49 protein-coding genes, 2 pseudogenes, 1 riboswitch and 1 other annotated feature are annotated in these 52,383 nt (G+C 34.5%); of the genes and pseudogenes, 37 read left to right on the forward strand and 14 right to left on the reverse strand.

Features of this window, described 5'->3' with window-relative positions; all coding sequences use genetic code 11:
• Nucleotides 1-400 precede the first annotated feature (400 nt).
• The 4 genes from groES to guaA all read left to right on the forward strand — a co-directional run bounded on the left by groES (nt 401) and on the right by guaA (nt 5,843).
• Nucleotides 401-685: a co-chaperone GroES gene (groES, locus tag LN736_RS15095; protein WP_150358314.1), complete on the forward strand. Its 285-nt coding sequence runs from the start codon at nt 401-403 to the stop codon at nt 683-685.
• A 60-nt stretch (nt 686-745) separates the two neighbouring features.
• Nucleotides 746-2,383, forward strand: a complete 1,638-nt coding sequence (gene groL, locus LN736_RS15100; RefSeq protein ID WP_150358315.1) for a chaperonin GroEL — start codon at nt 746-748, stop codon at nt 2,381-2,383.
• A gap of 160 nt (nt 2,384-2,543) precedes the next feature.
• A riboswitch (purine riboswitch) is annotated at nt 2,544-2,641 on the forward strand.
• A gap of 103 nt (nt 2,642-2,744) precedes the next feature.
• A complete protein-coding gene (guaB, locus tag LN736_RS15105; RefSeq protein WP_229981892.1) occupies nt 2,745-4,202 on the forward strand; it encodes an IMP dehydrogenase in 1,458 nt (485 codons plus the stop codon).
• A 108-nt stretch (nt 4,203-4,310) separates the two neighbouring features.
• Nucleotides 4,311-5,843, forward strand: coding sequence for a glutamine-hydrolyzing GMP synthase (gene guaA / locus LN736_RS15110; protein ID WP_150358317.1), 1,533 nt, complete (start codon nt 4,311-4,313; stop codon nt 5,841-5,843).
• 226 nt (nt 5,844-6,069) lie between these two features.
• Here the strand turns inward: guaA and LN736_RS15115 are convergent, their stop codons facing one another.
• Nucleotides 6,070-6,795, reverse strand: coding sequence for an ion transporter (locus LN736_RS15115; protein WP_229981893.1), 726 nt, complete (start codon nt 6,793-6,795; stop codon nt 6,070-6,072).
• A gap of 857 nt (nt 6,796-7,652) precedes the next feature.
• Between LN736_RS15115 and LN736_RS15120 the strand changes: the two genes are divergently transcribed.
• Nucleotides 7,653-7,889 carry a hypothetical protein gene (locus LN736_RS15120; RefSeq protein ID WP_229981894.1) on the forward strand — a complete coding sequence of 79 codons (237 nt, stop codon included), beginning with the start codon at nt 7,653-7,655 and terminating at the stop codon, nt 7,887-7,889.
• A 20-nt stretch (nt 7,890-7,909) separates the two neighbouring features.
• On the opposite strand, the gene LN736_RS15125 is transcribed toward LN736_RS15120, so the two are convergent.
• On the reverse strand, nt 7,910-8,410 hold the full coding sequence (locus LN736_RS15125) for a DUF4489 domain-containing protein (RefSeq protein ID WP_150358320.1): 501 nt from the start codon (nt 8,408-8,410) through the stop codon (nt 7,910-7,912).
• Nucleotides 8,411-8,585: 175 nt separating this feature from the next.
• On the opposite strand from LN736_RS15125, the pseudogene LN736_RS15130 reads away from it, so the two are divergent.
• From LN736_RS15130 to LN736_RS15170, 9 genes and pseudogenes are all read left to right on the forward strand, one after another.
• Nucleotides 8,586-10,026, forward strand: a pseudogene (locus LN736_RS15130) (DDE-type integrase/transposase/recombinase).
• Nucleotides 10,027-10,776: 750 nt separating this feature from the next.
• Entirely contained in the window at nt 10,777-10,938 is a 162-nt protein-coding gene (locus tag LN736_RS15135) for a hypothetical protein (RefSeq protein ID WP_179978435.1), read from the forward strand.
• Nucleotides 10,939-11,069: 131 nt separating this feature from the next.
• Nucleotides 11,070-11,315: a toxin HicA gene (locus tag LN736_RS15140; RefSeq protein WP_229981895.1), complete on the forward strand. Its 246-nt coding sequence runs from the start codon at nt 11,070-11,072 to the stop codon at nt 11,313-11,315.
• 76 nt (nt 11,316-11,391) lie between these two features.
• Complete coding sequence (locus tag LN736_RS15145) at nt 11,392-11,754, forward strand: toxin-antitoxin system HicB family antitoxin (protein ID WP_150358322.1); 363 nt, start codon at nt 11,392-11,394, stop codon at nt 11,752-11,754.
• 182 nt (nt 11,755-11,936) lie between these two features.
• Entirely contained in the window at nt 11,937-12,293 is a 357-nt protein-coding gene (locus LN736_RS15150) for a DNA-binding response regulator (RefSeq protein ID WP_150358323.1), read from the forward strand.
• 642 nt (nt 12,294-12,935) lie between these two features.
• Nucleotides 12,936-13,079, forward strand: coding sequence for a hypothetical protein (locus tag LN736_RS15155; protein ID WP_190972248.1), 144 nt, complete (start codon nt 12,936-12,938; stop codon nt 13,077-13,079).
• A complete protein-coding gene (locus LN736_RS15160) occupies nt 13,076-13,246 on the forward strand; it encodes a hypothetical protein (protein ID WP_229981913.1) in 171 nt (56 codons plus the stop codon). Before LN736_RS15155 ends, LN736_RS15160 begins: the two co-directional genes overlap by 4 nt.
• A 183-nt stretch (nt 13,247-13,429) precedes the next feature.
• Complete coding sequence (locus tag LN736_RS15165) at nt 13,430-13,639, forward strand: hypothetical protein (protein WP_229981896.1); 210 nt, start codon at nt 13,430-13,432, stop codon at nt 13,637-13,639.
• Nucleotides 13,640-13,656: 17 nt separating this feature from the next.
• A complete protein-coding gene (locus LN736_RS15170; protein ID WP_229981897.1) occupies nt 13,657-14,274 on the forward strand; it encodes a hypothetical protein in 618 nt (205 codons plus the stop codon).
• A gap of 60 nt (nt 14,275-14,334) precedes the next feature.
• Here the strand turns inward: LN736_RS15170 and LN736_RS15175 are convergent, their stop codons facing one another.
• Both LN736_RS15175 and LN736_RS15180 read right to left on the reverse strand, forming a co-directional pair.
• The gene (locus LN736_RS15175; RefSeq protein WP_229981898.1) at nt 14,335-14,826 is read right to left on the reverse strand and encodes an HD domain-containing protein; all 492 of its coding nucleotides are present in this window, start codon (nt 14,824-14,826) and stop codon (nt 14,335-14,337) included.
• Between the two features lie 218 nt (nt 14,827-15,044).
• Entirely contained in the window at nt 15,045-15,230 is a 186-nt protein-coding gene (locus tag LN736_RS15180; protein ID WP_150357777.1) for a hypothetical protein, read from the reverse strand.
• Between the two features lie 679 nt (nt 15,231-15,909).
• Between LN736_RS15180 and splB the strand changes: the two genes are divergently transcribed.
• Nucleotides 15,910-16,923: a spore photoproduct lyase gene (gene splB, locus LN736_RS15185; protein WP_179977303.1), complete on the forward strand. Its 1,014-nt coding sequence runs from the start codon at nt 15,910-15,912 to the stop codon at nt 16,921-16,923.
• Between the two features lie 68 nt (nt 16,924-16,991).
• On the opposite strand, the gene LN736_RS15190 is transcribed toward splB, so the two are convergent.
• Nucleotides 16,992-17,696 carry a lysozyme inhibitor LprI family protein gene (locus LN736_RS15190; protein WP_179977304.1) on the reverse strand — a complete coding sequence of 235 codons (705 nt, stop codon included), beginning with the start codon at nt 17,694-17,696 and terminating at the stop codon, nt 16,992-16,994.
• Between the two features lie 385 nt (nt 17,697-18,081).
• Between LN736_RS15190 and msrA the strand changes: the two genes are divergently transcribed.
• Both msrA and LN736_RS15200 read left to right on the forward strand, forming a co-directional pair.
• Nucleotides 18,082-18,564 carry a peptide-methionine (S)-S-oxide reductase MsrA gene (gene msrA, locus LN736_RS15195; RefSeq protein WP_150358154.1) on the forward strand — a complete coding sequence of 161 codons (483 nt, stop codon included), beginning with the start codon at nt 18,082-18,084 and terminating at the stop codon, nt 18,562-18,564.
• 58 nt (nt 18,565-18,622) lie between these two features.
• Nucleotides 18,623-19,399, forward strand: coding sequence for an alpha/beta hydrolase (locus LN736_RS15200; protein WP_150358153.1), 777 nt, complete (start codon nt 18,623-18,625; stop codon nt 19,397-19,399).
• Nucleotides 19,400-19,425: 26 nt separating this feature from the next.
• Here the strand turns inward: LN736_RS15200 and LN736_RS15205 are convergent, their stop codons facing one another.
• The 4 genes from LN736_RS15205 to LN736_RS15220 all read right to left on the reverse strand — a co-directional run bounded on the left by LN736_RS15205 (nt 19,426) and on the right by LN736_RS15220 (nt 23,223).
• Nucleotides 19,426-20,823 (reverse strand): Na+/H+ antiporter NhaC family protein, encoded by a 1,398-nt coding sequence (locus tag LN736_RS15205; protein ID WP_229981899.1) that lies wholly within the window; start codon nt 20,821-20,823, stop codon nt 19,426-19,428.
• Between the two features lie 44 nt (nt 20,824-20,867).
• The gene (locus LN736_RS15210) at nt 20,868-21,437 is read right to left on the reverse strand and encodes a TetR/AcrR family transcriptional regulator (protein ID WP_229981900.1); all 570 of its coding nucleotides are present in this window, start codon (nt 21,435-21,437) and stop codon (nt 20,868-20,870) included.
• 181 nt (nt 21,438-21,618) lie between these two features.
• A complete protein-coding gene (locus tag LN736_RS15215) occupies nt 21,619-22,731 on the reverse strand; it encodes a hypothetical protein (protein WP_150358150.1) in 1,113 nt (370 codons plus the stop codon).
• A gap of 303 nt (nt 22,732-23,034) precedes the next feature.
• A complete protein-coding gene (locus LN736_RS15220; RefSeq protein WP_150358149.1) occupies nt 23,035-23,223 on the reverse strand; it encodes a ferritin family protein in 189 nt (62 codons plus the stop codon).
• A gap of 378 nt (nt 23,224-23,601) precedes the next feature.
• Here LN736_RS15220 and LN736_RS15225 point away from each other — a divergent pair, with 378 nt between their 5' ends.
• The 6 genes from LN736_RS15225 (at nt 23,602) to LN736_RS15250 (ending at nt 30,776) form a co-directional block, all read left to right on the forward strand.
• Nucleotides 23,602-24,882, forward strand: a complete 1,281-nt coding sequence (locus LN736_RS15225; protein ID WP_268253919.1) for an MBOAT family O-acyltransferase — start codon at nt 23,602-23,604, stop codon at nt 24,880-24,882.
• Nucleotides 24,883-24,893: 11 nt separating this feature from the next.
• Nucleotides 24,894-25,940, forward strand: coding sequence for an SGNH/GDSL hydrolase family protein (locus LN736_RS15230; RefSeq protein WP_229981902.1), 1,047 nt, complete (start codon nt 24,894-24,896; stop codon nt 25,938-25,940).
• 210 nt (nt 25,941-26,150) lie between these two features.
• Nucleotides 26,151-27,833 (forward strand): dihydroxy-acid dehydratase, encoded by a 1,683-nt coding sequence (ilvD, locus tag LN736_RS15235; protein WP_229981903.1) that lies wholly within the window; start codon nt 26,151-26,153, stop codon nt 27,831-27,833.
• Nucleotides 27,834-28,130: 297 nt separating this feature from the next.
• Entirely contained in the window at nt 28,131-28,577 is a 447-nt protein-coding gene (gene crcB / locus LN736_RS15240; protein WP_150358145.1) for a fluoride efflux transporter CrcB, read from the forward strand.
• A gap of 19 nt (nt 28,578-28,596) precedes the next feature.
• On the forward strand, nt 28,597-28,950 hold the full coding sequence (gene crcB / locus LN736_RS15245; RefSeq protein WP_150358144.1) for a fluoride efflux transporter CrcB: 354 nt from the start codon (nt 28,597-28,599) through the stop codon (nt 28,948-28,950).
• Between the two features lie 452 nt (nt 28,951-29,402).
• Entirely contained in the window at nt 29,403-30,776 is a 1,374-nt protein-coding gene (locus tag LN736_RS15250; RefSeq protein WP_150358143.1) for an APC family permease, read from the forward strand.
• 122 nt (nt 30,777-30,898) lie between these two features.
• Here LN736_RS15250 and asnB read toward each other — a convergent pair whose 3' ends face one another.
• Nucleotides 30,899-32,488, reverse strand: coding sequence for an asparagine synthase B (gene asnB, locus LN736_RS15255; RefSeq protein WP_150358142.1), 1,590 nt, complete (start codon nt 32,486-32,488; stop codon nt 30,899-30,901).
• 205 nt (nt 32,489-32,693) lie between these two features.
• Nucleotides 32,694-32,973: a binding site (T-box leader), on the reverse strand.
• 180 nt (nt 32,974-33,153) lie between these two features.
• On the opposite strand from asnB, the pseudogene LN736_RS15260 reads away from it, so the two are divergent.
• From LN736_RS15260 to LN736_RS19040, 3 genes and pseudogenes are all read left to right on the forward strand, one after another.
• Nucleotides 33,154-33,674 (forward strand): annotated as a pseudogene (locus LN736_RS15260) (hypothetical protein).
• Nucleotides 33,671-33,877 (forward strand): UxaA family hydrolase, encoded by a 207-nt coding sequence (locus LN736_RS19035; RefSeq protein WP_243139167.1) that lies wholly within the window; start codon nt 33,671-33,673, stop codon nt 33,875-33,877. The pseudogene LN736_RS15260 and the gene LN736_RS19035 overlap by 4 nt, the downstream one beginning before the upstream one ends.
• A 26-nt stretch (nt 33,878-33,903) precedes the next feature.
• Entirely contained in the window at nt 33,904-34,032 is a 129-nt protein-coding gene (locus tag LN736_RS19040; protein ID WP_268253920.1) for a hypothetical protein, read from the forward strand.
• Nucleotides 34,033-34,103: 71 nt separating this feature from the next.
• Here the strand turns inward: LN736_RS19040 and LN736_RS15265 are convergent, their stop codons facing one another.
• Nucleotides 34,104-34,661, reverse strand: a complete 558-nt coding sequence (locus tag LN736_RS15265) for a DUF4367 domain-containing protein (RefSeq protein WP_179977310.1) — start codon at nt 34,659-34,661, stop codon at nt 34,104-34,106.
• Nucleotides 34,662-34,971: 310 nt separating this feature from the next.
• Entirely contained in the window at nt 34,972-35,157 is a 186-nt protein-coding gene (locus tag LN736_RS15270; RefSeq protein WP_150357153.1) for a ferritin family protein, read from the reverse strand.
• 158 nt (nt 35,158-35,315) lie between these two features.
• Here LN736_RS15270 and LN736_RS15275 point away from each other — a divergent pair, with 158 nt between their 5' ends.
• Both LN736_RS15275 and hcp read left to right on the forward strand, forming a co-directional pair.
• Nucleotides 35,316-35,495, forward strand: a complete 180-nt coding sequence (locus tag LN736_RS15275) for a YitT family protein (RefSeq protein ID WP_150357152.1) — start codon at nt 35,316-35,318, stop codon at nt 35,493-35,495.
• Nucleotides 35,496-35,563: 68 nt separating this feature from the next.
• Nucleotides 35,564-37,216, forward strand: coding sequence for a hydroxylamine reductase (gene hcp / locus LN736_RS15280; RefSeq protein ID WP_229981904.1), 1,653 nt, complete (start codon nt 35,564-35,566; stop codon nt 37,214-37,216).
• 58 nt (nt 37,217-37,274) lie between these two features.
• Here hcp and LN736_RS15285 read toward each other — a convergent pair whose 3' ends face one another.
• Complete coding sequence (locus tag LN736_RS15285) at nt 37,275-37,859, reverse strand: TetR/AcrR family transcriptional regulator (RefSeq protein WP_190972211.1); 585 nt, start codon at nt 37,857-37,859, stop codon at nt 37,275-37,277.
• 141 nt (nt 37,860-38,000) lie between these two features.
• Between LN736_RS15285 and ppsA the strand changes: the two genes are divergently transcribed.
• From ppsA to LN736_RS15330, 9 genes are all read left to right on the forward strand, one after another.
• Complete coding sequence (gene ppsA / locus LN736_RS15290; RefSeq protein WP_229981905.1) at nt 38,001-40,622, forward strand: phosphoenolpyruvate synthase; 2,622 nt, start codon at nt 38,001-38,003, stop codon at nt 40,620-40,622.
• 96 nt (nt 40,623-40,718) lie between these two features.
• Entirely contained in the window at nt 40,719-44,030 is a 3,312-nt protein-coding gene (locus tag LN736_RS15295) for a DEAD/DEAH box helicase family protein (protein ID WP_150357148.1), read from the forward strand.
• A gap of 18 nt (nt 44,031-44,048) precedes the next feature.
• Entirely contained in the window at nt 44,049-45,557 is a 1,509-nt protein-coding gene (locus LN736_RS15300; RefSeq protein WP_150357147.1) for a type I restriction-modification system subunit M, read from the forward strand.
• The gene (locus tag LN736_RS15305; protein ID WP_229981906.1) at nt 45,547-46,776 is read left to right on the forward strand and encodes a restriction endonuclease subunit S; all 1,230 of its coding nucleotides are present in this window, start codon (nt 45,547-45,549) and stop codon (nt 46,774-46,776) included. Before LN736_RS15300 ends, LN736_RS15305 begins: the two co-directional genes overlap by 11 nt.
• Before the next feature lie 271 nt (nt 46,777-47,047).
• Nucleotides 47,048-48,076 carry an AAA family ATPase gene (locus LN736_RS15310; protein ID WP_229981907.1) on the forward strand — a complete coding sequence of 343 codons (1,029 nt, stop codon included), beginning with the start codon at nt 47,048-47,050 and terminating at the stop codon, nt 48,074-48,076.
• Between the two features lie 140 nt (nt 48,077-48,216).
• Nucleotides 48,217-49,206 carry a site-specific tyrosine recombinase/integron integrase gene (xerA, locus tag LN736_RS15315; RefSeq protein ID WP_229981908.1) on the forward strand — a complete coding sequence of 330 codons (990 nt, stop codon included), beginning with the start codon at nt 48,217-48,219 and terminating at the stop codon, nt 49,204-49,206.
• 61 nt (nt 49,207-49,267) lie between these two features.
• Nucleotides 49,268-49,813 carry a restriction endonuclease subunit S gene (locus tag LN736_RS15320; RefSeq protein ID WP_229981909.1) on the forward strand — a complete coding sequence of 182 codons (546 nt, stop codon included), beginning with the start codon at nt 49,268-49,270 and terminating at the stop codon, nt 49,811-49,813.
• Between the two features lie 205 nt (nt 49,814-50,018).
• Nucleotides 50,019-50,837, forward strand: coding sequence for a nitroreductase family protein (locus LN736_RS15325; protein WP_229981910.1), 819 nt, complete (start codon nt 50,019-50,021; stop codon nt 50,835-50,837).
• Between the two features lie 62 nt (nt 50,838-50,899).
• Complete coding sequence (locus LN736_RS15330; protein WP_229981911.1) at nt 50,900-51,454, forward strand: RNA 2'-phosphotransferase; 555 nt, start codon at nt 50,900-50,902, stop codon at nt 51,452-51,454.
• A gap of 191 nt (nt 51,455-51,645) precedes the next feature.
• Here LN736_RS15330 and LN736_RS15335 read toward each other — a convergent pair whose 3' ends face one another.
• On the reverse strand, nt 51,646-52,263 hold the full coding sequence (locus tag LN736_RS15335) for a TetR/AcrR family transcriptional regulator (protein ID WP_229981912.1): 618 nt from the start codon (nt 52,261-52,263) through the stop codon (nt 51,646-51,648).
• Nucleotides 52,264-52,383 lie beyond the last annotated feature (120 nt).

Below are 52,383 nucleotides of genomic sequence, written 5' to 3' on the forward strand. Positions count from 1 at the left end.
TTTGGTAATACACTGAGGTTGGTTCGACCTTTAGAGCTTAGGTAAACTTGTTCCATTAGGAATATTGACTAAGAAGCCATCCACTTCTATAAGTGGTGGCAGTTCACAGAAAATTTATACAAATGTAATTGAAAAGTAATACTATGATGTCTTTTGAGTGATGTTTCTATAATAGTATATTCATAAAATATACAGAAATAAGCTGAAATATTTACTTAATTAAAGTATATTGGATGTTTTTTGGGAAAAATAGCATAATATATGCCAAATTTAAATTTGATAATATAAATGGGATTCATTATTATAATAATTGTATTAGCACTCATAATTAATGAGTGCTAACAAGAAAAGTTAAAAATTAAATTTAAATAAATCTAAAGTATTTTAAGGAGGGGTTTAGATGAAAATTAGACCACTTGGAGACAGAGTTGTAATTAAAAAAATTGAAGTGGAGGAAACCACTAAGAGTGGTATCGTTTTGCCAGGTACTGCTAAAGAAAAACCACAAGAAGCTGAGATTGTAGCAGTAGGACCTGGTGGAGTAGTTGATGGAAAAGAAATCACTATGGAGGTTAAAGTAGGAGATAGAGTACTGTTTTCCAAATATGCCGGGAATGAAGTAAAAATAGATGGTACGGAGTATACTATCTTGAGGCAGGATGACATATTGGCTATAATCGAATAAGAACATTATTAATTTAAAAAAAGTATTTATTATAATATGTAGTTGTAGGGAGGTTTTTTTATGGCAAAAAGTATTTTATTCAGTGAAGATGCAAGAACGAAAATGCAAGAAGGCGTAAATAAATTAGCGAATACAGTAAAAATTACCCTTGGACCTAAGGGAAGAAATGTAATACTTGACAAGAAATTTGGTACACCACTTATTACTAATGACGGTGTTACTATAGCAAAGGAGATAGAGTTAGAAGATCCCTATGAGAATATGGGAGCTCAGCTTGTAAAAGAAGTTGCTACGAAGACAAATGATGTGGCAGGAGACGGAACTACTACAGCAACTTTACTGGCTCAGGCTATAATAAGAGAAGGATTAAAAAATGTTACAGCAGGGGCAAATCCAATGCTTATAAGACAGGGTATAAAAATAGCTGTGGATAAGGCAGTAGAAGAAATAAAGAAAGTTTCAAGGACAGTAAAGGGAAAAGAAGATATAGCGAGAATTGCATCTATATCAGCTTCTGATGAAGAAATAGGTAAATTGATTGCTGACGCCATGGAGAAGGTCGGCAACGAGGGTGTTATAACTGTTGAAGAATCTAAGACTATGGGAACTGAGCTGGATGTAGTTGAGGGTATGCAATTTGACAGAGGCTATTTAAGTGCATATATGGTTACAGATACGGAAAAGATGGAAGCCGTATTAGATGATCCCTATATATTGATAACGGATAAAAAAATATCAAATATTCAAGAGATACTTCCACTGCTTGAAAAAATAGTTCAGCAGGGAAAGAAATTACTTATAATTGCTGAAGATGTAGAGGGTGAAGCCCTTGCAACCTTAGTTGTAAATAAGTTGAAGGGTACATTTACATGCGTAGCAGTAAAGGCACCTGGATTTGGAGATAGAAGAAAAGAAATGCTTCAGGATATAGCGGTACTTACTGGAGGACAGGTGATTTCTGAAGAACTTGGAAGAGACTTAAAGGAAGTTGATTTACAGGATTTAGGAAGAGCTGAATCCGTGAAGATAGACAAAGAAAATACCACTATTGTAAATGGAAGAGGAGATAAGCAAGCTATTAAAGACAGGGTATCTCAAATTAAAGTACAGATAGAAGAAACTACTTCCGATTTTGACAAGGAAAAATTACAGGAAAGACTTGCAAAACTTGCCGGCGGAGTAGCTGTAATAAAAGTTGGAGCAGCAACTGAAACTGAATTAAAAGAAAAGAAAATGAGAATAGAAGATGCACTGGCAGCTACTAAGGCAGGAGTTGAAGAAGGCATGGGACCTGGTGGTGGAACAGCTTATATCAATGCAATTCCAGAAGTTGAGAAGTTAACTTCAGATATACCAGACGTAAAGGTTGGTATAGATATAGTGAGAAAAGCACTGGAAGAACCAATTAGGCAGATAGCAGCTAATGCAGGTGTTGAGGGTTCTGTGATAATTGAAAAAGTTAAAAATAGTAAAGTTGGTATTGGCTATAATGTACTAAATGATAAATATGTAGATATGGTAGACAATGGAATAGTTGATCCAACTAAAGTTACAAGATCGGCACTTCAAAATGCAGCATCTGTAGCAGCTACATTCTTGACTACAGAAGCAGCAGTAGCAGATATTCCGGAGAAGAACACTCCAGCTCCTGGACCAGGTGCACCTGGAATGGGCGGCGGAATGGACGGAATGTACTAATTTTCGAGCTTCAGCAGACTTTAAAACCCCGTATCATTGGATATGGGGTTTTATAATACTTTCTAAAATAGTATAAATTCACATTGACAAAAACAGAAAAATTGAATAAAATAGTGTAAATAGTTAATAAGACAGGTAGAAAAATGTCGAAATTTATAATAAGATTTGATTTTATCCATTTCATATATTTCCTCAATATGGCAGGAAGTATCTACCGGAAGCCGTAAATTTCCGACTATGAATGGAGTTATTATAGTATAGCCATATTACTTTCATTATGAATGAATTTAGTAGGGCTTTTTTATTAAACATTTTTTAAACAGTAATTATTAACATATTATAATTTTAGGAGTGATTTTAATTGGCAAGAATTTTAAAGGAAGCCTATACTTTCGATGATGTACTTTTAATACCAAATAAATCTGAAGTTTTACCTAGAGAGGTGTCCCTTGCAACTAATTTAACTAAAAAAATCAAATTAAACATACCTCTTATGAGTGCTAGCATGGATACTGTCACTGATTCCAAAATGGCAATTGCTATGGCAAGAGAAGGCGGTATTGGTATAATACATAAAAATATGTCTATAGAGCAGCAGGCTATAGAGGTAGACAAGGTAAAGAGACAGGAAAATGGTGTAATTACTGATCCCTTTTATCTTTCACCGGACAACAGCATAAATGATGCCCTTGCCCTCATGAGCAAATACAGAATATCAGGCATACCCATAACTACAAGGGGGAAACTGGTGGGTATAATTACAAACAGGGATATAGTTTTTGAAACAAATTATTATAAGAAAATTTCACAGGTCATGACCAGTGAGGGACTTGTAACAGCTCCAGAGGATACAACTATTGAAGAGGCCAAGAAAATACTTAAAACACATAAAATAGAAAAACTGCCTTTAGTGGATGAAAATAATAATTTAAGAGGACTCATAACTATAAAGGATATAGAAAAGGTAAAGAGATTTCCCAACAGTGCCAAGGATTCCAAAGGAAGACTTTTATGCGGTGCTGCAGTGGGCGTTACTGTGGATATGATGGATAGGGTAGATGCATTGGCTAAAATGGGAGTAGATGTTATAACTGTGGATACGGCCCATGGTCATTCCAAGGGAGTTCTGGATGCAGTTCAAACTATAAAGGGAAAATATCCGGAATTGCAAATTATTGCAGGAAATATTGCGACAGGTGATGCTGTAAGGGATCTTGTAAAAGCTGGAGTGGATTGTGTAAAAGTGGGCATTGGCCCTGGTTCTATATGTACTACAAGGGTTATATCCGGTGTAGGGGTACCACAGCTTACGGCAATAATGGATTGTGTAGAGGAAGCCAATAAATTTGATGTCCCGATTATTGCAGATGGAGGGATAAAGTATTCAGGAGATATAGTAAAGGCATTGGCAGCCGGTGCCAAGGTGGCTATGATGGGTTCTATGTTTGCAGGTTGTGATGAAGCTCCTGGTGAAACTGAAATATATAAAGGAAGGAGCTATAAAGTTTATAGGGGAATGGGATCACTAGCTGCTATGGCCTGTGGAAGCAAAGATAGATATTTTCAAGAGGGAAATAAAAAATTAGTTCCAGAAGGAGTAGAAGGCAGGGTGCCTTGCAAGGGACCTGTGGCAGATACTATATTTCAGCTCCTTGGAGGAATACGTTCAGGTATGGGATATTTAGGAGCTCCTACATTAAAAGATCTATATGAAAAAGCTACTTTTGTAATTCAATCTTCTGCTGGGCTTAGAGAAAGTCATCCCCATGATATATCTATGACTAGAGAGGCACCTAACTATAGCGTGAGACAGGAATAAATAAACTAGTTGATTTACTACAATATATATTTTTGGATGATATAATTATAAATGAGCTGTAACCGTGATAATTGATGTAATTATTTAAAAGTGGTTAGGAGGAAATCCATGGATAGGCAGATGGTTATTATAATAGATTTTGGAGGGCAGTATAATCAACTTATAGCGAGGAGGGTTAGGGAAAACAATGTATATTGTGAAATAGTTCCCTATACTTGCTCTCTGGATAAAATAATAGATAAAAACCCCAGTGGAATAATATTTACTGGTGGTCCTAAAAGTGTGTATGGGAAAAATGCTCCTAAAATAAGCAGGAGAATTTTCAGTTTAGGGATCCCTATTTTAGGTATATGCTATGGACATCAATTCATATGTGCCAATTTAGGTGGAGAAGTTAAAAGTGCTGTGGTTAGAGAATATGGAAAGGCGGATGTTGTACTGGACAATAACAGTATTTTATTCAGCGGTATAGATAAAGAGCAGAGCTGTTGGATGAGCCATACGGATGTGGTGTCCCGTGCACCAGAAGGTTTTGAAATTATAGCTTCTACTGACGAGTGCCCTGTGGCAGCTGTGGGGAATGATTCCAAAAAGATATATGGAGTTCAGTTTCATCCTGAGGTTCAGCACACTCCCTTTGGTAAAAAAATGCTCACGAATTTTTTGCTTAAAATCTGCAATTTAAAGGGAGATTGGTCCATGTCTTCTTTTGTGGAGGAGAAAGTAAAACTTATTAGAGAAAAAATTGGAGATAAGAAGGTAATATGTGCCATGTCAGGCGGAGTGGATTCTTCTGTAGCGGCAGTTCTTGTACATAAAGCTGTTGGTAAAAAACTCACCTGTATTTTTGTGGATCACGGACTTCTTCGAAAAAATGAAGGAGATCAGGTAGAACATGTGTTTAAAGAACAGTTTGACATGAACTTTGTAAGAGTTAATGCGAAAGACAGGTTTTTGGGAAAATTGAAAGGAGTGTCTGATCCTGAAAAGAAGAGAAAGATAATAGGGGAGGAGTTTATAAGGGTATTTGAAGAAGAAGCTAAAAAATTGGGTGAAATAGGTTTTTTAGTCCAGGGAACTATATATCCTGATGTTGTGGAAAGCGGCCTTGGAGCTTCTGATACTATAAAAAGCCATCATAATGTAGGAGGACTTCCGAAAAATATGGATTTTAAACTTATAGAACCTCTAAGGGAATTATTTAAGGATGAGGTCAGGACTGTGGGAGAACAATTGGGTATACCTCACAAATTGGTATGGAGGCAGCCATTCCCGGGACCTGGACTTGCAATAAGGGTTTTAGGGGACATTAATGAGGAGAAACTTGAAATAACTAGAGAAGCAGATGCAATATTTAGAGAGGAAATAGCCAATGCAGGATTGGATGAATCCATATGGCAGTATTTTGCCTGTCTTCCCAATATACGTTCTGTAGGGGTAATGGGCGATGAGAGGACCTACTGCTATACTGTTGCTCTTAGGGCTGTTATCTCCACAGACGCCATGACCTCGGACTGGGCTAAGATACCCTATCCTGTGCTGGATAAGGTGTCCAGAAGGATAGTAAATGAAGTTAAAGGTGTAAATAGAATTGTCTACGATATAACCAGCAAACCACCTGCTACAATTGAATGGGAGTGACAGCATAGAAGCCGGAAACCAGCATGAATGCTGGGTTTCTGGCTTTGTTTTTTGTAAAAGCGTACCGGAAACGTTCCGCTTTTAATTTTTATAGCTTTTTATCACTTTTTTTGAGCTGCTTTTTCAAGTCCTGAAATAACAGCAGCAGGTGTTTCAGTTTTAGCAATCTTGTTCAGGTTAGAAGCAATTGCCTCCATTTATATTTTTGTTAAATTTATACTTAAGTTTAATTATTTATATACTTACTTTTAATATATTGAATAAAATCCTCAATCTCTTTTTGTGCTTCTTCAGGGAGTTCGTTATAATCTGGTAGTGTTTTATTATTATTTATTTTATTTATAAAATAAATTGATATAGTGCCGGTAAGTAAACTTATAAGGCCTATTCCCATTATCATAAGAATTCCTGCTGTTATTCTATCAGGAATGGTCTTAGGAGATATATCTCCATATCCAACGGTTGTAGTAGTTACAAAGCTCCACCAAAAAGCATCTCCAATGGATTTTACGGTTACTCCTTTTTCAAAAAAGTATATAGAAAATGATCCTGCCGTTATAGTTATTAAATTTGCATATATTAAATATATAAAACCATTTGTATATAGAAAATTTCTAGTATTTTTCTTAAGTTTTTCCAGAAAGGCTAAAAGCCTAATTAATTTAAATAATCTAGTTAGTTTAATTAATTTTAAAGCCCTAAAAAGTCTTGTAACCCTAAAGAAAGAACTGAATGGAATTATAGCAATCAGATCAAATATGTTTTCTTTAAAAAATCTTTTTTTATTTTGTGAAATAATTAATCGTGTGAAATAATCTACTGTAAAAATAATTAAAATAGCGTTATCAATGTAATTATACGGAGGAATGTCTATGTTAATTTTATTGGCCAAATCTAAAAAAGCTAAAATCACTGCAATTAGAGAAAATAGTATAATAAAAAAATTATACATTTTATGTAGTTTCTCGAAATTGGAGAATTTCATTAAATATTACCATTTTTCTGCATTTATTCATTAGTTTGTTCTATATATTTATTTAGTACTTCAGTTAATTTATCTGAATATAAATATAAGTCATCTAAGGATTTTAATTCATATTTTGTGTGTGTCTTATCTTTATTGGGTAATATTAATATTTTTTTAGTTCTAAGTGCTAACCTACAAATCCTCTTGTATTATTATCTACTAAGATGCTGAAATAGGATTCAGTATCTTTATATGTAATATGTGATAAATCAATAGAGGACTTTCCTCAATTTGGACGCTCTCTCTTGAGCTTCACTTAAAGTAGTAACTTTTTTAACTAAAGTAAATTTTCCTTGTTCGTTAATTTTTAAGCCTGAGAATATAAGAATGTCATTTAAGTCAGTTAATAATTCATAAAAACGGTGTTTATCATTTACGAACCTTACAGGTTTAACAACAAGTTCAATGAAATGAAGAATATTATTAGCACATTTATCTTGATTTTGCTTCATTTGAAAACAAAAATTGAGTCTTCGCCATTTGGTATTAGGTGAATTCTCATTTATACCGATTTTAGATAGAAATTCAGTTATTTGAGAACCAGTTAGATATTCACCTAATGTTTTACTAATTTGTTCAATAGTATTTTCATCCAATATTATAGTAGAAATTTTAAACACCACCTTTAAGGTGATAATTCTACAAAATAATGCAAGAACCTTTAGAAGATAATGGGAGCTTATATCTATATTTTACTAGCAAAAGGAGACGAGCAGAGTACAATTTCGTATTAGTTTTACTATTAGAATGTTTAATTTCAATATAGAAAGAGGTGGGAACATATGAGCAGATCCATAAGAGACGCGGATATAATTTACAAAAAAGCAAGGATAAAGACATCCGAAAGTAATGACAAACTCAGAAGTCGAGAAGGAGCTAGTGAACTGCTGGATGTCAGTGTTGGATCGTTACTTAATTATGAAACAGGTGTATGCAAGCAGATATCGGCAGATGTAACCAAGATTTTAAGAAAATGGTATCAATCAAGAAAAGATATGATTAATATACCATTTTCTTAAAAATTATTTATTCAATAGTATTATTTCGGATTATCTACAGTAATTGCTGCTAGCCTTGCAGCGAAAACACCAATATGGCCTGTAATAATAGTCCCAGCAGCTGTTACTGTTATAGTATAAGTGCAGCATCCGTTTAAACATTGGTTACAGTCGCATACAAAAAATGTGAATGTAGTAGAAGCAGGGACTGCGACTGCTTGTGCTAATGCAAAAGAAAACTGTCCGCCAATAGGTATGGGTTGTTGATCACCACAGAATTTAAATACTTGAAAATTTAAAGTCCCTACAACAGGTGCTGTGGGTGAAGTAGGTGTTGCAATTATATTACTTGTGAATTCGAGTTTCGTACATGGATTACGAAATTTAGAAGTATCTATGGTGATAGTAGTGATGGTAGCAGTAGTTCCACCTGGGGTAGTATCAGGTATTATTACCTGACCAGCTTCTCCACATTTTAAAATAACTGGGTGTAGTTTATTGGTTTCACAATTATGTCTATAATCATTTGATATTGAATTCATATATTGATCCCCCTGTTTATAGAGTTAGTGTAAAGTTTTTTACACTATTTTTAAAATTTATTCTTTATATATCAAGGGTTACAGAATTTTTTCAATAAAAAAACAATGACCCCCTATTTCATGTTATAATTGAATCTGCTAAAACCAAAAATAAACACGAAAGGGTGTCATTGTCTTGGATTCAATTATAACTTACTTGTTCTTATATAATCAATATCTTTTGAAAATAATTTCTCAATTACTTTTGTTTATCGCTAAATATATTCCTCTCAAGCAGTGGGCTTTTGAGGATTCGCATAGCCCAGAATATCAAAAATTCAAAGTGGACAAACTTCCTAAAATCCTTCACTTTGAGAAGGTTGATTTTAGGCTTCTCTTAGCTTACTATGAACATAAATACAATAAGCTAATCAAACCTGTTAAAAGACGTAACGGAAAGTCCATCCCTGAAAATATTTTGTGTCCCAGGTGTGGTGCACCCCATAACTACATTTACGATAATAACGGAAATAGAGGTCAGTTTCAGTGTAAAGTCTGCGGCCAGAATTTCAACGAAAGCAATCATGCTGACAAACCCATGGTATTTCTCTGCCCTTATTGTGGACATACTCTTTCCACCCAGGAAAGACAGAAAACACTTTCGTATACATAAATGTGTTAATCCTGAATGCTCCTACTACCAAAGCAATCTTTCTAAATTGCCTAAAAACCTGGATGCGGCTCACAAACACAAATATAAGCTTCACTATATCTATCGTGAGTTCACAGTAGATTTTTTCAAGATGGACTTACATGGACTTCCTAAAAATGCTGTTAATTTTAAGTATAGGAAGTTCAATGCCCACATCATGGGATTGTGCCTTACCTATCATGTGAATCTGAAGCTTTCAACAAGGCAGACAGCCCACGCTTTACAGGAAGTTCATGGTATAAAAATTTCACACACCATGGTTTCTAACTATGCTATGACTGCTGCCGCAGTTATCAAACCTTTTACGGATACTTTTGACTACAAACCTTCCAAGATTCTTTCTGCCGATGAAACCTACATCAAGGTTAAAGGCATAAAACACTATGTTTGGATTGTCATGGATGCCTGTAAAAAGTCTATTCTTGGCTATCAGGTATCTGATACCAGATCTGTAGGTCCATGTATTCTGGCTATGCGCATGGCTTTTGAGAAGTTTAAAGAATTTCCCAATAAAGCCCTGAAATTTATTGCAGATGGCTACAGTGCCTATCCTCTTGCCAGCCAACAATGCAAGCTCATGAATGGCTGGGATTTTGATGTTACTCAAGTCATCGGACTTACCAATGATGATGCTGTATCCACTGAATTCCGTTGGGTAAAGCAAGTAGTAGAGCGGCTTAACCGCACCTTCAAGTCTTCCTACCGTGTTACTGGTGGTTATGGAAGCGAAAATGGTGCTCTCTATGGCGTTTCTCTCTGGGTTGCCTACTATAACTTTCTGCGCCCACATCCTTATAATTACTGGAAGCCACTAAATGAGATAGATATTTTATCTAATGCAGGTAATATGCCTGCCAAGTGGCAGCTTCTCATTTATCTTGGCCAGCAGACTATCCTAAATATGCAGGAAAATCCAGTGGCCTAACCACTATCTGTTTTTAGATTTTTGAGCCGGAGGTACAACTTAGCCACCCTTCGGGCTTGCCCTTGATGGCGTTATAAATAAATGCTAAAATGCTGTGAACAAGACGGTGAAATCTATCTGTTTTTGAGTTTCTTCGCCGTCGGTATATCCTTCAGAGCATTTATTTATCATGCAGTCAAGGGTGGCGGTTCTAACAATCAAACCTTATTTTAGAAAAAAATCACAATAATCTAAGCTCTTACGAACATATTTTTTAGAATTATTTTTTCATAGCTCACTTTACACTATCTTTATAGAGAATTTTAATAATACAATTTGATAGCGCTGTGAATTTTTTAAGTATAAGTTAATTGTTAGAATATCCTTATAATATATGATATTGAATAATTGAATAGATGTGATATTGTAGCTTATGAATGTTTTTCACGAAGAAAAAAACCAAGGATAAAAGTCCCTGGAATGAGGTTTAATGTAGTATAAGTTTAAACACTGGAGATTCATCATCTCCAGTGTAAAGTAAGTATCAATGCATCAAGAAAAAACATTTTAATTCATACAAACTTCTTTCAAACTTCACATAAACTTTAATATTCTAACATCTTGAGTGCATTGATATCCTTATGAAAATAGGATGTGCAGAAATCAAATTATTATTCTGGTAATTTTAGGAGTTGACAATCTTACAAAGAAATCATGAATATGAGACAAGAAAAAAGTTAGCTTAAAGAAATAATTTTAGGAGTGGTATACATGGAGAAGCTGACAGCTAGAGAGAAAGCTGAAATGACATATAATATGCTGCAGAAACGAAGAGTAAAGAAAGCCAAGGAAAAGGAAAACATGGTGTATGAGGTTGTAGGGGAATTGGTTAAAAAGTGTAATAAGCGTGGCCGTATAAGATGCAGGTGGTGAAATGATTAAAGTAATTGCGATACCTTATATGGTGATAGCTGTAAATAAAAAGCTAGCACTTTTTATTTAAAATATATTGACATCATATATGACATCATATTATAATGATATTAGCAGGAGGTACATAAGAAATGTCAAAGTTTGATAAGCTGATAGAAGAAATAAAAAATCTTTCAACTGATATGAGATTTTCAGAGTTAAAGAAAGTGTTAGAAAGTTATGGCTATTCAGGGAAGTCTCCAAAGGGTGGAAGTAGCCACTGGACATTCAGAAAAGATGGAAGGAATCCAATTACCATACCATATAAAAGGCCAATTAAAGTTACATATGTGAAATTAGTAAGGGATATAGTAGAATCCCAAGAAAGAGAGAAATAAAGTATTGAATATCTAATTTTATAAAAATTAGTATAAACAAATAGGCAATACTATATTCTGGAAGGAGGAGTACGTTTTGAAGAATATAGAATATTATATGAATCTTAACTATAAAATTGAAGTTATAAAAGACGAAGAAGGTGGATATGTATTAAAATATCCAGAATTAAAAGGATGCATTACTTGTGCAGATACAATTGACGAAGGGATAAATCTTTTAAATGATGCAAAAAGAAGTTGGCTTGAATCAGCACTTGAAGATGGAATGTTGATACCGGAACCACTGGAGGAAGAAAATTTTTCAGGACAGTTTAAACTAAGGATGCCTAAATCACTTCATAAGGAATTAATGGAGAAATCTAAAGAAGAAGGTATAAGTATGAACCAATATTGTGTATATCTTTTAAGTAAAGGTGCAGGAATTCAAAGTAAAAGTTAATTAACAAAAAATCGTGAGACAAAAATGAGACAGATTTGATACAAAAGTGGAATAAATTTGGGAAAAATCTTCGTAAGGATGATATATAATATAAATGAATTAAGGAATTCAATTTGGTGAAAATAAAACATGTCCCCTTTTATGGTTTGATTGAACTATATTCTTTTTAGGAGAGTGATGTTTTGAAACCCGTTATAGATAAACAGCAGGTAAGGAAATTATATATCCAAGGATTCACAGATTCCGAGGTTGCCAGGAAATTAAATTGTAAAAAAGATACTATTAAAAAGTGCATTCAAAGGAATTTTGGAAGTTTGAAAATAAAACATCAAGTTGCACTGATCCGCAGGCGTGAAGTGTTGAAAGCGGTAAACTATCAGGCGAACAGATATATGGGAGATAGCACCTTTGTAAAAAAGAACAGATCCATATACAAGACAAAGCCTAATGGAGATATAATATTAAATAAAGAAGTCGCTCCGGTTGTTACATGGGACACGCCGAAAAGATTGGCAAATGAATATAAAGATAGATTTTAATACCCTCAATAAACCTGTGGCTCCAGGATTAAATGGGGCCTCCAATATGGTTTATATGCTATAAATATAATTCCTATATCTTGTAAAAGACACCTGGCTTTTAGTTGGGTGTCTTTAAAAATTCATAATATTTATAAATAGTTAATTAATACGACACTAAGTTGTCACAAATACCATATATACTTATAAGTGTCCTAAGGAAATAGATGCTAGCGAAAAGGATTTTCATAAAGTTTAATTCCCAAAATAAATAGTTTTTAAATATTGTCCCCTTTAAGAATAATAAGTGTAAATTAGTGTCTGCGGTTGCAGGGCACTATAAACTTAAATGCAACCATCAGCAAATTCTTTATAAAATTGAACTCCCTTAAGATTATGAAATAGGCACTGTAAGATTAGTGCTTATTTTTGTTTTAAAGAATTTATTATTAAGTATGTACAAGTTATAATAGTTGCTCCTAATGAATAAATACCAATTAATATTTCAGAGTTATCATTGTTATTGGACAACAATCCTACAAGAATAAATGAACCATACATAAAAACTATAAAACTTATAATCCATAAGAATATGTACTTTAGAATTTTCATGAATGACAATCTCCTTTTTATTTAATCATAACATAAACAAAGGTGAGAGATATGGAAAAAGAAAAGCCCAAGAAGAAAAAATTAAATAAGAATGAGTCTGGGAGAGGCAAAGACCTCTCCTTTTGTGATATAGAAAAATTGATGCGGCATGACTGCTACCGGAGGGTCAAGGGTGCTATTAGGAGGGTGAGGTGAAGAAAATGGGAACAGAAAGTATAGACGTGTTATCAGATAAATATACTGAAATAGTTATTGAAACTGATGAAGAAAATCCTACAACCATAACTGAAATAACAAATGAAGACGCTAATGTAGCTAATGGCTATAGGATAAGGCTAACTCCTAACTATGATAGAGATTAGCCTTTTGGTGGAAACGGATTAGCGGTTCAGATAGATATGAAACAGCACAGGCGGTTTTAAATTTTATAAAAAATGGAGGCAAATAAAAAAATAATTCTAAGAAATTTTCAGATTTTCCTGCCTATATTTCAAAAAGTGCATATATATTATATACACAGAGAAATAAAGTGGAGGGAATAAAGTATGTATACTGATGAGAAAATAAAAGCAATCAAGAGAGATAGAGATCGAGCTAAACAGTTGAATATCTATTTACTGGCAAAATTATTGCAGATATATAAATCAGGTGCAACTCAAGATATTAAACGCATTATATCCATGGCTATTAAAAAAACTGGACTAGTTTATCCAGAATTATTTTCTATAATAAGCGAAAAACCAAATAAAGATTAATTGGGAGGAATATAAAAATGTCAAGTTTGACTATATTATTTATTGTTATAGGACTAGCTGTTGGAGCGGGAGCTACAGTATTGGTACTCCTGCCAGCTTTAAAAAGGAAGGGTGTTGACACTGGAGAGATATTACAAAAGGTTGACAATGGCCTGCAGGAGGTCAAAAAATATACTGATGCTGCAAAAGCTATAGTACCGGGTAATAAATTCCTTAATATTTTGAGTATCATAGAAAAGTATGCAGAGATAGGTGTAGGGCAAGCTCAACAGCTCAATATATCTTCACAGCTTCCAGCGGACCAGAGGAAAAAGAGTGCTGAAGATTATGTATATAGTGTACTTCAGAAGTTGGGAATAGAAGTGGATGACAATGTAAGGACCATAGTTTCCGGGGTAATTGAGAGTAAAGTATACGAACTCAAAAGCCCAGAAGAGAAAAAGTCAGCTGGGCAGACGGCGACTCAGGCTCAAATATCGCAGCTCCAGACTCAAAATTCACAGCTCCAAAATGAAAGAAGTCAGCTGCAGCAGGAAAACGGAGAATTGAAAAAGAAGATTGCTGATATACAGAGCACTGTGGCTCCGGTGCAAGGTGCAGCTAGTGCAACAGCTCCAGCACAGCCAGCACAATAATTTTAGCCCTAGGGCGGAAGACTGCTCTAGGGCTTACTTAATTAAATTATAAATTGAAATTTACTTAAGACCATAGATAGATTTTAATAAAGCAATACCAGTTGGTGTCTTAAAAATTTTCCCCATTGCATTATTAATATTTGTTTTAGAATAATTACTCTCGTCAGCATTCACAATATAATCTGCCTCAACCAAAATCTGATAGTCCAATCCGGTAATATCCCTAAGAGTATGATGATGACCAACCAAAAAAATAATTCGATTGATAAATTCTTCAGAATATCCGATATCCTTTAGAAACTCAGCAACTAAAATTTCGCCTTCTTTTTCTTGATACTTACCATTTGTATTTCCATATTTTTCTCGGCAAAGTGGGCAGGCAATATCATGAACAATTGCTGCTACTTCCAATACAGTTTGTGTATTCTTATCTAATTTTTCGCATTCTCCAATTATTTTAGCATAAGCGTATACCTTCATAAAATGATTAATATCATGAAGATTTCCCCTAGAATACTCAATCATCTTTGTTGTAATTTCTGAAACTATCATAAAAACTCCTCCTCAATATTGCAAATTACTGTTTTATATATTAATAATGTACAATTTTGCAAATACAAATTATCATAACTTATTTTTGTGTAAAATTAATATATCGTATGTTTAAAATACAATACAATGTGGTATAATATATTCAAAAGAAGCCGTTACGGTTTTCGTGATTTAAATATGTTTTTAATTAACTAAAGTGCACTTAGCGAGGGTGCATTTTAGTTTTTTGAGTTATTTTCTTTATCACTATCCGCAGTAATAGATATTTCATTATTACTGTGTTTAGAGCTGTTCTTATATTTAAGAATGGCTCTTTCTTTTAAGTATGCAAGCATAGCAAAAATGCCTACTATACTTACTATTGTAACGCATACTATAGATGTAATAGTAATAGAATCACTCATTTATGTCACCCCCTCTGCTGTCAAATTAACCGCAACGACTCCTTTGTAAGAGATAAACCCTGGGGAGTGACTAACTAAAAACACTTTATTCTCCTGATAATTATTATAGCATAAATTTTAACCATGAATCTATATTTATAAAGTTTGTTTATAATAAAAATATAGAAGCCCCGTAGTAACCGGAACCCCTATAAACAAGTTATGCAAGAATGATTGTAACAAAGTTTCATTGATAGTATATCCTAGATATATTAATTTATTCCTGTGTAGTTTATTGAATTTTTATAAATATATGTTAGAATGTAATTGAATGATTAGTTCCTAGAAACTTTTAATCTCACAAGAGTTCCTATATTTAGGAGTTCTTTCTCTTATTTAGCATTTCCAGAAATTCTCTATTGCTCAAATTATTATATTATAGTATAATACATCACAATCTATGTTTTAAATTGTTATCTTTTAACCAAAGCAAGGGGCTAATCATTTTCGATTAGCTCCTTATATATTTTTGCCGTCAAAAATTCGTCAAAAATAATTTAAATAAAACTATAAAATTTTAGATTTAGTATTTATCTATATTTGCTTTCAGCCTTTTAGTTACAACATTTTGCATATAATTAGAAATATTTTTTAACCCCTTATAATTTTAAATTATAATCACATAATATTCTTGAGGTGAATGATATTGTTTCAGCCTAAAAGAGTTATATTTGAAAATGCAGCGTTGGAATATAAAACAGGGAAAAAAATAATGGAATATTTTAAGCATAAAGATGTGGAATTGCTATTTTCTAAAAGCGGAAGAATAACGCAGATACCGGGGAATACAGCTTCTGAAATGTATTTTGAAAGTAAAAATACATTGGTAGTAGGAATTAGAAAGTCTTATGAGTTTCAATCCTGTAAGCCCTCTGCACATTATCAATTGCCATTAGTAAGTGGTTGTATGGGAATGTGTGAGTATTGTTATCTCAATACTAGAATGGGTAAAAAGCCTTATACAAAGGTTTATGTAAATATAGATGAAATATTAAATAGGGCGGATAAATATATTGAGGAGAAACTGCCAGGTATAACAGTATTTGAAGGTGCGGCAACTTCCGATCCAATTCCTGTTGAACCTTATACAGGGAATTTGAGTAAATGTATAATACACTTTGGGAAAAGTAAAAATGGGTATTTTAAATTTGTGACTAAATTTACTGACGTAGATAATCTTCTCAGTTTAAATCATAATGGGAAAACTACCGTAAGATTCAGTATAAATACAGATAAAATAATAAGTGAATTTGAACACGGAACTCCTAAACTTAAGGATAGAATAAACGCAGCTGTAAAAGTTATAGATGCCGGGTATAATGTGGGCTTTATAATTGCACCAGTATTTTTGAATCCTAATTGGGAAACTGAATACAGGGATATTATAGATAAGATAGGGAATAATTTCTCTGATTCACCGATCACTTTTGAAATAATATCTCATAGATTTACCAAAAAAGCAAAAGAAAATATTTTAACAGTGTATCCTAAAACAATGCTGCCTATGGAAGAGGAAATTAGGAAATTCAAGTATGGCCAGTTTGGGTATGGCAAGTATGTATATAAAGATGATGAATTGAACTATATGAAAGAATTTTTCAAAGAAAATATCGAAAAATACTTTGATAAGTCAAGTATAAAATACATAATATGAGGGTTTAATAAAATGAAAAAAAGAAAAGGGTGTACCCCGTAATTTGTATTGGGGCAAAATTGATGATATTATTTCATGTACTTGTCCACCAATTCATAGCATCTTTCTTTTGTTGATTGGGCTGATGAGTTGGTATATAGTATGGATTCCATTGTTCCCCCCTTCATTTTGGATGAGTCCTCTTCGGCCTTGGCATCTCTCTTATCTGTCCATTGAATTTCTTCATTTTGCAAATTTTCTATTTCGCTTGGGGATGACTGTCCTTTTAATATGTCATAATAAATTTCATCCAAAGCTGCATTCCACTGTTTATATCTTTCATTTGCGTGATTCATCATATCTTCTGCTGTTTTCTCAGTATTGTTGAAATCTTTAAAGCCTAATTCAATATTGTCTAATTTATTTATATATTCCTGTTTTTTATTTTCTTCATTCAGTTTATTATTTGGTTGGTCAATCTTGGAATTGGTTTTCTCTTGAGTATTGGAATTCACGTTCTCTTTAGTTTTTGTAGTATCATCTGTTATGGTAGTTGATGACTCAGTATTTTGGCTTTGTGCAGAGTCTTTTGCTGACTTGGAGTTTTCACCTTCTGCAGTATTTTTTTCTGAACTGGTATTTTCGTTTTCTGCAGTATTTTTTGGCAACTCAGTATTATTGCTTTTTGTAATATTTTTTGCCGGTTGAGTGTTTTCAACTTTTATGGCACTACTTTGACATCCAGTTAAACTTAAAGCTAAAATTAGAATTGTAATTACTATACTTTTTTTCATTTTTATAATCATTCCCTTCGCTTTACTTTGGTATCTGGAATAAGTTTGAATAGAGGTTTTCCACACTTCCAAGCTCTGCTGTTGGGTTGGACTCACTCTCACTAACAATGAAAAATGTCAACAATAAAGAAATCAGTCCAGGTTTTTAAAGTAGGGTACTGTATTAAACTACTTATTGTATGATGTACAATTGCCATAGTTAAATTATATTATACAACCTATAGATAATACAAACTGTTAAATTTTAATTAATAAAGTAATTAAATTATTATGCTTAAAAACTTTTATAATTCATTAATTTAGCAGTATACTAAAGAATATTAGAAGTTCGCTTGAAATTAGGAAATACAAAAGTAATTATGTGAAAGAATAGGAGATGTGAACTGTGAAAAACATTGTATTTGCAGGAGGATGCTTCTGGGGAGTTCAGGCATATTTTGACGGTATAAGGGGAGTCCTAAAGACAAAAGTTGGATATGCAAATGGGAATGGAAAAAATCCCAGTTATGAAGAAGTCTGCAGCGGAAATACAGGGTTTGCAGAAGCCTGCTTCTTAAAATATGATCCTCAGATTATAGGACTTGAAAAATTGCTTGAAATGTACTGGAAGGTAATAGATCCAACACTTGTGGATAGGCAGGGAAATGACAGGGGAAATCAATACAGGACCGGAATTTATTATATAGATGAGGATGATGTGAATATTATAAAAAAATCCATAGAAAATCAGCAGAAAAACTACAAGAAAAAAATTGTAACAGAGGTTCTTCCTCTTGAAAATTTTTATAACGCCGAGGGATATCATCAGAAGTATCTTGAGAAAAATCCAGGGGGATACTGCCATATACCAAAAGAACTGATGAACTGACCCAAACTCTTTCTTTTTACAGCGAATTGTTTTAGAATTAAAAAAGAGGTGTAATTTAATGCAAAAAGCAGTTGAAATTGAAAGTAAAGGATTAATTTTAAGAGGAACGCTGCACATTCCTGAAAACATTACAGCTGATATTCCAATAGTTTGTATTTTTCATGGCTTTACAGGTGATAAAATAGGATCTCATTTTATATTTGTCAAGTTATCGAGAATTTTAGCTGAGAGGGGGATTGCAAGTGTTAGATTTGATTTTGGGGGAAGTGGAGAAAGTGATGGCGACTTTGTTGATATGACTGTTTCCAGGGAACTTGATGACGCAAATGCCATACTTGATTATGCAAAGTCTTTGGATTTTGTTGATAAAAATAGAATAGGCATTCTGGGCCTCAGTTTGGGAGGAGCTGTTGCAAGTATGCTGGCAGGTGATAGAAAAGAAGACATACAATCGCTATGCCTCTGGGCTCCGGCAGGTAACATAAGAGAAATTGTCATGAATAGGGAAAAAAATGAAAAAGAAGATCTTAAAAAAATGCTTAGAAATGGTTTCAGGGATATGGGAGGGTTAATGCTTGGTATAGACTTCTTAAAAGATACGGAAAATATCAATGTTTTTGAAAGAGCTGTCAACTATGATAAAAATGTTCTTTTGATACATGGTGATAATGATGAAATTATTAAACACAGTGTATCAGAAAAATATCTGGATATTTATGGTGATAAAGCAGTCCTATATACCGTAAATGGAGCAGATCATACATTTAATAGTATAAATTGGGAAAATGAAGTTATTGATTGTACAAGTAATTTTTTAGAAAAAGAACTTAAATAATATATTAAAATATAGTATTTAAAAAATTATTTTATTGTATTTTTCACTTGTATCTCTTTTGTCTGTTTTCTACCTTGAAACTTATGTAGAAAAGCAAAGATAAATGTAATTATGGGAGACACGTAGCATAATACCGCATAAGGTGCATATGAGATGGTTGAAATACCTGTTGTTATAAAAATAAATAGTGAATTTACGTTCCATGGAATAAGAGGAGCAATAATTGTTCCGGTGTCCGCCATAGTTCTAGCTAAAATACAATTTTTAACTTTTAACTCTTTATATTTATTGATTAAAAACTTTCCAGGAAGTATTATTCCAACACTTTGATCACTTATAATTGTTAAGGCACCACTTATAAGTCCTGTTTTTAAAATGAGTTCTTCACTCGATTTAATTTTAGAGGTTATTCTTTTAATTACTGGAATTATGAGTCCGGTTTCTTGAAATATGCTGCTTAGGCTGACTGCACCTGCTATTATAAGCAGCACAGATATCATGGATATCATGCCGCCGCTAACTAATACTGTATTCAATTGGACAAAATTAGTATTTATATTATAACCGTTTAATATGGCATTTATAATGTGATTAAAACCTTCTCTTTGAAAAACAATGGAAACAACTATTCCGGCAATTAATGCTAAAAATACTGATTTTAGCATTTTTATTCCCAAAAATAACATAATTATAATGCTTAATGGTAGAAGTAATATTAATGGTGAGACAGTAAAATTGCTGTTAATAGCATACATAAAATTATTTATATTAGAATTTTCAATAACTACACTGTATTTCTTCCCTATAAAATAATATACTGATGCGGATATAAAACAAGTTGGAAGTAATGTCTTTAGCATGGATGTTATAGCCTCTTTATACGCTATTTTTACGGTTTCAAGAGTGAGATTAAATAGATTTGATATTGGGGAACTCTTATCTGCTATAAAAGCTCCTGAAACTATAGCTCCTAAAAGAATATAATTTGGTATTCCAAATATCTTTGACAGTGCTAATAATGCAATTCCTACACTGCTTATGGTTCCAAATGCTGTGCCCATAAATATCGAAACTACTGATGTAAGTATAAAAGCAGAAAATAAAAAGTTTGTACCTTTCATATATTTGAGCCCATAGTATAACATAGTTGGTACAACTCCAGAAGACATCCATATGGGAATCATGGCTCCAATTAATGCCATTAAAATGAAGAGCGATTTACATTCATAAAGTCCTCTTTTTATCATGTTAAAGAGTTCAATTATTGAAAATCCACTTTTTCTACATAAATATATAGAAAAAATTATGCTTGCCATAAAACCATAAAATAGGAATGCATTTAATATAATACAGCTAATAATTGAGATAAGTGTAAATGTTAAAATAATATAAGTATATTTTTCGGGAATTTTGTTTTCATTCATATATCGTTCCTGCCAATCTCTTTTTAAATTAAAATTCTAAAAACTTAGTCATTTAATAGGCCGCTCCAGTATATTTCCCATGAGACTCTGAATTTTTGATTAAATCTTTCAATTCCCCCATATATTAATGCTACTAGCAGCCCGTCTAAAATAGTCATGAAAGAAAGAGTAGCTCTTTCAGCTTTTTTTGAAAAAGTTTCCGTATTAAAAAATAATTTATTTAATAGCTTTTCAAGTTCTGAGAAGTACAATTTAAAATTAAGGATAACTTCTTCTCTCAAATGAACTGGTGGCATATAGGCCATACGCAGTATAAACTTCATATTACATTCCTTATTATTCGTATAGCGTTCTTTAAGTTTTAAAATAAAATCTTCCAGGTAGTTTTTTAAATCAGGTTGATAATGAGAGAAATACTGATGCAAAAATTTAGTCTCCTCATTAATAACTTCTTCCATAACTGTAAGAAATAATTCATCTTTACTTTTAAAATGAGAATAAATTGATTGCTTTTTTATTCCTACTTCTTGAGCAATATCAGAAAGTGAAGCACCGTCATATCCCTTTTCTGTAAAATTTAGCAGCGCGGCTTTTTTTATTTCTGTAATAGTCATTTGACTACCCCCTTTACGATCGTTCGTAAGTATATAATACAGTAAATACCAAATGAAGTCAAGTTTAAAAATATGATACGAAAAGTTTTCCTGCTTTTTAGAGATGAGGATATTTATATAAAAAAAGCTTTCTGTAATAAATCAGATATCACAGAAAGCTTTTTCATCATTATCAAGCTAATTAGTTGGATTCAGGTGTACTCTCTCCTGTACTGCCGGAAGATGAGTTAGCTGAATTATTGTTTCCTGTAGTATCCCCAGAAGATGAATTATTTGAATTAGTATTTTCGCCATTATTACCAGAAGATGAATTAGTCGTTGTATTTGTATTTTCAGTATTGTTTTTATTATTTTTAGTACTTTCAGATGATGAGTTGTTTGAGCCCGTATTTTCAGTGCTATTTTTAGAAGATGAACTGCCTGAATTCGAATTTCCGTTTCCGGTGTTTTTATAAGACGAATTGGTTGTATTTGTGTTTTTAATTGTATTACTAGAAGGTGATTTAGTTGTACTGTTGGTTTTAGTTGATCCTCCTGTTGAATTAGTAGTAGGCTCTTTTTGAACAGTGCTATTTACTTCAGGTGTCTTTGAATTATTGGATTTTGCCTTTAAAAAAGCTCTACTTGAAAATCCCACAACTACAATTAAAGCAATTGATGCCATTGCTATTAATGCCTTCTTGTTTAAATCAGGTTTGAAAGTCTTTTTCCTTTTTTTATCACTTAATGCTTTGTTATTGTAGTTATAAGGCTCTTTATTTGTGGCTTTGGTATAATTGCCTTTTTCAGTTGGTTTTGAAACTGCATTAACTATATTTTTGGGTATATTAAGCAATAAAAATAGAAGCCCCCTTTGTTCCATGGATTCTATCCTTTTGAATTTTTCAGGTGATCTGAGTATGATAACAGGTTTAGCGAGTGGTGCACGTTGACCTTCTACGTAGAGTGTAACTGAAAATTTATCACCTTTACTCAAAAAGGGTATATTGACATCTAAAGTTTTATCTTTTATTGAAGAATTAAATTTCAGTCCCCTGGTTATCTTTGTTTCTGCAATTTTTAAGTTGTTTTGTTTATTTTGTATATCTAAGGTTATTTCATGGATTATCTTGTTTGATACATTGGCAACAGTTACAATGTATGCGAAAACTTTTTTACCTTCTAGATTCATTGAAATGGCATTTCCCACATGGCATAGTAATCTGGGTGCCAAGTTTTTATAATAGTCTAAGAGCAGTCCAGATATAAACGATATTACTATAGTTATAATTGCAGTTTTGATAACACCTAGCATATTAAATTCGCTTCCTTGCTTTTTATAATTATGTAAATAAATTATAAGATAGATATATATTTGTGTCAAATGGGCAAATCAAGATAATTCCTGGGTTTATGAACAAAATGTAAATGAGTTAATTATGATAGGTATCCGCTTTTGCCGCAATATTGACCTTGTTTAAGGGTAATGAAAAAAGTGGTATTTAGTATATAATTAAATATATGTGAAAAGTTAAAGGGATATGTTATAACACAAGACTAAGGAATGGGTATATATTAGAGAAATGTATATAGAAGATAGAAGGTTTTTTTAGACCTTCTATCTTTTGTGTTTTTTTAATAAATTTTGTAAAGTCTGTGCATGATAAGCTGATTTTTCTGCGAAATTTTTAAATATTTCGTTTATTTCCTTATTGTCTATTTTATCTGAGTACTGCTGATAATCTCTTACATTTTGTTGTTCATCCAGAATTTTTTTCTTTAATATGTCTTCTGTTGTTAAATTCATTTTTATCCTTCCTTTCCATTTATAGATTCTGTAATATAAAAAATATTATTCATTATGAGCTTCTTTTTAAAATGCATAAATTTTTACCACTATTATGACTAGTGTACTGAGTTGTAACTTATTTGACACATAAATGTAATAATATATGTACATGTGTACTTTAATTTGTTTACAATTAGGAGGTATTCTGGTTTGTCATTTAATTCAGCGCAGTTTTTGCTTTTTTTCTTTATTGTGGTCATCTTTTACTATGTCCTACCAAATAGAATACGTTGGATTTGGCTTCTTGCAGCAAGCTATTGCTTTTATATGACGTGGAATCCAAAATATATTTTTTTAATTATTACATCCACTTTAATTACGTATGTTGGTGGATTGTTGATAGATAGGGTAGAAAAAGTAAAAATAAGAAAATTGCTTGTTTTTTTTAGTATATCGAGTAATCTGGGAATTCTTTTTATATTTAAATATTATGACTTTTTTAGTACAAGTATTACACGTGTTTTTTATCATTTTCATATTGCTGTAAATATGCCATCGTTTGATTTTATACTGCCTGTTGGGATCTCATTCTATACATTTCAGGCATTGAGCTACATTATAGATGTCTACAGAAAAGATGTTAGGGCAGAAAAAAATTTAGGGAAATATGCTTTGTTCGTATCATTTTTTCCTCAGCTACTCTCGGGACCTATTCAGAAATCAAAGCATTTTATGAAACAGATATATGAGAATCACTATTTTAGCTACAATAATGTTAAAAGCGGGTTACTTTTGATGTTATGGGGATACTTCCAAAAAACAATGGTAGCGGACAGAATAGGCAGTATTGTAAATGTTGTCTATAGTGATCCAACAAATTACAGGGGATTTATAATAGTGATAGCTACGGTATTTTTTGCCTTTCAACTATATTGTGATTTTTCGTCATATTCAAATATAGCAATAGGAGCAGCACAAGTTATGGGCTTTAGGCTGTCACAGAATTTTGAAAGACCATATTTTTCAAAATCAATAAGAGAATTTTGGAAACGATGGCATATGTCACTTACAAGCTGGTTTATGGATTATCTTTATTTTCCCTTGGGAGGCAGCAGATGCAGTAAAGCTAGAAAATATTTTAATGTTATGATTGTATTTATGGTAAGTGGTCTGTGGCATGGTTCAAGTTTTACATTTGTAGTTTGGGGAACACTACATGGTATATATTATATAGTTGAAAATTTATTCAGTCCTGTAGGAGATATGCTGGTGAGAAAATTTAAAATTAGGACAAGTTCCTTTGGTTATAAATTATCTATGATATTGATTAATTTCATATTGGTTGATTTTGCATGGCTGTTTTTCAGAGCAACTTCTTTTAAAAATGCTGTAGTGTTAATTAAGAATATGTTTTATTTTAATCCTTCAGTATTTACTGATGGTTCTCTGTATAAACTTGGGTTGGATTCATCAAATTTTTTTGTTGCAATGCTTAGTCTGGGTATAGTTTTTATCGTTGATCTGCTGCAGAGAACAAAAAATCTGAGAGATGAATTGTTGAAACAAAATATGGTATTCAGATGGTCTCTGTATTTGACTTCAGCAATAGTTATATTGATATTTGGTGTATATGGCTCAGGTTATGATATTCAACAATTTATATATTCTAGATTTTAGGAGGAGCGTATTTGATTAAAAAGATAATTATAAAAATTTCAATTTTTATTGCTATTTTATTATTTATGATTTATAGTATTACCCCTATATTTATATTGAAAACAGATCATAGAGGTAAGCTGATAGAAGGCTTGTATAACCATACTGGAAATGCGTATGATGTGGTGTTAATGGGAGGAAGTCATATGAATGGAGGAATAGATCCCAATGTATTGTGGCATGATTATGGCATAACAAGTTTTAACTATGCAACAGGAGGACAATCCATGGACATGACGTATTACATGTTGAAGGAAGTTTTGAAGAAACATAAAAATCCTGTGGTTGTACTTGATGCATATTATCTGGCTCAGAGTGCTGAGTATGGACAAAGAGGGTATATAAGCAATGTGCTTGACAATATGAAGTTTTCGATGAATAAACTGGAAGCCATATGGAACTGTACGCCACTTGAAGACAGATTGGAGTATCTGATACCATTTTTGAAATATCATTATAGGTGGAATCAACTTACAGAGAATGATTTCAATTATGATAGTTCAGAAGCATACTACGCTAAAGGATTTGCCGCTGGAACCAAGAAATATGGAAAAGATGATTCAACGGCAAATCAAACATCCAGAACAGTTTCGGGAACGGTAAATCTTCCGACGAAATCATTGGCCTATTTAAACAAGATCATAGACTTATGTAAAGAAAATAATTTAAAATTGATTTTAATCAATACTCCATTTGACTATAATTCTGATGCCGCTTCAAATGAATGGGTCAGTCAACAAGCCAAAATGTTCAACAAAGTTGCAGAGATTGCAAAGAAAGAAAATGTACCATTTATCAATTATAATGACAAGATGGATGAAATAGATCTTGATTTCAAAAATGATATGAATAATTCAGGACATCTTAATATATGGGGAGCCTATAAGGTTACAAAGGATTTTGGAGATTATTTAAAACAAAATTACAATTTGAAAGATCATAGAAATGACAATGCCTATAGTCAGTGGAATGCAGATTATAAGAGGTCTCAAGCAGCAGCTTATATAACTGATAAATAAGTATCCATAGAAGAAAATGGTTTTGAGATAGCTGAGATAGCTGCTATTATAGTGAAAATGAATTATTGACAGAAATTTTGAAAAGTGATACTTTTAATTACAAAAGTACGTATTTGCATATATTGTACGTAAATACGTACAGACAAGAAGAAAGTATCTATATTAATGAAAAAATACGTTTAAATAATGCCGGAAGGGAGAAGTAAAGCTGTGGAGAGAAGTAAAAAAATTCTTTGTGGATTACAGAATCAGTATTATAGAGCTACATGGAAGTCAATGGGGTTTTCAACAGATGACTTAAAAAGACCTCTAATAGGAATTGCGAATGCGTGGAGTGAGTGTGTTCCCGGTCATTTTAATCTACGTCAGGTTGCACAGAGGGTAAAGGATGGTATATACCGTGCAGGTGCAACGCCAGTTGAGTTTGGAGTGATTGGTGGTTGCGATGGAATGGGACAAGGGCATGATGGAATGCATTACATCCTTCCTTCAAGGGAACTGATTGCAAATTCAGTTGAATCCATGGCACAGATCAATTTATTTGATGGTATTGTGTTATTAGGTTCCTGTGATAAAATTGTACCGGGAATGTTGATGGCAGCAGCACGTTTGGATATGCCATGCATTTTATTGCCGGGAGGACCTATGGATGGAGGAATTGTTTTTGACGGCCGTAAATCGGATCAGACTTCAAGTACTGAAGCTTACGGAATGTTAACTGCCAATAAGATTTCGGAAAAGGAATATGTATCTTTAGAAAATCTTTCATGTCCTACATGTGGTTCCTGTTCTTATCTGGGAACTGCAAATACAATGTGTTCATTATCGGAAGCTTTGGGCATGACATTACCGGATGGAGGTATCATACCAGCTGCTTCTGCTGCACGCCTTGCCATTGCAGAAGATACAGGCATTAAGATTGTCGAACTTGTACAGAAAAATATTACAGCCCGTAGGATTATCACGAAAGAGAGTGTGAGAAATGCAATTAAAGTGTGTCTTGCTATGAGTGGCAGCACGAATGCTGTAATGCATCTTACAGCTATTGCCTATGAAGCTGAATTAGATATTAATGTACTGGAGGAATTTGATGAGTTATCGAAAACGACTCCTCAGATTGCCAAAATCAATCCAGCATCTAAATACAATATGATTGATTTCTATCAGGCAGGCGGAGTCATGCGGTTAATGGAGGAGATGCAGACAATTATAGATACTGAGCAGATGACTGTTACATGTCATACAGTGGCAGATAATATTGTAGATCATGTATACCAGTATCCGGAGAATTCGAATGTAATTAAAACTATGAAAGAACCGTTTGGATATCAAGGTGGTGTTGCTGTACTCCGTGGAAACATAGCACCTGATACGGGAATTACAAAACCTGGAGCATTTGATAAGAGTTTGCATCATTTTGTAGGAGAAGCCATTTGCTTTAATTCAGAAGAAGAGGCAGAAGAGGCAATTTTAGAAGGAAAAGTACATGAGGGACATGTAGTTGTTATCCGTTATGAAGGCCCTAAAGGTGGTCCTGGCATGCGTGAAATGTATAAGGCCATGAAATATTTATATGGACGTGGATTGTCCAAATCAACGGCATTAATAACTGATGGACGTTTCAGCGGAACGAATAATGGATGCTTTGTGGGACACATATCTCCAGAAGCAGCAGAAGGTGGACCGATTGCAATTATAAAAAATGGTGACAAAGTTGAAATCGATGTAGAAAATCGCAGTTTGAATTTAATGGTCAGCGATGAGGAAATTTCCAACCGCTTAAAAAGATGGAAACGCCCAGAACCAAAATTTAAACGTGGATATCTGGGTTTATATTGCAAGATTGCAGCATCAGGCTCTGAAGGTGCAATCATGAAATACGATTTGCTATAAGAACGTGAATATATCTTAAAGTATATATTGATGTATCTATTAATTTATGATAATATTAAAAACATAAATTAGAGTCTTAGGTAGTGAAGTTTGCCCTTAAGTATCCTCTGTGATTAATGACTTCTACTATTGCTAGTAGAAGTTTTTTTATGCTTATTTTTAGTAAAGGTTGTAGAGGTGGTCTTAGATGCATATTTGTGCTAATTTATTTTTTGAAGGCCGAAGATAACTTCTCTTATATAGTATTTTTTAAATGAGTTACAAAAGAATAATTTAAAATGGAAGGAAAATTGATAGATGAGAAAATGTATTTTTATTGGTATTGGCGGTTTTTTAGGTGCTATATCAAGGAGTTTTGTAAAAAATATTAATATATTCAGCTATAGTACTGCAATACCGTTGGATACATTGTTTATAAATATTACTGGAAGCTTTATATTAGCTTTTGTACTTACAGTGACGAGTAAGAAACTGAAAATTGATGAGAATATACAACTTGGAATTTCAACGGGATTTATAGGGGCATATACAACATTTTCAACATTGTGTAAAGAGACAGTAAAATTAATTACCGGCAAATATTATTATGCAGCGGTATCTTATATGCTCATGTCAGTGACTTTGGGACTTATAGCAGCCTATTTAGGTATAATGGCTGGGAGCAAATTCAATTCAAAGATGACAAATAATCACCATAAACCAGATTATGATGAAAATGTTCAGGATATAGACGAAGTAATTTAAATTGTAGGAGGAAATTGAGATGAATTATTTACTAGTTGGTACAGGTGGTATATTGGGAAGTATTGCGAGATATGGTATTGGAAAAACTATATCAAAACATGTCAACGCCAGATTTCCTGTTGGAACTTTTGTAATAAATATCACAGGAGCCATTATGCTTGGAATCTTGACTTCAGCTCAATTTGGTACAAACATGTATTTATTTCTTGGAGATGGGTTTTTAGGAGCATATACGACCTTTTCCACATTTATGTACGAAGGATTTAATTTATTTAAAGATAATGAAAAGTTGAATGCATTTGTATATACCTTAAGCTCCGTTATCATTGGAATAATAGGATTTTCAATTGGCATAAAAATAGGTCTTTTATAAATAAAATAACAGCATTTACTTTTTGGCAGATGCTGTTATTTTTTATTGATTAAAATAGTTTGATTATGTAAAAATATCAATACTTAATAAATGTGGTATAATATAGATGAACAATAGTAGTATTCACTTGTGACGGGACTACTGCTGTGTAACTAAAGAAGAGATACTTTCTTAGAATGCAGAGTTTGAGATGCAGCTTGAAACGATGAAGGTTGTAAGAATTTATTCAACAACATGAAATGGAAAATGAGTTTATCGGTAATACTGTAAATTTCAGAATATTCAAACTAAAACTATTTTTTAAGAAAAAATCTTGATAATTATTGGTATACTGATTTGAAATCCTATGTTAAAGTATCTGTTATCTTGATAATAAAACAAAAATTCGCTCAAAGCCAAGTATTTTCATTACGTTTTATGCCTTGAGCAAAGCGAAAGGAATGAATATAATTATGAAAAAAAAGTGTCAGGAGAATTTCCAACAAACTGCTCTTGAAGATTTTGGATACGAGCAAGAATTAAATAGAGTATTAAAGACAAAAGATTTGGTGATTTATGGATTAATCATCATGGTTCCCATTGCACCCTTTGGTATATATGGAATTGTGAATGAGGCGGCGAGTGGTATGGCTGCATTGGCATACCTTCTTGGCATGCTTGCAATGCTTTTTACAGCATTTAGTTATGCAAGAATGGCGGAGGCAATTCCTATTGCTGGTTCAGTATATTGTTATGCAAGTAAAGGACTAAACACAACCGTTGGTTTTTTTGCCGGATGGGCAATATTACTTGACTATGCATTTATACCTGCTCTTTTATACCTGTTAAGCGGAGCTGCTCTTCACGATATGATGCCTTCAGTACCTATCTTCCTATGGGCATTTATTTTTATTATATGTAATACTTTAATCAATATCAGGGGAATTGAGATGGCTGCAAAAGTCAATAAAGTGTTACTTGTCCTTCAATTAATCATACTTACATATTTTGTAATTTGTGGAGTAATAGGAATAGCTCATGGTGTAAATGGCGCTGAATTTTCGCTGAAACCGTTATTTAATTCAAATCTTGGGCTTTCAGCAGTAATGCCGGGAGTAGCAATTTGTGTTTTAAGTTATCTTGGTTTTGATGGTATAAGCACATTGGCTGAGGAAAACCAGGATGGAGGCGGAACTATAGGTAAAGCTACTGTAATAGCACTGTTAGTTTGTGGGATTATATTTGTCATACAGTGTTGGGTAGCTGGAATGGCGTATCCAGACTGGCATGCCTTTAAAGATCCTAATACGTCATTCTATGTAGTTGCATTCAGTGTGGGTGGAAACGCACTTAAACTTACTTGTGAAATTGGAATAACTATTGCTCTTGGTTTTGCATGTGCATTGTCATTTCAAACTGCAGTTTCGAGAGTACTATTTAGTATGTCAAGAGACGGACTCATGCCAAAAGCTTTTTCAAAAATTCACCCTAAATTTAAAACCCCATATGTTGCAACAATTTTTGTAGCTGTAATTGCTATAATAGTATGCAGCGTATTCAGCGAAATGATTGATATACTGTCATGTTTGGTTAATTTTGGAGCCTTGACTTCATTTGCGATACTTCATGTGGCAGTTATTAATTATTTTGTATTTAAAACTAAGAAATATAATTTCTTTCAACACATTGTATTGCCCACTGTAGGATTTATTATAATAGTATATGTTTGGATACACCTTGCTATTATGTCGAAAATTATAGGACTGGTATGGTTGACCTTAGGTACTGTATACTACTTAGTATTGACATTTGTGTTAAAAAGAGATACTTCGAAGATGCAGGTGTGAATTTTATAAGAATCTTAGGACCAATATATGCTATAATCAATATACCAATTAAAGGTGAGTAAACTAATTTCCGTATCAAGTATGTTGAAACTTGATACGGAAATTAGTCTGAATTCTTTTAATTAGTTACCGCTGGCACCGTAATTTGACAACACCCTGGCACTAGGATCATTTACATCACAGCCTTTCCATTCTTTGTTTGGCATCCAGAAATCAACTATCATTTTGGCCTGTCCTGGGTAATATTTTTCAAAGATTTGCCTGTATAATAGAGATTCTTTTGTAAATGGCTTAGCATGATATTCGTATTTTTTAGATAGTTTTTCAAATTCTTCATCAGAATAATATGCTTCTGCATATTCTTTTAAATAGTCTACCATAGAATGTCCTACAGCATCACTAAATGCCGCCTTTTCACGATATAAAATATCATGTGGAAGGTAATCTCCTTCAAATGCATGTCTCAAAAGATATTTACCTTTATTATATTTATTCAATTTCTTTTCAGGATCGATGGCCATAACGTATTTTACAAAATCCAAGTCTCCAAAAGGTACCCTTGCTTCCATAGAATTTGAACTGATGCAGCGATCTGCACGAAGTACGTCATACATATGGAGTTCTCTGATTCTCTTTTGTGATTCCTTTTGAAATTCTTCTGCATTTGGAGCAAAATCAGTATATTTATAGCCAAATAATTCATCGGAGATTTCGCCGGTAAGAAGTACTCTTATATCAGAAATCTGGTGTATTTTCTTACAGAGCAGATACATTCCCATACTTGCTCTTATTGTAGTAATATCATAGGTCCCAAGAATTTTGATAACTTCCTCGAGCGATTCAATTACTTCCTCTTTTGTCATGTAGACAACAGTATGGTCACTGTGAATATAATCTGCAACTTCCTGTGCATATTTTAGGTCAATGGCATCTTCAGTCATGCCTATGGCAAATGTCCTAATCGGTTTTTCAGAATTCATTTTTTGAGCAATAGCACATACCAATGAACTGTCAAGACCTCCGCTTAATAAAAAGCCTACAGGAGCATCGGCATCCATGCGTTTTTCTACAGCAGCTACCAGCTTATCATGAATGTTACTGCAGATAATTTCCAAGTCATCTTTATAATAGGGACCATTTGCTGCTGAAATATTACAATAGCACGTAAATTTACCGTCAGCATAATAATATCCTGGTGGGAATGGCAGGATCTTGTCTGTAAGACCAACTAGATTTTTTGCTTCACTTGCAAACATGATTTTACCCGATTCAGAATAACCATAGAATAAAGGGCGAATTCCAATTGGATCCCGTGCTGCAATGTAACTATCCTTTTTTCCATCGTAAATAACAGTTGCAAATTCTGCATCTAATTTTGAAAACATGTCTAACCCATATTCGTAATACATGGGGAGTAATATTTCACAATCACTATTAGAAATAAATTTATAGCCCCTTTTTATCAGTTCTTTTTTAATTTTACGAAAACCGTAAATTTCACCATTACAGATAACTGCGTCCATTTTTCTCGTGAATGGCTGCATTCCGCTAAAGCTTAAATCCATGATGGAAAGCCTTTGAAAACCTAAAATTCCAGACGGCAAAGTTAAGATCTCCATCATATCTGGTCCTCTAGACTCGGTTCTCTGTAGTGCCTTTGCAAATTTTTCATATTTTATGTCTGTTCCCGTGTAACACATAATTGTACACATTTTAATATTCCTCCTAGCATGATAAAGTTAATAAACGTTTTATTTTTCATTTTTAGTTATAAAGCTGAAATTGGGATTCTTTCTAGTTCAGAAGCTCTATCAAAATATGTCATAGTTATTCAGATATTAGTTCTCCTATTATAGTGTGGTCATCCCGTTCTTTATAATTTGTTCTAAATATAAAAACAGCGCCAATTCGTCTTATTAATAGGACGAACTGGCGCTTATCCGTGGTGCCACCTAATTTACCATCTAATTGTTGGTCTCTTTCCAGCTACTACTGGTATCCAAAGTAACGTATGGAATACGGCGTACCTACTTTAATCTGAACCTGTGTGAAAGATCTTGCTTAAAACACAGCATACAAATATTTCAGTTTACAACTCCGAAGTGTTATTCAAAAAAACTCTACCACTGGATTCACACTATCTCCAGCTCACTGGTGGTGAAATGTTTTTTTTACTTGTCTTCATCATGGCTTTTATTTAATGAATTTAATTCTAAACCTTACATTCATCTTTGTCAACATTTTTTTGCGTTAAAAAATAAAAATTATTAGTCCACCATTGTAGATAAATTATAATAGAATTTAGAAAGATAGATTTTTACAGGTATATCAGCTACTTTAAACAAAGAAGCAAAGAGAAGAGGTTCCACTGTCGAAATTGATTGTTGCCACTAACTGCGGAGGTTCAGATCCTACATCCGGACTTGCTTCAAATCCTGTACTGGGAAATGAAACTGACAGATTAGTTGATCTTGGTTCAACTTCTATATTATGTGAAACAACAGAGTCTATAGGAGCGGAGCATATTCTTGCAGAGAGGGCAGCTACTCCTGAAGTAAAGGACAGGATATATGAAATCGTAAGAAGGTATGAAGAACATTTAAAAAATGTTGGAGAAAATCTTAGAAATGGGAATCCCTCACCTGGAAACAAGGCTGGAGGAATAACTACTCTTGAAGAAAAGTCACTTGGATGTATCACAAGGGTGGACATAGACCTATTGAGGAAGTTACAGACTATGGTGTCGGTCCAGGCAAAAAAGGACTTGTCATAATGGATGCTCCAGGATATGATATAGCTTCTGTAACAGGACTTGTTGCAGGAGGTGCACAAATAGTTGTGTTTACTACAGGGGATGAACTCCCACAGGAAATGGACTTGTACCTGTTCTTAAAATGACAGCAAACAAGATAACATTCAATAAGATGAAAGAAAATATAGATTTTGATGCGAGTCCTGTAATTGGAGGGACAAAATCCATAGAAGAAATGGGAGAAGAATTGCTAAATGAGATAGTAGCTGTTGCAAATGGAAAGGTTGTAAAGGCGGAAGCCTTTGGTTTCAATGACATTGCGATAAGTAGACTGTGCAATTATGTGTAGACTTATTACAGCAAGGAGATGGTTATATGAAATTTGTAACTTTTAGAGTCAATAACCAGCTAAAGCTTGGTATGTATGCTCTAGACATGAAAAATGTAATTGATATTGGCAGTCTTAAAAACCTTGAAGGACATTATGATAGCATGGTTGTTTAATAATGATCAATTGTGACAGGCCTGGGAAAGTGCCGAAAACACTATATTGATTTAGTATATATTATTTTTTATTATTCTATTGATTCTGCTACTTTTATTAATTCATTTAGTTCTATATCTGATGCAACATTATAGTATGTTCCATTTTTCCAAAACATAATTTGCTTATAATTGTCACCCTTTTCATCACCGTAAACCCATGCTTCGGTATCATTAATGGATATTTTCTTTGAGTTAGTTAATAAATCTTCTGGTTTTCCTGTATCTTGAGCTTCTTGTATTCTGATATATTTTTCATCATCTCCTTTATATGTCATCACAATTAAATCAAATGAACCTAAGCTGTTATTTTGTCTTTGACCTTGTACATTTATTTGTTTCATATTTGCATGCTTATATTTAGGTTCCTTAATTTTAACCTTTATGTTTTTATTAATTTCATCTTCAGTTTTAAAATCTGTTAATCGGCTATTAAAATTCTTTGATGATATAGTTTTATTTGATGAGGTTGAATCGTTAGTATTTTTTGATTCTTTTATATTATTAAATGCAAATACAGATGTTACTATTAACATAACGGATATTAATGTGACTGCGAGAATTATTTTTTTATACTTTAATTTGTTCATAAAATCTCATTCCTATCCTATAATGGTATATATTTTAATATTAATATTGTAGAATTTAATAAGTTATAGTATTTATTAAATTAGTATGTTTGAAAGATTTTGTTAATTATTTTTTACTTCTATTATAACATAGGCTATATATCAAAATATGTCGAAAAAAGAATAACATTTTAATGATATCTTTTAATTTATAACTAGAAAGTAGGAGGGAGAAGTAATGTAAGTTAGCAAATTTATTATTAATTGGTTACTTTATACATGACTTTAAGGGGTAAATTTAGAAGAGGAAAATAAAATAATTATTTTCCTCCTACTCGATTTTTTTTAATAAATTCTGCAGGGTCTGTGCATGATAAGCTGATTTTTCTGCAAAACTTTTGAATATTTCATTGATCTCTTTATTGTCTATTCTATCTGAGTATTGCTGGTAGTCTCTTACATTTTGCTGTTCATCCAGGAGCTTTTTCTTTAATATGTCTTCTGTTGTCAGATTCATTTTACCCTTCCTTTCTCTTTATATATTCTGTAATATAAAAGATTTTATTCATTTGAAATTTTGATGTAAGTATTCTTGTTATTCGTGTTTAATGATATAATCCTAATCGAACTATTTTCAAGTATGTATGTAAAAACAAGATGAGGAGAGTTAGATAAATGATTAAAGATTATAAGTATGATTATTTAATTCAGTGTATACAGGTGATAATTGGATATATAATAACAGCTTTGGGATTTAATTTATTTTTAAAACCCAATCAGATAGCCAGCGGCGGAATTGTAGGTATATCCTTACTGGCACAAAAAATCTTTCAAATATCTTGTTGTCAAATATGAATAGTTTTGCAAGGATAAAGTTAAAATAGAAAGTGAAAAAGGAATATCAGTGTAAAGGAGAGGTATATATGGAAAATTCCATGTTCTGTTACCAGTGTGAGCAGACAGCCGGAGGTAAAGGGTGCACAAAAAGCGGTGTCTGCGGAAAAACACCGGAAATTGCAAATTTACAGGATTTATTGATATATCAGCTGAAGGGAATCTCCAGTTATGCGAAACCCCTTATTGAACGGGGAAAGTCTGTTGACAAGGAGATAGTGAAATTTGTTGAAAATGCTCTGTTTACAACATTGACAAATGTTAATTTTGATGCTGAAGTCCATGTAAGGTTATTAAAAAAGTCACAAAAAGTGAAGGAGTCTTTAAGAGCTCAGGCACCGGAAGGGCAGTATCCGGATGCGGCCGCATATAACCTGAGTGATACTAGGGAAATGATGCTGAAGGATTCGGTGAAGGCAGGCATTATGTATGATCAGAATCTTGATGCGGATATTCGTTCATTGAGATCCACTATATTGTATGGATTGAAGGGCATAAGTGCCTATGGACATCAGGCAAGATTTCTGGGATACAGTAATGAACAGGTTGACAATATTTATTTTTTAGGACTGGAAGCTACCACAAATGACAATTTAACTCTTGAAGATATGATACGCATGACCATGAGAGTTGGGGATATGGCTGTACAGGTAATGAAGACTCTGGATGAAGCCAATACTTCCATTTATAAAGATCCTTCACCTCATAAAGTGAATGTCAATATCAAAAAAGGTCCATTTATCATAGTGTCCGGACATGATTTAAAGGATCTGGAAATGCTCCTCAAACAGACGGAGGGCAAGGGAATTAATATTTACACCCATGGAGAAATGCTGCCGGCAAATGGTTATCCGGAACTGAAAAAATACAAACATCTGGTTGGAAATTTTGGATCTGCGTGGCAAAATCAGCAAAAAGAATTTGATGGAATTCCAGGATGTATTTTAATGACTACAAATTGTATGATGAGGCCAAGAGAAACTTACAAGGACAGGATATTTTCAACAGGTGTTGTAGGCTGGGATGGAGTAAAGCATATACCGGTTTTGAAAGACGGAACCAAGGATTTTAGTGAGATAATAGATAAGGCACTGGAACTGGGAGGATTTAAAAAAGATGAAGATGAAAAACAGATACTGGTGGGCTTTGGGCATCATGCAGCATTGTCCCATGCTGAAGATATAGTAGGTGCAGTTAAGAAAGGAGAGATACGGCATTTCTTTCTGATAGGGGGATGCGATGGAGCAAGACCTGGAAGAAGTTATTATACCGATTTTGCCAAAATGGTACCCAAAGACTGTATAATTCTCACCCTGGCCTGTGGTAAATACAGATTCAATAAATTAGACTTTGGAACAGTGTCCGGACTGCCAAGACTGCTGGATGTAGGGCAGTGCAATGATGCTTATTCGGCAGTGAGGATAGCCACCGGACTTGCAGATGCTTTTGAAACAGATGTGAACAGTCTGCCTCTTACCATTGTACTTTCCTGGTATGAACAAAAAGCTGTAGCTGATTTACTGGCACTTTTGTCTCTGGGAATAAAAGGCATATACTTAGGCCCAAGTCTGCCGGCATTCATATCCCCAAATGTGCTGCAGTATCTGGTGGATACTTTTGATATCAGACCCATAAGTACTCCGGAGGATGATTTAAGTACTTCGCTAAAGCAGGCAAAATAGAATTTTGAGATTTACATGAAAACAATGCTTCCTGTGTTAAAATTGAAATATCATGAAGTCAGTGATGTTTTCCAAGCAGTCCGTATAGAAATAAATTCAAAATATTTTCTTTATATTTTATACTTTTTTTATAGTAATCAGGTTGGTGCATGATGGATGCAGATGAAAGAAGAAATGTAAGCAGTGCATCATCTGAAAGAGATGGATCAATTGCTCCAGCTTTCTTCCCGACTTGTATAAACTTTCCATAGACAGATTGTGCCTGAATTGAAGCTGCTTCTTTATAAAGCTGTCGGAATGCCTTATCCTCCATGGCTTGCTGGCTAAAGTCAGAATGACTTAATTCCAAAATGGCGTTATGCTTTTTACACATTATTTGTTCTATCTTTTCAGAAAAGGGAATGTCCCTGTCCAACAGCTCCTCATATTCTCGCACTACCTGTTTTATATAGGAAATAAAGGCTTCTCTTGCCAGATTGTTTTTATCTCCAAAATAATTATAAATTGACACCTGTGAAACACCTGCTTTTGTGGAAATCTCACTGATGCTGACATTTGTTATGCCCCGCTCGATAAAAAGCTTGGTAGCAATTTCAAGAATGGAATCTTTCTTTTGTTTTGTTCTTTTCTCATAACCATTCACAATAATATCACCCAGTATTATTATACCATTGTTTTGAAATATAATAAACAGAATTTCAAAATATATTGACAATCATAATAACCAAGTATATTATGAAATATAACAATAAATATTTCAAAACTTTGTATGGAGGTATGAAAAATGAATTTGTATATTATTGGATTTTCTCATATAGATAAAATGGATTTGATGAAGGTTGGGGGTAAAGGATTAAATTTGGGGATGCTGTCAAAAATTCCCGGAATTCGGGTACCGGAAGGCTTTTGTATCACCACTACTGCTTTTCGGGAATCTCTGGCCAATAATTTTAAAATTGAATCTCTGCTGGAAAATCTGGAAGAGCTGAAGTCAACTGATGGGAAACAGATTTCAGAAATCAGCGAAAAGATACGAGCTGAAATCGAAAGTATTCAACTGCCACGGGATATTGAATCCGCCATTGTGAAAGAACTGTCCAATTATGATGACAGGTCATCTTTTGCGATACGATCCAGCGCAACAGCGGAGGATCTGCCCAATGCTTCTTTTGCCGGACAGCAGGATACCTATCTGAATATCAGGGGAAGAAAAGAAATTCTGCGGCACGTAATAAAGTGCTGGGCCTCCCTTTTTACAGATCGTGCGGTAATATATCGAGTGGAGAACGGTTTCCGGCACCGGGAGGTTTCTCTTTCCGTTGTTGTTCAAAGAATGATCTTTTCTGAGGCTTCCGGAATTTTATTTACCGCGGATCCGGTGACTTCTGATCGAAGGACCCTTTCTATCGACGCGGGGTTTGGACTTGGCGAAGCCATGGTATCCGGTCTTACAAATCCGGATATTTATAAAATACAAGACGGGAGGATTATTTCGAAGAGAATCGGCGTACAAAATATGGAGATTCTTTCTGCAGAAAGCGGAGGTATACAGAAAAAGTTGGTTGATGCAGACAGGCAGAAAAAACAGGTATTGCCCGATGATCTGATTTTGCAGCTGGCCCGCATTGGGCGGAGAATAGAATCCTATTTCGGATGCCCCCAGGATATTGAATGGTGCTTTTACCAAAATGAGTTTTATATGGTTCAAAGCCGGGCCATCACAACTTTGTTTCCGATTCCGGAATCTCCAAATGTCAAAAAGCCCAGGGTGTATATGTCCATTGGACACATTCAGATGATGACGGATGCAATACACCCGCTTGGCATGTCATTTTTTCAAATGATCTCGGATATTTCACTGACAAGAGCAGGGGGCAGGCTTTATGCAGACATTACCCATGATCTGTCTTCAGCCTTGGGGCGCAAGCGGCTGGTTATGGCAACAGGAAAGCAGGATTTACTGATACAGGGTGCTATCAAGCAGCTTCTGGATCAAAAAGACTTTATGAAATCTCTGCCGAAAGGCAAAAGGAATGTGAAAGGAGGAATTTTTACTCCATCTTCCATTTTAGCAGCAATCAAAATCCATTGGAAAAATGATCCGGAGATCATCCATGAATTAACCGGAAAATTTGATTCTGAGCTCAACGAAATTGAGGGTAAGCTGTCAAAGCTTTCTGGAAAAGCAGCCCTGGATTTTATAAAGAATGACAGGGATTCACTGCTGGCAATGGCATATCACCCCAAAATGTTAGGTGCAATCATTGCGGCCATTTTAGTCAATGATTCCATAAATAAAAATGTTGAAAATTGGCTTGGAGAGAAAAATGCGGCAGATTTACTCTCCAAATCCCTGGAAAATAATGTGACCACTGAGATGGGTATGGCATTATGTGATTTGGCCGACACAATCCGGAAGTATCCTCAAGTATTGGAATACCTGTCTAAAAATTCGGAGGATAAAGATTTTTTTGAAAAAATGAAAGTGTTTGCTGGAGGAGAAGAAGTGGAGAAGGCATTTAAAAATTTCCTTGCGAAATACGGAATGCGCTGTCCCGGTGAGATTGATATTACCAAACCCCGTTTTGAAGAAAACCCTGCACAATTATTGCCTATGCTGCTGAGCAATGTTAGGATTCTAAAGCCCGGTGAACACAAAACCAGATTTATAAATGGCAGGATGGAAGTGAAGAAAAAAGAAGAAGAAATACTGTGTAGTCTGCTGCAATTGCCGGCTGGCAAAAGAAAAGTAAAAAAGATGAAAAAAGACATCCATTTGCTTCGTAATTTTATTGGATATCGTGAATATCCCAAATACTGCATCGTACGCCGTTATCAAATTTATAAAAAGGCACTGCGAAAGGAAGCGAACAGGCTGGTTCAAAAAGGTATTCTGCATGGCACCCAAGATATTTTTTATCTTTATTTTGACGAGTTATACAGGGCAATTGAAACAGATAGGGTGGATTACTCCATAATTGAGAAGCGAAAAGAAGACTATGTCCATTTTAAAAATCTTACTCCACCCCGTGTGATTACTTCCGACGGTTTTGTTCCATATTCGGATTTCTCCACAGAAAAATTTCCTGCAGGGGCTTTAACAGGTATTCCAGTATCCTCCGGTGTTGTGGAAGGATGTGCTCGAATCGTCTTATCCGTGGAAGAGGCTGAACTGGAGGAAGGGGATATTTTGGTTACCAGGTTTACTGATCCAAGCTGGACTCCACTTTTTGCCACAATAAAGGGATTGGTTACCGAAGTCGGAGGTTTTACCACGCACGGTGCAGTTGTTGCAAGAGAATATGGTCTCCCGGGAGTTGTAGGAGTGGAAAATGCCACAAAATTGATCCGGGACGGACAGCAGGTTCGGATAAATGGGACTGAAGGCTACGTGGAGCTGTTGTAGTAAAGGGATGAAAAAAAGAAATTTTTAGTATATAATTTAAATGTATACAAATAAACTGGATAAGTTGTTAAGCCACAAACTGAGGGGATGGGATATATGTCTAATTTTTTATTCTTGAATAAGAGATGGCCTGTGTTGGCCAAACTTGGGGTTCAGGCGGAAAGCTATTTTCATGTGGATAGCAATGCCACAATGCTGAAGATGCGTATGTTCGGGGAAAAGATAATTGATTATATATTGGCAATGTACAAGGTAAATGCAGGAAAATTTGCCACACAAAATGACAAGATCAGACTTTTGAGGACTACAAATATAAACAAGGCCGTTCCGGATTTGTTTGATATAGTGAGAAGGTTCGGGAATAGAGCAAGTCATGCCGGATATGAAAACAAAAGGGATGCATTGGAGTGCCTGGTTTCCATGTACAAGATATCTGCCTGGTTTTATATCAGGGTTACAAAGGATATGTCGATCAGGCCCCTGACCTACAGAATACCGAAACCTGCACCGGCTGGCAATAGGGTTTATGATGTAGAAGCCTATGCCGAAGAAAAAGAAAAAATAAAAGAAGAACATACCAGGGAGCTAGCAACTGTAAAGAAACAGACGGCTGAATTGATTCAAACTGAGAAGGATAAAAAAATGCAGAAGGAAATTGAAAGTACTCTGGATTTCAATGAAGCTCATACAAGAAAGAAGCTTATTGACATAATGCTGAAGGATGCAGGCTGGAATGTAGGAAACAATGATTCGGTGAAAATTGAACTTCCTTTAAAGGATCATAAGGGGAAAGGAAAAACAGGTTATGCGGATTATGTGCTTTTCAATAAAGTAGACAAGCCTCTTGCAGTGGTGGAGGCCAAAAAAACTTCCGCGGATTCCATAATTGGAAGACAGCAGGCCATGGAATATGCAGACAGCATTGAGAGGATATACAAGGTACGTCCTATAGTTTTCTATACCAATGGATATGAGATATACATATGGGATGACAAGTACAGTGAGCCAAGACAAATCTGGGGATTTTATACTCTTGAGGATTTGGAAAAGCTGTTTTTCAGGCATAAGTACAGTAAAGACTTGAATAAAATTCAGATAGATAAGAACATAGCCGGGAGACCCTATCAAATAGAAGGTATCAAGAGAGTTTATGAAAGGTACCAGAGCGGAAGGAGAAAAGCTCTTCTGGTGATGGCCACGGGTACTGGAAAGACCAGGACGGTAATTGCCCTGACCAAGGGGCTTATGGAGGCAAAATGGGCTGAGAGGGTTTTGTTTCTGGCAGACAGGGACGAGCTTGTGAAACAGGCCCAAGAGGACAAAAACAGTTTTAAAACTTTCATGCCTGAAGAAATATCCTGCAGATTTACCGGGAAAAATTCTGACAACAGGGAAGCCACCTTGTATTTTTCAACTTACCAGACCATGATAAATTACTACAGACAGTTCAGTGTGGGTTTTTTTGATCTTGTAATATGCGACGAATCCCACAGAAGCGTCTACAAGGTTTACAGGGATATTCTGGAATATTTTGATTCGCATATAATAGGACTTACAGCTACGCCGGTGGATTTTATCGAGAGGAATACCTTCAGCCTGTTCAGCTGCGACAATGGAGATCCTACATTTAATTTTCCAATTGAGGAGGCCTGGAACCATGTACCGCCCTATTTAATCGAGCCCAGGGTAATAGATGCCACTACGGATTTTTTGAGGAAGGGCATAAAGTATAGTGAAATGACGGAAGAGCAGAGGCAGCAGATAGAGGAAGAAGGTTATGACGGTGACGAAATAAACTATGACAAGAAGGAACTGGAGAAAAAAATCACCAACAAGGATACCAACAGATATATACTGAGAACTCTGATGGAGCAGGGCATAAAGGTGGGGGATTATATAGGAAAGACCATAGTATTTGCCAAAAACAAGAAACATGCCAATCTTCTGGATTCACTGTTCAATGAACTATATCCGCAGTACAAGGGCAAACTTGCGGCAGTAATTTATTCCGACATAAAGGATAAATCCATTTTGATCGAAAAATTCAAGAATGAAGATTTTCCAAGGGTGGCCATATCCGTGGATCTCCTTGATACGGGCATAGATGTACCTGAAATTGTCAATCTGGTTTTTGCAAAGCCTGTTTATTCTAAGGTAAAGTTCTGGCAGATGATAGGCAGGGGAACCAGAAGGTGTGAAAATCTTTTTGGAGAAGGACAGGATAAAAGAGAATTTGCCATTTTTGACTGTTACAAGAACTTTGAATTTTTTGAAATGCACGTAAAAGGATATGAGCCAAAGCTCCAGAAAACTTCCATTCAGGTGAGGTTTGAAATTATGTGCAGGCTTTTGGAAAAATTCAGGGAGATCAGGAAGATGGATATATGCACTGTCTTTGCAGCCAAATTAAAGGCAGATATGGAACAGCTGCCAAAGGACAGTATAGAAATTAAAAAGAACAGAAAAAAGATAGAACAGGTGAAAAAGAAAGAGTACTGGAACAATTTAAGCGAGGATTTTATCAAAAAGCTGAAGCTGGAAATTGCACCGCTGACCAAATGGATAGAGAGCAGTGATGATTCTGAGGCAGTGAGATTTGACAACTCAATCTACAGAATTATGTTCCACAAGCTTTCCAATAACAGGGAAAATCTCATAGAAGGGATAAACAGCACTATAAAAAAACTTTCAAAGCTGAAATTGAATCTTAATCAGTTCGAGGGCAGGAGGGAGCTTGTAAAATCACTGCTGCAGCCTTCCGGCTGGAAGGATTTAAGCTATGAAAGGCTGGAAAAAATAAGGCTGGATGTGAGGGATCTTGTGAAATATCAAGGCGGCAGGCCAAGCAACTTTGTAGTGCTGGATGTAAAAGATACAGGCCAGGTGACCAGGGAAATCAGCGGCGGTTCAGTGCTTTACAGAGGCAATATGGAGCCTTATCATAAGAGGGTAAAGCTTGCCATAGAAAATAAGCTTAAGGATCAAATTGTAATTCACAAGATCAGAAAGGGCGAGAAATTGTCAGAGGAGGAAATGCAGAGCATATATTCCATATTCAGCGATGATTTTGTGTACAGTATTGATGAACTATCCGGCAAAACGGATATTGACAGTGAAGATATAATTGGCATAATAAGAAAATTTGTGGGAGTGGATGAAGCAGAACTGAATAGAAGATTTGAAGATTTTATCCAGAAGCACCACAGCAAAATGAATTCCACACAGATAAAAACCTTGGAGATAATAAAAAATGATATTGCCAAGCACCGCGGGATATCCATTGCAGCACTATTTGCAGAACCCTATACCAATTTCAATCAAAATGGTGTAGAGGGTATATTCGGTAAAATGACCGACCAGGTATTTAATGAATTGATTGAGCCTTTCAGGGCATCATATATTTCTTAACAGGAAGGGACAAGATACATGTTAAACAGTGAGATAAAGAGTAAAATTGATAAACTATGGAATAATTTCTGGTCCGGGGGCATATCCAATCCCCTGACTGTAATAGAGCAGATATCCTATCTCTTGTTTATAAAGAGACTGGACGATATTGACAATACAAATGAAAAAATGGACAACAGGCTTAATAAGCCCCATACTTCGGTATTCCCGGAGGAGCTGATGAAGTGGAGCAGATTCAAGCGCCTGGATGTAAATGAAATGTTTGATGTGGTGTCACAGAAAGTGTTTCCTTTCATAAAAAATATGGGAGGCAAGGACTCCAGCTTTACTGCGGAGATGAAGGATGCGGTGTTCATGATACCCAAGCCCTCTCTGCTTCAGGAGTCCGTGAGAATCATAGATGGAATAAATATGGAAGATACGGATACCAAGGGGGATCTCTACGAATATCTGCTGTCCAAGCTTTCTGTATCAGGCGTGAACGGCCAGTTCAGGACGCCAAGGCATATCATAAGGATGATGGTGGAGTTAATGGATCCTACGGCAGAAGACAAAATATGTGATCCGGCCTGCGGGACAGCTGGATTTCTGGTAGGCTCCCTGGAATACATACTGGAGAAATACACAAGACCGGAAAGTGTTTTCACAGATGAAGAGGGGATTGTCCACAGGAGAATTGGCGACATGATGGAAAGCGGAGACTGGGAACATTTCAGGACTTCCATGTTTTACGGCTTTGATTTTGATCCCTCCATGGTGCGAATAGCTTCCATGAACCTGATGCTTCACAGTATAGAGAACCCCAATGTAGTGCAGAGCGACAGCTTGTCCAAGAGATATGAAGAGGAGAACAAGTATACGCTGGTTCTGGCAAATCCTCCTTTTAAAGGCAGTATAGACAAGGGTGATATAAGCAAGTCGCTGGCCAAAGGCGCAGGCACCACAAAGACGGAACTTCTGTTTATAAGGCTCATAAACAGAATACTGGATCTGGGAGGCAGGTGTGCGGTGATAGTGCCGGACGGAGTGCTGTTCGGCTCAACCAGGGCCCACAGGGAAATCAGAAAAAATCTGGTAGAAAACAATGCACTGGAAGGAGTTATATCCATGCCTTCGGGAGTATTCAAACCCTATGCAGGAGTTTCCACAGCTGTGCTCATGTTCACAAAGGGCGGCGAGACGTACAGGGTGTGGTTCTACGACATGACAGCAGACGGCTTTTCACTGGATGATAAGAGAAATCCTATAGATGACAGCGATATACCGGATATCATAAAAAGCTGGAAAAAAGTAAAAGCACACAGGACCATTGAACCGGACAAAGATGACAGGTGGTTCTGGGTGAAGAAAGAAGAAATTGCAGACAATGACTACGATCTTTCCATAAACAGGTACAAAGAAGTGGAATACGAAGAGGTAAAATATGAAGAGCCCCAGGTGATACTGGAGAAAATTGAAACTCTGGAAAAAGGAATACTGAAGGATGTGGCCGAGTTAAAGGGAATGGTGAAGCAGCATGAAGAATAGGAAACTGCCTGAAACGTGGAAAAAAATAAACCTTGAAGATTATATAATAACATTAGAATCTGGTAAAAGGCCTAAAGGTGGGGCTGTAAGTAATGGAGTACCTAGTTTAGGTGGAGAACATATAAATAATTTTGGAGAATTTAATATAAAATCTGATAAACTTAAATATGTGCCTAGAGATTTTTATGAAAAAATGAAATCAGGAATAATAAAAGAAGGTGATATACTAGTAGTTAAAGATGGTGCAACAACTGGCAAGGTTGCATTTGTTGATACTGATTTTATTTTACAGGAGGCATGTATAAATGAACATGTATTTTTATTAAGAACTAATAAAGATATATGTGGAAAATTTTTGGCATATTATTTAAGAAGTAATTTAGGGCAGCGGAAAATTTTAAATAATTTCAGAGGAGCAACAGTAGGGGGCATTTCTAAGGAGTTTATAAACTTTAATATGTTGTTACCACCTTTAGAAATTCAAAAGAAAATAGTCCAGATGCTGGAAAAAGCTGAAGATGCTTTGAAAAAGAAAAAAGAAGCCGTCAAGCTTCTGGATGAATTAGTCAAATCGAGATTTATCGAGATGTTTGGGAATCCTGTAAAAAATCCAATGAAATTGCCTAAAGTAAAATTAGAAAATCTAGGAGATTGGAAAACAGGAGGCACACCTTTACGTTCTGAAAGTAAGTATTATAATGGAAATATTCCTTGGCTATCATCAGGAGAGTTAAATAGTATTTATTGTTTCAATAGTGCAGAAATGATAACTAAATTAGCCATAAAAGAGTCTTCAGCAAAAATTATTGAAAAAGGAAGTTTACTACTAGGAATGTACGATACAGCAGCTCTAAAGTCTACAATTAATATGATTGAGTGTAGCTGTAATCAAGCAATTGCCTATGCTAAATTGGATCCGAGATTAGTAAATACAATTTATTCATATTATTGTATTCAGATTGGAAAAGATTTTTATAAAAGTCAGCAAAGAGGTGTAAGACAAAAAAATCTAAATCTTTCAATGATAAAAGGTTTAGAGATAATAATGCCAAATTTACAGTTCCAAAACCAATTTGCCGATTTTGTCAAACACGTCGACAAATTGAAATTTGAAATGGAGAAGACCTTAAAAAAATTGGAGGACAATTTTAATTCTTTGATGCAAAAGGCCTTTAATGGAGAACTTGAATTTAATTCACAATTAAAAATGGACAAGTAGTAGGTGATAGTTGACTTTTTTATTGTGATATTCAAATTAAAGACTTTGTATAAGGGTTTTGTTTATCCGAACGCTGCCATTGCTAATACTACCAACTTCCTAAAAAGTGGGAGATGGGAGATAAGCATTGTTACGCGTTTGGATAAGTTCTGCCCCTATAGGAGCAAACTCCATCTTAACTTAAGAATCACTTGATTTTAAACAGGTAAATTATGGGGTATAATATAAAAAGAGATGAATACCTTACGGGGTGATAAGGAGAGATATAATTGTGGGTATTGAAAGTATAGAATTGAGAAATTTTACTGTTTTCAAAAATTTTAAAGTTAATTTTTCGGAAGGTATAAATATAATAACAGGGGAAAACGGGACGGGTAAAACACAATTACTTAAAGCAATTTACGCAGATACTCAAATTTCCAAAAGTAAAAATATAGATGATATTTCAAAATATTTTAAGTCTGCTAATGTTAATGATGATTTTTTTGTTAAACAGCTTAAACCGTTGTTTTTGGGAGTAAAAGCTTCAAATGTCAGCAATAAATCAGATAAACATTATTTAATGGGGAAATTGAATTCTAATATTAATGGCAGAATTTCAACGTCTGGAAGTGACCACGAATGTTCATATGAGATATCATATCCATCTAAAGAAATTAATTGTGTATTTATTCCGGCAAAAGACATGCTTACCCATTCAAAAGGTCTTGTATCAATGGCTGATAAATTTCATGAATTTCCATTTGATAAAACATTGATTGATATTGTAAAAATAGCAGCTCAATGGCAGCTAAAAGAACCTCCCAAGATTGCATTAAAGATACTGCCGATTCTTGAAAAGATGATGGGCGGCAAGGTTGTCATTGAAAACGAGGAATTTTATGTGAAAAAAAATAATGGAGATATAGTTAATTTTGCAGTTGAAGCAGAGGGATTAAAGAAAATAGGATTGTTATGGCAGCTTCTGATGAATGAAAATATAACGGAAAATAGCGTTCTCTTATGGGATGAACCCGAAGCCAATATAAATCCTAAATTTATTCCGGATTTAGTGGAAGTATTAATTGAACTGCAGAAAAATGGCGTTCAAATTTTCCTCACCACGCATAATTATATTTTTGCAAAATATTTTGAAGTTAAGCGTTCTGAAAATGATGAAATCATGTATTATTCATTATATAAAAATGACGATGGTGTAAAATGTGAAAATAACAGCAGCTTTACGGATTTAAAAAATAACAGTATAATGGATACCTTTATTCAATTGTATAAAGATGAAGTTGAGAGGGCTATAAAATAATGGTGCAAATAGAAGAATCAAATATGATTTTTGGCGATTTTGAAAAAGATAAGGTATTTAAAATTGAAAAATCTAAGCTGTATAATAATGCAGTTAATGGCAATATACCATAATATATTAAAGACTGGGAGTTGAAAATTATGGTAGAAAAGCTTGCTGTTGAAATTGAACAGAAAATGATGAATTTACTTGATAATATGCAGATGGAGGAGCTTCATAAGGTTCTGATGGAAAAATTACAGAATATAGCTTTTATAGATGAGAACAATAAAGAGAATTTGAAAAACCAGGAAGCAGATTACTGCAGCATGTTTATCTGTGCAAAACGGATAGAGGGATGTTCGGAAAAATCCATCAAGTACTATAGATCAACTATAGGCAATATGCTGAAAGCATTGGATAAGCCGGTTAAGCATATTACAACGGAGGATCTCAGGCAGTACCTGGCAGAATATTATAATAGGAGCAATTGCAGCAAGGTCAGTATTGACAATATCAGGAGAATTTTATCTTCATTTTTTTCCTGGCTTGAGGATGAGAATTATGTTATAAAAAGCCCTGTGAGGAGGATTCATAAAATAAGAACCGGGAAGGTTATAAAGGAGATATATACAGATGAGAATCTCGAAATAATGCGTGACAATTGTAAGGAGATTCGTGATCTTGCAATTATTGATCTGCTGAACTCTACTGGAATGCGTGTTGGAGAACTGGTAAAATTGGATATTGATGATATAGATTTTAACGAGAGAGAATGTATTGTGGAGGGGAAAGGTGACAAGCAGAGGAGAGTCTATTTTGATGCAAGGTCAAAAATACATCTGCAAAATTATCTCAACAGCAGAGTTGATGGTAATAAGGCATTATTTGTATCACTGATAGAGCCATACAACAGGCTGAATATCAGCGGTGTTGAAATTAGAATGAGAGCCTTGGGAAGAAAGCTCAATATCAACAAGGTACATCCACATAAGTTCAGAAGAACACTTGCAACAAGGGCTATTGACAAGGGAATGCCCATAGAGCAGGTGCAGCACCTTTTAGGACATCAGAAAATAGATACCACACTTCAATATGCAATGGTAAATCAAAATAACGTCAAGATTTCACATAGAAAGTATATTGGATAAAATTTATATTAATTATATATTTTACAAATCGAGATTTATCGAGATGTTTGGGGATTTAGTTTTGAATAATTATAATTGGGAAACTGTTAAATTAAAAAACATTTGTATTTTGAAAAGTGGGGGAACACCAACGAGAAATAAGCCAGAATATTTTGAAGGTAATATTCCTTGGATAACTACAGTTGCATTAGGTAAAGATTTTATTGGTAAAAATGATGCTATAGAATTTATAACACAAGAAGCAATTGATAATAGTGCAACGAAATTAATACAAAGGGGAGCATTATTATTTGGAATGCGTATAGGAATAGGAAAAGTATCTATAAATATTGTCCCTATGTGTACCAACCAGGATATCATGGCAATAACTGAAATTGATACAGCTAAATATAATTTAATATTTTTAAAAAATGCTATTGAAGCTTATTCTAAATATTTTAATAGTCAAAAAAGAGGAGCAACAATTCAGGGAATAAAAAGTGAAATGTTAAAGAATATTAATATACCTATAGTTAAGTTTAAACTCCAAAACCAGTTTGCCGACTTCGTCAAGCAGGTCGACAAATTGAAATTTGAAATGGAGAAAAGCTTGAAAAATGGGTTATAATGTAAATCAACTAATGATACATATATTGGCATAGAAATAATCCCCATTAAAAATAGCATTGAGATGTCATTACTATTTGCTAAAATATATCGATCGGTTTATTATATATTTATAATTAATTTGAAAAGAATATATGCTGAATTTTATATTTAATATTTGCACTTTGAACTTTCAGATAAAATGACTTGAAGGAGATGTATTTTAAATGATAAAAATAGATACCGAAAAATGCATAGGATGTGGACAATGTGTCAGGGACTGTTTTCCCGGGTGCATAGAAATGAATGAAAACAGAGCAGAACTCAATGACAATTACTGCATCAGATGCGGCCACTGTATTGCAGTCTGTCCGAAGGGAGCCGTATCCATAGATGAGTACGATATGAAAGATGTAAAAGAGTATAGTGAAAAAAATTTTTCTGTGGATGCGGATAATCTGTTGAATTTTATAAAATTCAGAAGAAGCATAAGGCAGTTTAAAGATAAAAAAATTGAACAGAAAAAGATTGATAAAATAATAGAAGCTGGAAGATTTACTGAAACGGGGAGCAACGCACAGGATGTATCCTACATAGTTGTAAAGGACAATTTAAAGCAGCTTAAGGATCTTATCTTTGAAAGTATGGAAAGGCTGGCACATAGTGTCCTTGGCAGTAAAACCGTTGAAGCCAGACTGTACAGAAGATATGCAAAAATGTGGATGAAAATGTGCCAGGACTATAAGCAGAATCCTGAGAATGACAGGATATTTTTTAATGCACCGGCAGTGGTGGTTGTAACAGCTTCATCCCAGGTAGATGCTGCACTGGCATCGTCAAATATGGAGCTTGTTGCTCAGGCACTGGGAATTGGAGTTCTTTTCAGCGGTTTCTTCATAAGGGCAGCAAAGGAAAGCCGGGATGTTATTGATTTTCTTCAGATTAAAAAGGGAAGGGAAATTGTAACCTGTATGATGCTGGGATATCCTGATGTCAGATATTTTAGGACAGTTCCGAGAAAACAGGCAGAGGTAATCTGGAAGTAGTAAAATTATTATGCCCATTTTTTTAACCAACATATTTTGAAAAAGTGCAGAGGGTGTGTAATGTGAACAATAAACAGTATGAGACCAGATTAAGTAAATTCATTTCGCTTGTACTGAGACATAAACCACAGATAATAGGCAGGCAGATAGACAGAAATGGATATATGTCTGTGAAAGAGCTGCTGGATGGATTGAATAACCATGGATATAAAATTGATATGGCATTGCTGGAGAAGATAGTGGCCAGTGATGAAAAACAAAGGTATTCCTTTGATAATGAGAAGAGGAAAATAAGGGCAAATCAGGGACATTCCATAAAAGTGGATCTGGGATTGAAGGAAATTGTACCGCCGGATGTATTATATCACGGTACAGGAAAAAAATATCTTTCAAGTATACTGTCCCTGGGATTAATCAGAAAATCCAGACAGTATGTACATTTATCAAAAGACTATTCTACGGCTGTGAAGGTTGGAAAGAGGCATGGGGATCCCATTGTTCTAATTATAGCTTCAGGACAGATGTCGGAAGATGGATTCAAATTCTATCTATCTGAAAATGGCATTTGGCTTACTGATAGTGTGCCGGCTGAATACATCAAGCCGACTGAGAGATGATTATCAAGTGATTTTTAGGTTCAGATGGAGTTTTCTTATAAGGAATACTTTTCTCCATCTGAACCTTATTTGTGGGAGCTTAATTAAAGTAGAGCACTGTTATAGCTTCTCTGGGTATTCTGTTTTTAAACTCAAATACACCAATAATTTATATTCTGAGTATTACTTTATTATATATAAAGATTCTGCTATTACTGTATTGCATGTATAAGCGGTATAAAAATACCGTCTACGATCTCCGCTATGGCTTCATCGGATACGGGTTCCAGCTTTTTAATCAGCTCATACTGCAGAAGGTCAATAGGCAGTGAGATGATTCGGGGCGGCAGTTTTTCAAGACAGATTTCACCGCGAAGTTCTGCATTTTTCAAAATCATTATCATGGCCACCTCCATCTTGTTATGTTTGTCATGTGATCTCTGCTGGATGATTTGCGGTATGGATGCGATGATTCTGCGCCATATCACTGGCTCCATAATAAGTCCCCTAATGGTCTCCCTGCCGATTATTTTCAACGGTTCAACACGGGCATGCAGATAGGTATACACATCATCCCGCAGGTTCCCGGTATCCGGTATCTCATTTGTAATTTTAGGAAAATAATATTTACGCAGAGCGGCAATTACAAGTTCAGACTTATCGGGCCAGCGGCGGTAAAGGACAGATTTGTTTGTCCCCGCCCGTGTTGCGATACTCTCCATAGTCATATGAGTGTAGCCGGTTTCAGAGAGCTCCTCCCATGCAGCATGCAGAATCGCTTCTTCCAGAACTTCTCCTCGGCGGCGCGTACCTTTCTTTCGTTTATCCATGTTTATATCCATTCCTTTCGCTTAGCTCAAGGCACAAAACGTAATGAAAATATTTGGCTTTGAGCGAATTTTTGTTTTATTATTAAGCCATAGGGATTTCGGTACACTACAAATCACGGG

The sequence above is a fragment of the Clostridium aromativorans genome, from assembly GCF_020908015.1.
Lineage (GTDB): Bacteria > Bacillota > Clostridia > Clostridiales > Clostridiaceae > Clostridium_B > Clostridium_B aromativorans.

Coding starts and splice junctions, on each gene's coding strand:
- groES (WP_150358314.1), top strand. CDS start 401: ATGAAAATTAGACCACTTGGAGACAGAGTTGTAATTAAAAAAATTGAA.
- groL (WP_150358315.1), top strand. CDS start 746: ATGGCAAAAAGTATTTTATTCAGTGAAGATGCAAGAACGAAAATGCAA.
- guaA (WP_150358317.1), top strand. CDS start 4,311: ATGGATAGGCAGATGGTTATTATAATAGATTTTGGAGGGCAGTATAAT.
- LN736_RS15115 (WP_229981893.1), bottom strand. CDS start 6,795: ATGTATAATTTTTTTATTATACTATTTTCTCTAATTGCAGTGATTTTA.
- LN736_RS15120 (WP_229981894.1), top strand. CDS start 7,653: ATGAGCAGATCCATAAGAGACGCGGATATAATTTACAAAAAAGCAAGG.
- LN736_RS15125 (WP_150358320.1), bottom strand. CDS start 8,410: ATGAATTCAATATCAAATGATTATAGACATAATTGTGAAACCAATAAA.
- LN736_RS15135 (WP_179978435.1), top strand. CDS start 10,777: ATGGAGAAGCTGACAGCTAGAGAGAAAGCTGAAATGACATATAATATG.
- LN736_RS15140 (WP_229981895.1), top strand. CDS start 11,070: ATGTCAAAGTTTGATAAGCTGATAGAAGAAATAAAAAATCTTTCAACT.
- LN736_RS15155 (WP_190972248.1), top strand. CDS start 12,936: ATGGAAAAAGAAAAGCCCAAGAAGAAAAAATTAAATAAGAATGAGTCT.
- LN736_RS15165 (WP_229981896.1), top strand. CDS start 13,430: ATGTATACTGATGAGAAAATAAAAGCAATCAAGAGAGATAGAGATCGA.
- LN736_RS15170 (WP_229981897.1), top strand. CDS start 13,657: ATGTCAAGTTTGACTATATTATTTATTGTTATAGGACTAGCTGTTGGA.
- LN736_RS15175 (WP_229981898.1), bottom strand. CDS start 14,826: ATGATAGTTTCAGAAATTACAACAAAGATGATTGAGTATTCTAGGGGA.
- LN736_RS15180 (WP_150357777.1), bottom strand. CDS start 15,230: ATGAGTGATTCTATTACTATTACATCTATAGTATGCGTTACAATAGTA.
- splB (WP_179977303.1), top strand. CDS start 15,910: ATGATATTGTTTCAGCCTAAAAGAGTTATATTTGAAAATGCAGCGTTG.
- LN736_RS15190 (WP_179977304.1), bottom strand. CDS start 17,696: ATGAAAAAAAGTATAGTAATTACAATTCTAATTTTAGCTTTAAGTTTA.
- LN736_RS15200 (WP_150358153.1), top strand. CDS start 18,623: ATGCAAAAAGCAGTTGAAATTGAAAGTAAAGGATTAATTTTAAGAGGA.
- LN736_RS15205 (WP_229981899.1), bottom strand. CDS start 20,823: ATGAATGAAAACAAAATTCCCGAAAAATATACTTATATTATTTTAACA.
- LN736_RS15210 (WP_229981900.1), bottom strand. CDS start 21,437: ATGACTATTACAGAAATAAAAAAAGCCGCGCTGCTAAATTTTACAGAA.
- LN736_RS15215 (WP_150358150.1), bottom strand. CDS start 22,731: ATGCTAGGTGTTATCAAAACTGCAATTATAACTATAGTAATATCGTTT.
- LN736_RS15220 (WP_150358149.1), bottom strand. CDS start 23,223: ATGAATTTAACAACAGAAGACATATTAAAGAAAAAAATTCTGGATGAA.
- crcB (WP_150358145.1), top strand. CDS start 28,131: ATGAGAAAATGTATTTTTATTGGTATTGGCGGTTTTTTAGGTGCTATA.
- crcB (WP_150358144.1), top strand. CDS start 28,597: ATGAATTATTTACTAGTTGGTACAGGTGGTATATTGGGAAGTATTGCG.
- LN736_RS15250 (WP_150358143.1), top strand. CDS start 29,403: ATGAAAAAAAAGTGTCAGGAGAATTTCCAACAAACTGCTCTTGAAGAT.
- asnB (WP_150358142.1), bottom strand. CDS start 32,488: ATGTGTACAATTATGTGTTACACGGGAACAGACATAAAATATGAAAAA.
- LN736_RS19035 (WP_243139167.1), top strand. CDS start 33,671: ATGACAGCAAACAAGATAACATTCAATAAGATGAAAGAAAATATAGAT.
- LN736_RS19040 (WP_268253920.1), top strand. CDS start 33,904: ATGAAATTTGTAACTTTTAGAGTCAATAACCAGCTAAAGCTTGGTATG.
- LN736_RS15265 (WP_179977310.1), bottom strand. CDS start 34,661: ATGAACAAATTAAAGTATAAAAAAATAATTCTCGCAGTCACATTAATA.
- LN736_RS15270 (WP_150357153.1), bottom strand. CDS start 35,157: ATGAATCTGACAACAGAAGACATATTAAAGAAAAAGCTCCTGGATGAA.
- LN736_RS15275 (WP_150357152.1), top strand. CDS start 35,316: ATGATTAAAGATTATAAGTATGATTATTTAATTCAGTGTATACAGGTG.
- hcp (WP_229981904.1), top strand. CDS start 35,564: ATGGAAAATTCCATGTTCTGTTACCAGTGTGAGCAGACAGCCGGAGGT.
- ppsA (WP_229981905.1), top strand. CDS start 38,001: ATGAATTTGTATATTATTGGATTTTCTCATATAGATAAAATGGATTTG.
- LN736_RS15295 (WP_150357148.1), top strand. CDS start 40,719: ATGTCTAATTTTTTATTCTTGAATAAGAGATGGCCTGTGTTGGCCAAA.
- LN736_RS15300 (WP_150357147.1), top strand. CDS start 44,049: ATGTTAAACAGTGAGATAAAGAGTAAAATTGATAAACTATGGAATAAT.
- LN736_RS15305 (WP_229981906.1), top strand. CDS start 45,547: ATGAAGAATAGGAAACTGCCTGAAACGTGGAAAAAAATAAACCTTGAA.
- xerA (WP_229981908.1), top strand. CDS start 48,217: ATGGTAGAAAAGCTTGCTGTTGAAATTGAACAGAAAATGATGAATTTA.
- LN736_RS15325 (WP_229981910.1), top strand. CDS start 50,019: ATGATAAAAATAGATACCGAAAAATGCATAGGATGTGGACAATGTGTC.
- LN736_RS15335 (WP_229981912.1), bottom strand. CDS start 52,263: ATGGATAAACGAAAGAAAGGTACGCGCCGCCGAGGAGAAGTTCTGGAA.